Origin of the sequence: Rubrivivax benzoatilyticus JA2 = ATCC BAA-35 (assembly GCF_000190375.1) — a bacterium.
GTDB lineage: Bacteria > Pseudomonadota > Gammaproteobacteria > Burkholderiales > Burkholderiaceae_C > Rubrivivax > Rubrivivax benzoatilyticus.
Genome location: NZ_AEWG01000063.1, coordinates 1 through 55334, shown reverse-complemented (window position 1 = coordinate 55334; position 55334 = coordinate 1). Strand labels below are relative to the sequence as shown.

At 71.1% G+C, this 55334-nt stretch carries 56 protein-coding genes and 1 tRNA gene (1 of these 57 running past the window's edge); 23 read left to right on the top strand and 34 right to left on the bottom strand.

What is annotated here, in order from left to right:
• Positions 1-226 carry the beginning of a ubiquinone biosynthesis regulatory protein kinase UbiB gene (ubiB, locus tag RBXJA2T_RS06990; protein ID WP_009856639.1) on the bottom strand. Its footprint begins 1331 nt before the window's first position, so 226 of the gene's 1557 nt are visible here — the first part of the coding sequence; the start codon lies at positions 224-226; its stop codon lies beyond the left edge, outside the window.
• A 31-nt stretch (positions 227-257) separates the two neighbouring features.
• Positions 258-776 carry a hypothetical protein gene (locus RBXJA2T_RS06985; RefSeq protein WP_009856638.1) on the bottom strand — a complete coding sequence of 173 codons (519 nt, stop codon included), beginning with the start codon at positions 774-776 and terminating at the stop codon, positions 258-260.
• Between the two features lie 142 nt (positions 777-918).
• Between RBXJA2T_RS06985 and galE the strand changes: the two genes are divergently transcribed.
• Both galE and RBXJA2T_RS06975 read left to right on the top strand, forming a co-directional pair.
• Positions 919-1935 carry a UDP-glucose 4-epimerase GalE gene (galE, locus tag RBXJA2T_RS06980; protein WP_009856637.1) on the top strand — a complete coding sequence of 339 codons (1017 nt, stop codon included), beginning with the start codon at positions 919-921 and terminating at the stop codon, positions 1933-1935.
• Positions 1932-3374: a mannose-1-phosphate guanylyltransferase/mannose-6-phosphate isomerase gene (locus RBXJA2T_RS06975; protein WP_009856636.1), complete on the top strand. Its 1443-nt coding sequence runs from the start codon at positions 1932-1934 to the stop codon at positions 3372-3374. Before galE ends, RBXJA2T_RS06975 begins: the two co-directional genes overlap by 4 nt.
• A gap of 42 nt (positions 3375-3416) precedes the next feature.
• Here RBXJA2T_RS06975 and RBXJA2T_RS06970 read toward each other — a convergent pair whose 3' ends face one another.
• The 5 genes from RBXJA2T_RS06970 to RBXJA2T_RS06950 all read right to left on the bottom strand — a co-directional run bounded on the left by RBXJA2T_RS06970 (position 3417) and on the right by RBXJA2T_RS06950 (position 10524).
• Positions 3417-4745, bottom strand: coding sequence for a UDP-glucose dehydrogenase family protein (locus RBXJA2T_RS06970; RefSeq protein ID WP_009856635.1), 1329 nt, complete (start codon positions 4743-4745; stop codon positions 3417-3419).
• 89 nt (positions 4746-4834) lie between these two features.
• Positions 4835-5281, bottom strand: coding sequence for a TIM44-like domain-containing protein (locus RBXJA2T_RS06965; protein ID WP_009856634.1), 447 nt, complete (start codon positions 5279-5281; stop codon positions 4835-4837).
• The gene (ubiE, locus tag RBXJA2T_RS06960) at positions 5275-6006 is read right to left on the bottom strand and encodes a bifunctional demethylmenaquinone methyltransferase/2-methoxy-6-polyprenyl-1,4-benzoquinol methylase UbiE (RefSeq protein WP_009856633.1); all 732 of its coding nucleotides are present in this window, start codon (positions 6004-6006) and stop codon (positions 5275-5277) included. The genes RBXJA2T_RS06965 and ubiE overlap by 7 nt, the downstream gene beginning before the upstream one ends.
• Positions 6007-6012: 6 nt before the next feature.
• Positions 6013-6426, bottom strand: coding sequence for a gamma-butyrobetaine hydroxylase family protein (locus RBXJA2T_RS06955; protein ID WP_029718655.1), 414 nt, complete (start codon positions 6424-6426; stop codon positions 6013-6015).
• 159 nt (positions 6427-6585) lie between these two features.
• Positions 6586-10524: a DUF3683 domain-containing protein gene (locus RBXJA2T_RS06950; RefSeq protein WP_009856631.1), complete on the bottom strand. Its 3939-nt coding sequence runs from the start codon at positions 10522-10524 to the stop codon at positions 6586-6588.
• A gap of 169 nt (positions 10525-10693) precedes the next feature.
• Between RBXJA2T_RS06950 and ugpB the strand changes: the two genes are divergently transcribed.
• The 5 genes from ugpB (at position 10694) to ugpQ (ending at position 15856) form a co-directional block, all read left to right on the top strand.
• Positions 10694-12007, top strand: coding sequence for a sn-glycerol-3-phosphate ABC transporter substrate-binding protein UgpB (ugpB, locus tag RBXJA2T_RS06945; RefSeq protein ID WP_009856630.1), 1314 nt, complete (start codon positions 10694-10696; stop codon positions 12005-12007).
• A gap of 218 nt (positions 12008-12225) precedes the next feature.
• Positions 12226-13047: a sn-glycerol-3-phosphate ABC transporter permease UgpA gene (gene ugpA / locus RBXJA2T_RS06940; protein WP_050801745.1), complete on the top strand. Its 822-nt coding sequence runs from the start codon at positions 12226-12228 to the stop codon at positions 13045-13047.
• Complete coding sequence (gene ugpE / locus RBXJA2T_RS06935) at positions 13047-13904, top strand: sn-glycerol-3-phosphate ABC transporter permease UgpE (protein ID WP_009856628.1); 858 nt, start codon at positions 13047-13049, stop codon at positions 13902-13904. The genes ugpA and ugpE overlap by 1 nt, the downstream gene beginning before the upstream one ends.
• A gap of 138 nt (positions 13905-14042) precedes the next feature.
• On the top strand, positions 14043-15104 hold the full coding sequence (locus tag RBXJA2T_RS06930; RefSeq protein ID WP_009856627.1) for a sn-glycerol-3-phosphate import ATP-binding protein UgpC: 1062 nt from the start codon (positions 14043-14045) through the stop codon (positions 15102-15104).
• Positions 15104-15856, top strand: a complete 753-nt coding sequence (ugpQ, locus tag RBXJA2T_RS06925) for a glycerophosphodiester phosphodiesterase (RefSeq protein WP_009856626.1) — start codon at positions 15104-15106, stop codon at positions 15854-15856. Before RBXJA2T_RS06930 ends, ugpQ begins: the two co-directional genes overlap by 1 nt.
• A 9-nt stretch (positions 15857-15865) precedes the next feature.
• Here ugpQ and RBXJA2T_RS06920 read toward each other — a convergent pair whose 3' ends face one another.
• Positions 15866-17167: an MFS transporter gene (locus RBXJA2T_RS06920; protein ID WP_009856625.1), complete on the bottom strand. Its 1302-nt coding sequence runs from the start codon at positions 17165-17167 to the stop codon at positions 15866-15868.
• 204 nt (positions 17168-17371) lie between these two features.
• Positions 17372-18601 carry a bifunctional glutamate N-acetyltransferase/amino-acid acetyltransferase ArgJ gene (gene argJ, locus RBXJA2T_RS06915; RefSeq protein ID WP_029718657.1) on the bottom strand — a complete coding sequence of 410 codons (1230 nt, stop codon included), beginning with the start codon at positions 18599-18601 and terminating at the stop codon, positions 17372-17374.
• Between the two features lie 351 nt (positions 18602-18952).
• Here argJ and RBXJA2T_RS20930 point away from each other — a divergent pair, with 351 nt between their 5' ends.
• Positions 18953-21559 carry a S8 family serine peptidase gene (locus RBXJA2T_RS20930; protein ID WP_029718658.1) on the top strand — a complete coding sequence of 869 codons (2607 nt, stop codon included), beginning with the start codon at positions 18953-18955 and terminating at the stop codon, positions 21557-21559.
• A 150-nt stretch (positions 21560-21709) separates the two neighbouring features.
• Here the strand turns inward: RBXJA2T_RS20930 and secA are convergent, their stop codons facing one another.
• Positions 21710-24454 (bottom strand): preprotein translocase subunit SecA, encoded by a 2745-nt coding sequence (gene secA / locus RBXJA2T_RS06905; protein WP_009856622.1) that lies wholly within the window; start codon positions 24452-24454, stop codon positions 21710-21712.
• 224 nt (positions 24455-24678) lie between these two features.
• Between secA and RBXJA2T_RS06900 the strand changes: the two genes are divergently transcribed.
• Positions 24679-25008 carry a hypothetical protein gene (locus RBXJA2T_RS06900; protein WP_009856621.1) on the top strand — a complete coding sequence of 110 codons (330 nt, stop codon included), beginning with the start codon at positions 24679-24681 and terminating at the stop codon, positions 25006-25008.
• Positions 25009-25027: 19 nt separating this feature from the next.
• On the opposite strand, the gene RBXJA2T_RS06895 is transcribed toward RBXJA2T_RS06900, so the two are convergent.
• From RBXJA2T_RS06895 to petA, 6 genes are all read right to left on the bottom strand, one after another.
• Positions 25028-25103 (bottom strand) — tRNA-Thr (locus tag RBXJA2T_RS06895).
• Positions 25104-25127: 24 nt separating this feature from the next.
• Complete coding sequence (locus tag RBXJA2T_RS06890; RefSeq protein ID WP_009856620.1) at positions 25128-25646, bottom strand: ClpXP protease specificity-enhancing factor; 519 nt, start codon at positions 25644-25646, stop codon at positions 25128-25130.
• 19 nt (positions 25647-25665) lie between these two features.
• Positions 25666-26277, bottom strand: a complete 612-nt coding sequence (locus RBXJA2T_RS06885; protein WP_009856619.1) for a glutathione S-transferase N-terminal domain-containing protein — start codon at positions 26275-26277, stop codon at positions 25666-25668.
• A 128-nt stretch (positions 26278-26405) separates the two neighbouring features.
• Positions 26406-27176 carry a cytochrome c1 gene (locus tag RBXJA2T_RS06880; RefSeq protein ID WP_009856618.1) on the bottom strand — a complete coding sequence of 257 codons (771 nt, stop codon included), beginning with the start codon at positions 27174-27176 and terminating at the stop codon, positions 26406-26408.
• A gap of 27 nt (positions 27177-27203) precedes the next feature.
• A complete protein-coding gene (locus tag RBXJA2T_RS06875; RefSeq protein WP_029718659.1) occupies positions 27204-28604 on the bottom strand; it encodes a cytochrome b in 1401 nt (466 codons plus the stop codon).
• 32 nt (positions 28605-28636) lie between these two features.
• On the bottom strand, positions 28637-29233 hold the full coding sequence (gene petA, locus RBXJA2T_RS06870; RefSeq protein WP_009856616.1) for a ubiquinol-cytochrome c reductase iron-sulfur subunit: 597 nt from the start codon (positions 29231-29233) through the stop codon (positions 28637-28639).
• A 191-nt stretch (positions 29234-29424) separates the two neighbouring features.
• Here petA and mscL point away from each other — a divergent pair, with 191 nt between their 5' ends.
• Entirely contained in the window at positions 29425-29850 is a 426-nt protein-coding gene (gene mscL, locus RBXJA2T_RS06865; protein ID WP_009856615.1) for a large conductance mechanosensitive channel protein MscL, read from the top strand.
• Between the two features lie 53 nt (positions 29851-29903).
• Positions 29904-32231, top strand: a complete 2328-nt coding sequence (locus RBXJA2T_RS06860; RefSeq protein WP_009856614.1) for a DUF1631 family protein — start codon at positions 29904-29906, stop codon at positions 32229-32231.
• 1 nt (position 32232) lies between these two features.
• On the opposite strand, the gene pdxA is transcribed toward RBXJA2T_RS06860, so the two are convergent.
• A complete protein-coding gene (pdxA, locus tag RBXJA2T_RS06855) occupies positions 32233-33225 on the bottom strand; it encodes a 4-hydroxythreonine-4-phosphate dehydrogenase PdxA (protein WP_009856613.1) in 993 nt (330 codons plus the stop codon).
• Positions 33222-33995, bottom strand: coding sequence for a Nif3-like dinuclear metal center hexameric protein (locus RBXJA2T_RS06850; protein ID WP_009856612.1), 774 nt, complete (start codon positions 33993-33995; stop codon positions 33222-33224). Before RBXJA2T_RS06850 ends, pdxA begins: the two co-directional genes overlap by 4 nt.
• Before the next feature lies 1 nt (position 33996).
• On the opposite strand from RBXJA2T_RS06850, the gene RBXJA2T_RS06845 reads away from it, so the two are divergent.
• Positions 33997-35163 carry a S1C family serine protease gene (locus RBXJA2T_RS06845; RefSeq protein WP_039956542.1) on the top strand — a complete coding sequence of 389 codons (1167 nt, stop codon included), beginning with the start codon at positions 33997-33999 and terminating at the stop codon, positions 35161-35163.
• A 13-nt stretch (positions 35164-35176) separates the two neighbouring features.
• Here RBXJA2T_RS06845 and tatC read toward each other — a convergent pair whose 3' ends face one another.
• The 13 genes from tatC to argB all read right to left on the bottom strand — a co-directional run bounded on the left by tatC (position 35177) and on the right by argB (position 42619).
• The gene (gene tatC, locus RBXJA2T_RS06840) at positions 35177-35974 is read right to left on the bottom strand and encodes a twin-arginine translocase subunit TatC (protein WP_009856610.1); all 798 of its coding nucleotides are present in this window, start codon (positions 35972-35974) and stop codon (positions 35177-35179) included.
• Complete coding sequence (gene tatB, locus RBXJA2T_RS06835; RefSeq protein WP_009856609.1) at positions 35971-36468, bottom strand: Sec-independent protein translocase protein TatB; 498 nt, start codon at positions 36466-36468, stop codon at positions 35971-35973. The genes tatC and tatB overlap by 4 nt, the downstream gene beginning before the upstream one ends.
• 4 nt (positions 36469-36472) lie before the next feature.
• Positions 36473-36712, bottom strand: a complete 240-nt coding sequence (gene tatA, locus RBXJA2T_RS06830) for a Sec-independent protein translocase subunit TatA (protein ID WP_009856608.1) — start codon at positions 36710-36712, stop codon at positions 36473-36475.
• Positions 36713-36782: 70 nt separating this feature from the next.
• The gene (locus RBXJA2T_RS06825) at positions 36783-37130 is read right to left on the bottom strand and encodes a histidine triad nucleotide-binding protein (protein ID WP_009856607.1); all 348 of its coding nucleotides are present in this window, start codon (positions 37128-37130) and stop codon (positions 36783-36785) included.
• Positions 37127-37507: a DUF4870 family protein gene (locus RBXJA2T_RS06820; RefSeq protein ID WP_009856606.1), complete on the bottom strand. Its 381-nt coding sequence runs from the start codon at positions 37505-37507 to the stop codon at positions 37127-37129. The genes RBXJA2T_RS06825 and RBXJA2T_RS06820 overlap by 4 nt, the downstream gene beginning before the upstream one ends.
• 2 nt (positions 37508-37509) lie before the next feature.
• Positions 37510-37887 carry a phosphoribosyl-ATP diphosphatase gene (locus RBXJA2T_RS06815; protein WP_009856605.1) on the bottom strand — a complete coding sequence of 126 codons (378 nt, stop codon included), beginning with the start codon at positions 37885-37887 and terminating at the stop codon, positions 37510-37512.
• Complete coding sequence (gene hisI / locus RBXJA2T_RS06810) at positions 37884-38273, bottom strand: phosphoribosyl-AMP cyclohydrolase (RefSeq protein ID WP_009856604.1); 390 nt, start codon at positions 38271-38273, stop codon at positions 37884-37886. Before hisI ends, RBXJA2T_RS06815 begins: the two co-directional genes overlap by 4 nt.
• A 9-nt stretch (positions 38274-38282) precedes the next feature.
• Entirely contained in the window at positions 38283-38753 is a 471-nt protein-coding gene (locus RBXJA2T_RS06805) for an NUDIX domain-containing protein (protein ID WP_029718661.1), read from the bottom strand.
• Complete coding sequence (locus RBXJA2T_RS06800; protein WP_029718662.1) at positions 38746-39624, bottom strand: ATP-binding protein; 879 nt, start codon at positions 39622-39624, stop codon at positions 38746-38748. The genes RBXJA2T_RS06805 and RBXJA2T_RS06800 overlap by 8 nt, the downstream gene beginning before the upstream one ends.
• Positions 39621-40277, bottom strand: coding sequence for a ligase-associated DNA damage response endonuclease PdeM (gene pdeM, locus RBXJA2T_RS06795; protein ID WP_009856601.1), 657 nt, complete (start codon positions 40275-40277; stop codon positions 39621-39623). The genes RBXJA2T_RS06800 and pdeM overlap by 4 nt, the downstream gene beginning before the upstream one ends.
• Positions 40278-40284: 7 nt before the next feature.
• Positions 40285-40956, bottom strand: coding sequence for a nucleoid occlusion factor SlmA (gene slmA, locus RBXJA2T_RS06790; protein WP_009856600.1), 672 nt, complete (start codon positions 40954-40956; stop codon positions 40285-40287).
• A 71-nt stretch (positions 40957-41027) separates the two neighbouring features.
• Entirely contained in the window at positions 41028-41720 is a 693-nt protein-coding gene (locus tag RBXJA2T_RS06785) for a pyrimidine 5'-nucleotidase (protein ID WP_009856599.1), read from the bottom strand.
• Entirely contained in the window at positions 41717-42619 is a 903-nt protein-coding gene (gene argB / locus RBXJA2T_RS06780; RefSeq protein ID WP_009856598.1) for an acetylglutamate kinase, read from the bottom strand. Before argB ends, RBXJA2T_RS06785 begins: the two co-directional genes overlap by 4 nt.
• A 114-nt stretch (positions 42620-42733) precedes the next feature.
• On the opposite strand from argB, the gene dmeF reads away from it, so the two are divergent.
• The 3 genes from dmeF (at position 42734) to RBXJA2T_RS06765 (ending at position 45754) form a co-directional block, all read left to right on the top strand.
• The gene (gene dmeF / locus RBXJA2T_RS06775; RefSeq protein ID WP_009856597.1) at positions 42734-43759 is read left to right on the top strand and encodes a CDF family Co(II)/Ni(II) efflux transporter DmeF; all 1026 of its coding nucleotides are present in this window, start codon (positions 42734-42736) and stop codon (positions 43757-43759) included.
• Positions 43760-43848: 89 nt separating this feature from the next.
• Positions 43849-44463, top strand: a complete 615-nt coding sequence (locus RBXJA2T_RS06770; RefSeq protein ID WP_009856596.1) for a phasin family protein — start codon at positions 43849-43851, stop codon at positions 44461-44463.
• Between the two features lie 61 nt (positions 44464-44524).
• Positions 44525-45754, top strand: coding sequence for a patatin-like phospholipase family protein (locus RBXJA2T_RS06765; RefSeq protein WP_009856595.1), 1230 nt, complete (start codon positions 44525-44527; stop codon positions 45752-45754).
• A 1-nt stretch (position 45755) separates the two neighbouring features.
• On the opposite strand, the gene RBXJA2T_RS06760 is transcribed toward RBXJA2T_RS06765, so the two are convergent.
• Positions 45756-47246: a carboxypeptidase M32 gene (locus RBXJA2T_RS06760; RefSeq protein ID WP_009856594.1), complete on the bottom strand. Its 1491-nt coding sequence runs from the start codon at positions 47244-47246 to the stop codon at positions 45756-45758.
• A gap of 47 nt (positions 47247-47293) precedes the next feature.
• Positions 47294-47779: a YqaA family protein gene (locus RBXJA2T_RS06755; protein WP_009856593.1), complete on the bottom strand. Its 486-nt coding sequence runs from the start codon at positions 47777-47779 to the stop codon at positions 47294-47296.
• 93 nt (positions 47780-47872) lie between these two features.
• On the opposite strand from RBXJA2T_RS06755, the gene dusB reads away from it, so the two are divergent.
• The 8 genes from dusB to RBXJA2T_RS06715 all read left to right on the top strand — a co-directional run bounded on the left by dusB (position 47873) and on the right by RBXJA2T_RS06715 (position 54702).
• Positions 47873-48910, top strand: coding sequence for a tRNA dihydrouridine synthase DusB (dusB, locus tag RBXJA2T_RS06750; protein WP_029718663.1), 1038 nt, complete (start codon positions 47873-47875; stop codon positions 48908-48910).
• Positions 48907-49140 (top strand): Fis family transcriptional regulator, encoded by a 234-nt coding sequence (locus RBXJA2T_RS06745; protein WP_009856591.1) that lies wholly within the window; start codon positions 48907-48909, stop codon positions 49138-49140. The genes dusB and RBXJA2T_RS06745 overlap by 4 nt, the downstream gene beginning before the upstream one ends.
• An 8-nt stretch (positions 49141-49148) precedes the next feature.
• Entirely contained in the window at positions 49149-50720 is a 1572-nt protein-coding gene (purH, locus tag RBXJA2T_RS06740; protein WP_009856590.1) for a bifunctional phosphoribosylaminoimidazolecarboxamide formyltransferase/IMP cyclohydrolase, read from the top strand.
• 312 nt (positions 50721-51032) lie between these two features.
• Positions 51033-51656: a lysophospholipid acyltransferase family protein gene (locus tag RBXJA2T_RS06735; RefSeq protein WP_009856589.1), complete on the top strand. Its 624-nt coding sequence runs from the start codon at positions 51033-51035 to the stop codon at positions 51654-51656.
• Between the two features lies 1 nt (position 51657).
• Positions 51658-52632, top strand: a complete 975-nt coding sequence (locus RBXJA2T_RS06730) for a phosphatidate cytidylyltransferase (RefSeq protein WP_029718664.1) — start codon at positions 51658-51660, stop codon at positions 52630-52632.
• Positions 52633-52722: 90 nt separating this feature from the next.
• Positions 52723-53355, top strand: a complete 633-nt coding sequence (locus RBXJA2T_RS06725) for a response regulator (RefSeq protein ID WP_029718665.1) — start codon at positions 52723-52725, stop codon at positions 53353-53355.
• Between the two features lie 55 nt (positions 53356-53410).
• On the top strand, positions 53411-53986 hold the full coding sequence (gene ruvC, locus RBXJA2T_RS06720) for a crossover junction endodeoxyribonuclease RuvC (protein WP_009856586.1): 576 nt from the start codon (positions 53411-53413) through the stop codon (positions 53984-53986).
• Positions 53983-54702 (top strand): dienelactone hydrolase family protein, encoded by a 720-nt coding sequence (locus tag RBXJA2T_RS06715; RefSeq protein ID WP_009856585.1) that lies wholly within the window; start codon positions 53983-53985, stop codon positions 54700-54702. The genes ruvC and RBXJA2T_RS06715 overlap by 4 nt, the downstream gene beginning before the upstream one ends.
• Here the strand turns inward: RBXJA2T_RS06715 and RBXJA2T_RS06710 are convergent.
• On the bottom strand, positions 54703-55334 hold a 632-nt coding region (locus RBXJA2T_RS06710), incomplete at its 5' end, for a peptidoglycan-binding domain-containing protein (protein ID WP_009856584.1).

Genomic DNA, 55334 nt, shown 5'->3' with positions numbered 1-55334 from the left:
CGCGCCGCGTGGACAGCACCTGGCCGAACTTCACGAAGATCGGCCCCAGACGCTCGAAGGCGCGGCGCAGGCGCACGCCACGCGGCTCGTCCAGGCGGCGGCCGAACGTGACCAGGCGCACCAGCATGCGCACCCAGGGCTGGCGGAAGGCCGACAGCGCGACCTCGTCCAGGCCGAAGCGCAGGACGGTGAAGACGATGAAGATCAGGCGGGCGACACGCCGCATCTCGGGTTCCGGACGGTGAGGACGGGCAGCGTCAGCGCGAGCGCGGCCGCACGCGGCCCAGGCCCTGCACCGCGCTGCGCAGCGCGTGCGCGACGGCCGAACCCATGCGGTGCAGCTGCTGCGCGACGACCGGGCCGAAGAAACGCTCGAGATCGGCGGCGACGTCCCAGCGCAGGTTCTGCATCAGCCAGTTGACGTCGCCGGCGAGTTGGGCGTCGCCGTCGATGGCCACCGGGGGCAGCTCGCCGCCGAGCGCGCGCGCCAGCAGCAGCGCCGGGTTGGCGGCGTCGACACGCAGCGCGAGATCACAGGAGGCCGGGCGGTCCAGGCCGCACCATTCGAGCAGACCGGCGGGCGTGACGCGGAAGGCGAGCACCGGCGGCGGCGGCAGCAGCGAGGGCCAGGCGCTCGCGGCGAGCTCGAGCGTGCGCCCGGCGTGCGGCTTGAGCCGCTCGGTGGCGACCGATTCGCTGGACAGCACGTGGTTGATGACCAGCGTCAGCCGTTCCAGCACGGCCGGCGCGAGCAGGCTGTTGAGGGTTTGCAGCATCGTCGCATTGTAGGCAGGCGGCGCCCGGCATCGATCTTGCGCCATTGCAGCTTGCTGCGCGATTCGGCGGCCGGCGCGCGCAAGGCCGCCGGGGCGGCGGCTTCGCGCGCGGCGCCCGGCCCCGCTCGTGATGCAATAGGGCATGGCCACCATCCTCCTCACCGGCGCGACCGGCTACATCGCCTCGCACACCTGGCTGGCGCTGCAGGCCGCCGGCTTCGAGGTCGTCGGCGTCGACGACTTCTCCAACAGCTCGCCCGTCGTCCTGGAGCGGCTGCACGAGCTCGGCGGCCGGCCGCCGGTCTTCGAGCGCGCCGACGTCTGCGACGCCGCGGCGATGGAGGGCGTGTTCCAGCGCCACCGCATCGACGCGACGGTGCACTTCGCCGCGTTCAAGGCCGTCGGCGAATCGACCGCCAAGCCGCTGGAGTACTACGCGAACAACCTCGGCGGCCTGCTCAACGTCTGCCGCACGATGCGCCGCCACGGCTGCACGCGATTCGTCTTCAGCTCCAGCGCCACGGTCTACGGCGACCCCGAGTCGCTGCCGATCCGCGAGGACGCGCGGCTCACCGCGACCAACCCCTACGGCCAGACCAAGCTCGTCGGCGAGCAGATCCTGCGCGACCTGGGCGCCGCCGATCCGGCCTGGCAGACCGCCTGCCTGCGCTACTTCAACCCCGTCGGCGCGCACGAGAGCGGGCGCATCGGCGAGGACCCGCGCGGCACGCCGAACAACCTGATGCCCTACGTGACGCAGGTCGCGGTCGGCCGGCGCGAGTTCCTGCAGGTCTTCGGCGACGACTACCCGACACCCGACGGCACCGGCGTGCGCGACTACATCCACGTCTGCGACCTCGCCGACGGCCACGTCGCGGCGCTGCGCCGGCTGCTCGACGCGCCGGGTTCGTTCACCGTCAACCTGGGCACCGGGCGCGGCCACTCGGTGCTGGAGGTCGTCACCGCGTTCGCGCGGGCCAGCGGGCGGCCGGTTCCGTACAGAATCGTGCCGCGCCGGCCCGGCGACGTCGCCGCCTGCTGGGCCGACCCGTCGCAGGCGCAGTCGCTGCTCGGCTGGCAGGCGCGGCACGGCCTGGAGCGCATGTGCACCGACAGCTGGCGCTGGCAACAGAACAATCCCCGGGGGTTCGAAGCATGAACATCGCCGTCCAGCCGGTCGTCATGGCCGGGGGCTCGGGCACGCGGCTGTGGCCGCTGTCGCGCGCCGGCTATCCGAAGCAGTTTCTCGTGCTCGCCGGCAACACCAGCCTGTTCCAGCAGGCCGCGGCGCGGCTGCAGGCGCTGGGCCGGGGCACGGTGAAGGCGGCGCCGCCGCTGGTCGTCGGCAACGAGGAGCACCGTTTCCTGATCCTGGACCAGTTGCGTGAACTCGGCGCCGAGCCGGCCGCGGTGCTGCTCGAGCCCGCGGGCCGCAACACCGCGCCGGCGCTGACGCTGGCCGCGCTGCAGGCGCTCGAAGGCGGCGCCGACCCGGTGCTCGTCGTCACGCCGGCCGACCAGACGCTGGCCGACGAGGCCGCGTTCGGCACCGCGATGGCCGCGGCGATCGAGGTCGCGGCGCAGGGCTCGATCGTCATCCTCGGCATCACGCCCGACCGGCCGGAGACCGGCTACGGCTACATCCGCACCGAACGCAGCAGCGGTGCGCGAGTCGTCGCCCAGTTCGTCGAGAAGCCCGACGCCGAGACCGCGGCACGCTACCTGGCCGAAGGCGGCTACTTCTGGAACGCCGGCATGTTCGTGCTGAAGGCCAGCGTCTGGATGGCGGCGCTGGAGCGCTGGCGGCCGGACATCGCCGCGGCCAGCCGCGCGGCCTGGGCCGCGCGCAGCACCGACCAGCGTTTCGTGCGTCCGGGCAAGGCCGAGTTCGCGGCGGTGCCGGCCGAGTCGGTCGACTACGCGGTGATGGAGCGCTGCCCCGGTAGCGGCCAGGACATCCGCATGATCGAGCTCGACGCCGGCTGGAACGACCTCGGCGCCTGGGAGGCGGTGTGGCAGGTCGCCGCCAAGGACACCGACGGCAACGCCGCGGTCGGCGACGCCATCGTGCACGACAGCCGCGGCACGCTGGTGCACGCGACGAGCCGGCTGGTCGGCGTGGTCGGGCTCGACGACGTCGTCGTCGTCGAGACGCCGGACGCGGTGCTGGTGGCCGACCGCGCGCGCAGCCAGGAGGTCAAGCAGATCGTCAACCGGCTGGGCAGCGCCCGCCGCGGCGAGCACACGCTGCACCGCAAGGTGCACCGGCCCTGGGGCTGGTACGACAGCGTCGACGCCGGGCCGCGCCACCAGGTCAAGCGCATCATGGTCAAGCCGGGCGCATCCCTGAGCCTGCAGATGCACCACCACCGCGCCGAGCACTGGATCGTCGTCAGCGGCACCGCCGAGGTGACGGTCGGCGACAAGGTGATCCTGCTCACCGAGAACCAGAGCACCTACATCCCGCTGGGCGAGACGCACCGGCTGCGCAACCCGGGCAAGCTGCCGCTGGAGCTGATCGAGGTGCAGTCGGGCAGCTACCTCGGCGAGGACGACATCGTGCGCTTCGAGGACACCTACGGGCGCACCGCCGGCTGAACCGGCACGGGCCCGGCGCCATGCCGGGCCCCGGGGTCGGGATCAGGCCCCGGCGCGGCCGATCGCGCGGTACTCGAAGCCCAGCGACTTCATGTAGGCCGGGTCGTAGAGGTTGCGGCCGTCGAAGATCACCGGCTGCTTGAGCGCCGCCTTGATGCCGTCGAAGTCGGGGTTGCGGAATTCCTTCCACTCGGTGACGACGACCAGCGCGTCGGCGCCGGCCAGCGCCTCGGCCTGCGAGGCGACGAAGTCGACGCCCTGCAGGCCTTCCATCACGCGGCGCGCCTCGTCCATCGCCACCGGGTCATAGGCGCGAACCCGCGCGCCACGCGCCAGCAGCGCCTCGACGACGACGCGGCTGGGCGCCTCGCGCATGTCGTCGGTGTTGGGCTTGAAGGCCAGGCCCCAGAGCGCGAAGGTGCGGCCGGCGAGGTCCTCGCCGTAGCGCGCGACGATCTTGTCGACCAGCACCAGCTTCTGCCGGTCGTTGACCGACTCGACGGCCTCCAGCACCTCCAGCCGCACGCCGTTCTCGCGCCCGGTGTGGATCAGCGCCTTGACGTCCTTCGGGAAGCAGCTGCCGCCATAGCCGGTGCCGGCGTACAGGAAGTGGGTGCCGATGCGCGGATCGCTGCCGATGCCCTTGCGCACGCTCTCGATGTCGGCGCCGACCTTCTCGGCCAGGCGCGACAGCTCGTTCATGAAGCTGATGCGCGTGGCCAGCATCGCGTTGGCGGCGTACTTGGTGAACTCGGCGCTGGGCAGGTCCATGACCAGCAGGCGGTCGTGGTTGCGCATGAACGGCGTGTACAGCGCGCGCATCAGCAGCACCGCACGCTCGTCGTCGGCGCCGACGACGATGCGGTCCGGACGCATGCAGTCCTCGACCGCGGCGCCCTCCTTCAGGAACTCGGGGTTGGAGACGACCGAGAAGTCCATCTCCAGCCCGCGCTCGGCCAGCGCCTGGCGCACCGCGTCGCGCACCTTGGCCGCGGTGCCCACCGGCACCGTGCTCTTGTCGACGATGACCTTGTAGTCGGTCATGTGGCGGCCGATGTTGCGCGCCGCGGCCAGCACGTACTGCAGGTCGGCCGAGCCGTCCTCGTCGGGCGGCGTGCCGACGCCGATGAACTGCACCGTGCCGTGCGCGACGGCGGTCTCGACGTCGGTCGTGAACTGCAGCCGGCCGGCGGCGGCGTTGCGGCGCACGATCTCCTCGAGCCCGGGTTCGTGGATCGGGATGCCGCCCTCGTTGAGGATGCGGATCTTGCGCTCGTCGACGTCGAGGCAGACGACGTGGTTGCCCATCTCGGACAGACAGGCGCCTGTGACGAGGCCGACATAACCGGTACCGACGACGGTGACTTTCAACGTGAACGCTCCTGGCAAACGACTGGCCGGGAGTGTAGGCGCTGGGCGGCCTGCCGACGCGCATCCGGCGCCGGCACGGCACGGGGCGCTCAGCTCAGCGCCTGGACGCGCGCGATCTGCCAGCCGCGGTCGGCGGACTTCAGGTTGGCGAGCAGCCAGAGCTCGCGGAACGGCGCGGCGCGCTCCTCGAGGCGCTCGCGGATCCAGCCCGAGAACTCGACGCTGGCGACGAGGCCGTCGCCGACCTCGTCGAGCCCGAGCAGCCGGGCCTCGAGCGCCAGCACCTCGGTGCGGTTGGGACCGGGGCCGCGCACCTCGAGCTGCTCGCGCAGCTCGGCCAGCAGCTCCTCGGTGGTGATGGCGGCCAGCGCGCGCAGATCGGCGGCGTCCCAGGCGGCCTGCAGCTCGACGAAGCTGGCCCGCGCGACACGCAGGAAAGCCTCGACGTCGTCGCCGGCGGCCGCCACGGGGGCGGGACGCGCGACGGGCCGCAGCGGGACGACGCGCCGCTTCAGGCGCGCCAGCCGACTCAGCACTTGATCCCCACGTGCAGCGCGACGACACCCGCGCTCATGTTGTGCACGTCGACGTGGCCGAAGCCGGCTTCCTTCATCATCGTCTTGAGCGTCTGCTGGTCGGGGTGCATGCGGATCGACTCGGCGAGGTAGCGGTAGCTGTCCTCGTCGCCGGCCACGAAACGCCCGATCTTCGGCATGACGTTGAAGGAATACCAGTCGTAGGGTTTCGCCAGCGGCGCGGCGACCTTGGAGAACTCCAGCACCATCAGCCGGCCGCCGTCGCGCAGCACACGGCCCATCTCGCGCAGCGCGGCGTCCTTGTGCGTCATGTTGCGCAGGCCGAAGGCGACGGTGACGAGGTCGAAGCTGCCGCTGGCGAACGGCAGGTGCTCGGCGTCGCAGGTCGTCGTCGGCAGCACCAGGCCCTCGTCGAGCAGGCGGTCGCGGCCGGTGCGCAGCATGGCCTCGTTGATGTCGGTGTGCACGACGGTGCCGCTCTCGCCGACCTTGCGCGCGAAGGCGCGCGCCAGGTCGCCGGTGCCGCCGGCGATGTCGAGCACGCGGTCGCCCGGCTTCACGTTGGCCACCGCCACCGTGTAGGCCTTCCACGCCCGGTGCATGCCCATCGACAGCAGGTCGTTCATCAGGTCGTAGCGGGAGGCGACCGAGTCGAAGACGCCGCGCACACGGCGCGCCTTCTCGCTCTCGTCGACGGTCTGGTAGCCGAAATGGGTCTGGGCCATGGGAGTTCAGGAATGGTGGGAGCCGCAGGAGCGGGCGGGCTTGGGCGGCATCGGCGCGTCGCGGTCGACACCGGCGGCGGCCAGTTGCTCCTCGTAACGCGTCCACAGGGCGGCCTCGTCGGCACCCAGGCGGTAGAGGTAGTCCCAGGTGTAGATGCCGCTGTCGTGGCCGTCGGAGAAGGTCGGGCGCACGCCGTAGTGGCCGACGGGCTCGAGCGCCTCGACGAGCACGCCGCGCTTGCCGGTCTGCAGCGTCTCCTGGCCGGGGCCGTGGCCCTGGACCTCGGCCGACGGCGAGTACACGCGCATCAGCTCGAACGGAATGCGGAACCGGGCGCCGTCCTCGAAGCCGACCTCCAGCACGCGGGACGCCTGGTGGACGGTGATCGACGTGGGTTGCGGCGCGCGGGGCGGACTCATGCTGGCGGGGGGCGTGAACGGGACGCGCGAGTGTATCGCCGCCCCCCACGAAATCAGGGCCCGGCCCGGCACCGCCCTTGACCCAAGTGGGGCCGTGACACGTCGCCGGCCACCGCATGCGCCGCGGCGGCGCCTGCGCAGCGGCCGGGCGCGCCGGCCTTACACCAGGACGCGTTCGATGCCGCCCGCATTGGCGCGGGCGACGTAGTCCTCGAGCCAGGTCTCGCCGAGCAGCCGGCGCGCCATCTCGACGACGATGTAGTCGGCCTCGAGCAGGCCGGACGCCAGATCGTCCTGGTAGCGCTTCAGGCCCTGCAGGCAGCTCGGGCAGCTGGTGAGGATCTTCACACCGGCACCCGGGGCCACCGCGCCCGAGGCGCGCAGCGCGGCCTCGGCCTTGCGGATCTCCTCTTCCTTGCGGAAGCGCACCTGGGTGCTGATGTCCGGGCGCGAGACGCCGAGCGTGCCGCTCTCGCCGCAGCAGCGCTCGCTCTTCACGACGTCGGGGCCGACGAGCGCCTTGACGGTCTTCATCGCGTCCTGCTGCTTCATCGGCGTGTGGCAGGGGTCGTGATAGAGGAACGCGCCGCTGCCGGAGGGCAGCGTGACGCCCTTCTCCAGCAGGTACTCGTGGATGTCGACGATGCGGCAGCCGGGGAAGATGTCCTCGAACTTGTAGCCCTGCAGCTGGTCGAAGCAGGTGCCGCAGGACACGACCACGGTCTTGATGTCCAGGTAGTTCAACGTGTTGGCCACGCGGTGGAACAGCACCCGGTTGTCGGTGATGAGCTTCTCGGCCTTGTCGAACTGGCCGCTGCCGCGCTGCGGGTAGCCGCAGCACAGGTAGCCCGGCGGCAGCACGGTCTGCACGCCGGCGTGCCACAGCATGGCCTGCGTCGCCAGGCCGACCTGGCTGAACAATCGTTCGCTGCCGCAGCCGGGGAAGTAGAAGACGGCCTCGGTCTCGGCGCTCGTCGCCTGCGGGTCGCGGATGATCGGGACGTACTCGCGGTCCTCGATGTCCAGCAGCGCACGCGCGGTCTTCGTCGGCAGCCCGCCGGGCAGCTTCTTGTTGATGAAGTGCAGCACCTGCTCCTTCACCGGCGCCGGCCCCAGCGTCGCCGGCGGCGCGCCGGTCTGGCGGCGCAGGACGGGCTTGAGCAGGTCGTTGGCCAGGCGCTGGGCCTTGAAGCCGACGCCGACCATCGCGCCGCGCATCAGCTTGATGGTCTGCGGGCTGGTCGCGTTCAGGAAGGTCATCGCCACCGCGCTGCCAGGACGGAAGCTCTTCTGCCCCATCTTGCGCAGCAGGTTGCGCATGTTCATCGAGACGTCGCCGAAGTCGATCTTCACCGGGCACGGCGTCAGGCACTTGTGGCAGACGGTGCAGTGCTCGGAGACGTCCTCGAACTCCTCCCAGTGGCGCAGGCTGACGCCGCGGCGCGTCTGCTCCTCGTAGAGGAAGGCCTCGACGAGCAGCGAGGTGGCGAGGATCTTGTTGCGCGGGCTGTACAGCAGGTTGGCACGCGGCACGTGCGTCGAGCACACCGGCTTGCACTTGCCGCAGCGCAGGCAGTCCTTGATGCTCTCGCTGATCGCGCCGATGTCGCTCTGCTGCATGATCAGCGACTCGTGGCCCATCAGCCCGAAGCTCGGCGTGTAGGCGTCGCTCAGGTCGGCGGCCATCGCGCCGGCGACGCCGCCGCGCATCAGCTTGCCCTTGTTGAAGCGACCCTCAGGATCGACCTTGGCCTTGTAGGCGGCGAACGACGCCAGCTCCTCGTCGGTCAGGAACTCCAGCTTGGTGATGCCGATGCCGTGCTCGCCGCTGATGACGCCGCCCAGCCGGCGCGCCAGCGCCATGATGCGGGCGACGGCTTCATGCGCCGTCTGCAGCATCTCGTAGTTGTCGCTGTTGACCGGGATGTTGGTGTGCACGTTGCCGTCGCCGGCATGCATGTGCAGCGCCACCCAGACGCGCCCGCGCAGTACCTCCTTGTGGATCGCCCGGCAGGCGTCGAGGATGGGCGCGAAGGCGCCGCCGGCGAACACCGCCTGCAGCGGCTTGTACAGTTGCCGCTTCCACGACGCGCGCAGCGTGTCGTCCTGCAGCAGCGCGAACACCGTGCGGCCGCTGTCGGCCTGCACCACGTCCAGGTTCTCGAGCCAGAAGCGCCACAGCGCGCCGACCTCGGACAGCAGCGTCAGCGCCTCGGCGGCGCGGTCCTCGAGGATCTCGGCGCCGGGGATCTCGCCGGCTTCGCCACCGGGGCCGATCGGCAGCGGGCCGTCGGCGAAGAAGGCCTTCAGGCGGTCGACCAGCGCCAGCTTGTTGCGCAGCGAGAGCTCGACGTTGATGCGCTCGATGCCCTCGGTGTACTCGCCCATGCGCGGCAACGGGATGACGACGTCCTCGTTGACCTTGAAGGCGTTGGTGTGGCGCGCGATCGCCGCGGTGCGCTTGCGGTCGAGCCAGAACTTCTTGCGCGCGTCGGCGCTGACGGCGACGAAACCCTCGCCGCTGCGGCTGTTGGCGATGCGCACGACCTCGCTGGTGGCACGCGCGACGGCGTCCTCGTCGTCGCCGACGATGTCGCCGATCAGCACCATCTTCGGCAGGCCCTTGCCCTTGAGCGCACGTTTGCTCTTGGTCGCGTAGCCGACGGCCTTCAGATAGCGGTCGTCCAGGTGTTCCAGGCCGGCCAGGATGGCGCCGCCGGGCTTCTTCGCCTCGGCGAACAGGTAGTCCTTGATCTCGACGATCGACGGCACCGCCTCCTTCGGGTTGCCGAAGAACTCCAGGCAGACGGTGCGCGTGTGCGCCGGCATGCGGTGCACGACCCAGCGTGCGCTGGTGATCAGGCCGTCGCAGCCTTCCTTCTGGATGCCGGGCAGGCCGGCGAGGAACTTGTCGGTGACGTCCTTGCCCAGGCCTTCCTTGCGGAACACGCGGCCGGGGATCTCCAGGCGCTCGGTGTGCTCCAGCGTGCGGCCGCTGGTGTCGTAGGTGCGCAGCTCGAAGACGGCGGTCTCGACGTCGTGGATCTTGCCGAGGTTGTGGCCGATGCGCACCACCTCCAGCCACTTGGCCTCGGGCGTGACCATGCGCCAGGACGCCAGGTTGTCCAGCGCCGTGCCCCACAGCACCGCCTTCTTGCCGCCGGCGTTCATCGCGATGTTGCCGCCGATGCACGAGGCCTCGGCCGAGGTCGGGTCGACGGCGAAGACGTGGCCGGCACGCTCGGCGGCGTCGGCCACGCGCTGCGTGACGACGCCGGCCTCGGTCCAGATCGTGGCCACCGGCTCGTCCAGGCCGGGCAGCGTCACGCGCTCGAGCTCGGTCATCGACTCGAGCTTCTCGGTGTTGATGACGGCGCTGTTCCAGGCCAGCGGCACGGCGCCGCCGGTGTAGCCGGTGCCGCCGCCGCGCGGGATGATCGTCAGGCCCAGCTCGATGCAGCCCTTGACCAGCAAGGCCGTCTCGGCCTCGGTGTCGGGCGTCAGCACGACGAAGGGGTACTCGACGCGCCAGTCGGTGGCGTCGGTGACGTGCGCCACGCGCGACAGGCCGTCGAACTTGATGTTGTCCTTGGCCGTCACGCGGCCGAGCACGCGGCGGGCGCGCTGGCGCAGCGCGCGCACTTCCTCGAAGCGGCCGGCAAAACGCGCGACGGCGGCACGCGCGGCGGCCAGCAGTTCGCCGACGTGGCCGTCGCGCTCGGTGTCGTCGGGCTGGCGGCGGCGCTCGATCTCGCGCAGCCGGTGCTCCAGCGCGTCGGTCAGCAGGCGCAGGCGCTTCGGATTGTCGAGAAGGTCGTCCTCGAGGTACGGGTTGCGCTGGACGACCCAGATGTCGCCCAGCACCTCGTAGAGCATGCGCGCCGAGCGCCCGGTGCGGCGCTCCTGGCGCAGCCGGTCCAGCAGTTCCCAGGCACGCTCGCCGAGCAGGCGGCGCACGATCTCGCGGTCCGAGAACGAGGTGTAGTTGTACGGGATCTCGCGCAGCCGCGCGGGTGCGTCGTCACCACGGTCCGGGGCGCCACGCAGGGCGGCGTCGGCCGGGACTTGAGGTGTGGCAAAGGCTTGCGGCGCGTTCATGGAGAACCTCGCATGCTACCGCAGTGCAACATCGAGACCGGATCCGGGTCTTGAGTGCCAGCGGGTAAACCCGGGTGTCCGCGCCGGGCGGCGCGTGACAGAACCGGCAACTGTCACAAATGGCACGCATGCTTCGCGTGCTGACAACTCGCTGCAGGAGCCCTTTTTCATGATCAAGAAGCCGATGTTCGCCGCCGCCGCCACGGTGGCGGCGCTGTTCGCCGTGCCCGCGCAGGCCCAGGTCGAGATCCAGTGGTGGCACTCGATGGGCGGCGCGCTGGGCGAATGGGTCAACGACCTCGCCAAGGACTTCAACGCCCAGCAGAAGGACTACAAGATCGTGCCGGTGTTCAAGGGCACCTACGACGAGTCGATGACCGCCGCGATCGCCGCGTTCCGCGCCGGCAACGCGCCGCACATCCTGCAGGTGTTCGAAGTCGGCACCGCGACGATGATGGCCAGCAAGGGCGCGGTGAAGCCGGTGGCCCAGCTGATGACCGAAGCCGGCGTGAAGTTCGACCCGACGCGCTACATCAGCGCCGTCGCCGGCTACTACACGGCGCCGAACGGCCAGATGATGAGTCTGCCGTTCAACAGCTCGACCACCGTCTTCCACTACAACAAGGACGCCTTCAAGGCCGCCGGTCTGGACCCGAACAAGCCGCCGACCACCTGGCCGGAAGTGGCGCTGGCCGCCGCCAAGCTCAAGGCCAGCGGCCACAAGTGCCCGTTCACGACCAGCTGGGTCAGCTGGACGCAGCTGGAGAGCTTCTCGGCCTGGCACAACGTCGAGTACGCGACCAAGCGCAACGGCTTCGGCGGCCTGGACACGCGCCTGGCCTTCACGACGCCGCTGCACGTGCGTCACATCGAGAACCTGGCCAACATGGCCAAGCAGGGCCTGTTCGTCTACAAGGGCCGCGGCAACGCCGCCGACGCCACCTTCGTCTCCGGCGAGTGCGCGATGATGACCGGCTCCTCGGGCCTGTACGGCAACGTCAAGCGCAACGCCAAGTTCACCGGCGGCATCGGCGCCCTGCCCTACTACCCCGACGTGCAAGGCGCGCCGCAGAACACCGTCATCGGCGGCGCCAGCCTGTGGGTGATGAGCGGCAAGAAGCCGGCCGAGTACAAGGGCGTCGCGCAGTTCTTCCAGTACATCTCGGACCCGAAGGTGCAGGCCGCCAGCCACCAGCGCACCGGCTACCTGCCGATCACGACCGCGGCCTACGAGCTGACCGAGAAGTCCGGCTTCTACAAGGAGAACCCGGGCACCGACGTCGCCGTGACGCAGATGATCCGCAAGGTCACCGACAAGTCGCGCGGCGTGCGCCTGGGCAACTTCGTGCAGATCCGCACCATCGTCGACGAGGAGATGGAGCAGGTCTGGGGCGGCAAGAAGACCGCCAAGGAAGCGCTGGAAGCGGCCAAGAAGCGCGGCGACGAGCAGCTGCAGCGCTTCGAGAAGGCCAACCGGTCGTGAGTGCCGCCGCGCCCCCCGTGCATCCGTTGCCGGGTGGGCGCGGCGCGCGGGCCTGTTAGGCTCGCGGTCTTTGTTTCGCGCCCTGCGGGGCGCTCCGGGCGGCGGGCGTTCCCCTGGCGGGCGCCCGCCGTCGTCGTGACGGGAAGCCAGCGTTGGCTGCAGAAAAAAGAGTCCGCTTCAAGAACGCGTGGCTGCCCTGGGTGCTGATCGCACCGCAGATGGCGGTCATCCTCGTCTTCTTCTTCTGGCCGGCGGCGCAGGCGCTGCACTACAGCCTGCTGCAGCAGGACGCGTTCGGCACCAGCGTCGAGTACGTCGGGCTGGAGAACTTCCGCCGCCTGATCGACGACGAGAGCTATCTGCAGTCGTTCCAGATCACGGCCGTGTTCTCGACGCTGGTGGCCGTCGTCGGCATCTCGGTGTCGCTGGTGCTGGCGGTGATGGCCGACCGCGTGGTGCGCGGCGCGCGCTTCTACCGCACGCTGCTGATCTGGCCCTACGCGGTGGCGCCGGCGCTGGCCGGCGTGCTGTGGCTGTTCATGTTCGCGCCGTCGATCGGCATCGTCAGCTACTGGCTGCGCGAGGCCGGCATCGACTGGAACCACCTGCTCGACAGCGGCGACGCGATGGCGCTGATCGTCATGGCCGCGGTCTGGAAGCAGGTCTCCTACAACTTCCTGTTCTTCCTGGCCGGGCTGCAGTCGATCCCGAAGTCGCTGATCGAGGCCGCCGCGATCGACGGCGCCGGCCCCTGGCGGCGTTTCTGGACGGTGCAGTTCCCGCTGCTGACGCCGACCAGCTTCTTCCTGCTGGTCATCAACATCGTCTACGCCTTCTTCGACACCTTCGCGATCGTCGACGCGGCCACCCACGGCGGCCCGGGCAAGGACACGGCGATCCTCGTCTACCGCGTCTACTACGACGGTTTCAAGGCGCTGGACCTGGGCGGCTCGGCCGCGCAGAGCGTGGTGCTGATGGTCATCGTCGTCGCGCTGACGGTGATCCAGTTCCGCTACGTCGAGAAACGGGTCAACTACTGATGGTCGAGAACCGCCCCGTCGCGACGCTGCTGTCGCACCTCGTGCTGGCGCTCGGCGTGCTGATCGTCGCCTTCCCGGTCTACGTCACCTTCATCGCCAGCACGCAGACCGCCGAGCAGATCGTGCAGAACGTGCCGATGTCGCTGCTGCCCGGCGACAACATGCTCGAAAGCTACAAGCTGGCGCTGTTCGGCGGCCAGAGCGGCTACGGCAGCAAGATCGCGCCGGTGCTGCCGATGCTAGAGGTCAGCCTGGTGATGGCCCTGGTCATCGCCATCGGCAAGATCGTCATCTCGCTGCTGTCGGCCTTCGCCGTCGTCTACTTCCGCTTCCCCGGCCGCGGCCTCGTCTTCTGGATGATCTTCGTGACGCTGATGCTGCCCGTGGAGGTGCGCATCGGCCCGACCTACGAGGTCGTCTCCAACCTCGGCATGCTCAACACCTACGCCGGGCTGACGGTGCCGCTGATCGCCTCGGCGACCGCGACCTTCCTGTTCCGGCAGTTCTTCCTCACCGTGCCCGACGAGCTGGTCGAGGCCGCACGCATCGACGGCGCCGGGCCGATGCGCTTCTTCAAGGACGTGCTGCTGCCGCTGTCGAGCACCTCGATCGCGGCGCTGTTCGTCATCCAGTTCATCTACGGCTGGAACCAGTACCTGTGGCCGCTGCTGATCACGACCAGCGAGGACATGTACCCGGTGGTCATGGGCATCAAGAGCATGATCTCCGGCGGCGACGCGCAGACCGAGTGGAACGCGGTGATGGCCACCGCGATCCTGGCGATGCTGCCGCCGGCGGCGGTGGTCATCCTGATGCAGAAGTGGTTCGTCAAGGGCCTCACCGACAGCGAGAAATGAATCCCCCCCGAAGCGCCTTCGGCGCTCCCCCCCAGGGGGGCGCCGCCAGCGGCCCGGAGAAGCCGGTTCCGCGGCGGCCGCTTGATCGGGCCGAGCGCGGGTGATCCACGCGCTCATCGACAAGACACGCGAGAAGACATGGGTTCGATTTCCCTCAGACAGGTCGAGAAGACCTACGGCGCCGGCGCGCGCAGCTTCAAGGCGATCCACGGCGTCGACGCCGAGATCGCGGACGGCGAGTTCATCGTCATCGTCGGCCCCTCGGGCTGCGGCAAGAGCACGCTGCTGCGCATGGTGGCGGGGCTCGAGGACATCTCCGGCGGCGAGATCGACATCGGCGGACGTGTCGTCAACCAGCTCGAGCCGGCGCAGCGCGACATCGCGATGGTCTTCCAGAACTACGCGCTGTACCCGCACATGACGGTCTACGACAACATGGCCTACGGCCTGAAGATCGCCAAGGTGCCCAAGGACGAGATCGAGCGCCGCGTGCAGAAGGCGGCGAAGATCCTCGAGCTCGGCACGCTGCTGCAGCGCCGCCCGCGCGAGCTGTCCGGCGGCCAGCGCCAGCGGGTCGCGATGGGGCGCGCGATCGTGCGCCAGCCGGCGGTCTTCCTGTTCGACGAGCCGCTGTCCAACCTCGACGCCAAGCTGCGCGCCCAGACCCGGCTGGAGATCCAGAAGCTGCACCGCGAGCTCGGCGTGACCTCGCTGTTCGTCACCCACGACCAGGTCGAGGCAATGACGCTGGGCCAGCGGCTGATCGTGATGAACGCCGGCCGCATCGAGCAGATCGGCACGCCCGAGGATGTCTACGGCCGCCCGGCCTCGACCTTCGTCGCCGGCTTCATCGGCTCGCCGCCGATGAACCTGATGGCCGGCCAGGCCGCAGGCGGCCGCTTCGAACTCGGCGGCGCGACGATCGCCCTGCCGGCCGCGGCGCCGCGCGACGGCGCGCTGACGCTGGGCGTGCGCCCCGAACACGCGGCGCTGGGCGCCGGCGGCTGGCCGCTGAAGGTCGAGATGCTGGAGATGCTGGGCGCCGAGCGCCTGGTCTACGGCCACGTCGGCACCGCCGCGTTCACGCTGCGCATCGACGGCACGCTGGCACCCCCAGCCGCAGGCGACACCGTCGGCCTGGTCGTGCGGCCCGAGCATCTGCACTGGTTCGATGCCGCCAGCGGCCAGCGGGTCGGCTGATGCAAGCCTGGCCTTATCCGCTGTGGCTGGCGCACCGCGGCGCCGGCAAGCTGGCGCCGGAGAACACGCTGGCCGCCTTCCGCCTCGGCGCGTCGCACGGCTACCGGGCCTACGAGTGCGACGTGAAGCTCAGTGCCGACGGCGTGCCCTTCCTGCTGCACGACGCGACGCTGGAGCGCACGACGAACGGCAGCGGCGTCGCCGGCGACCGCCCGTGGAGCGAGCTGTCCCGGCTGGACGCCGGCAGCTGGCACTCGCGGACCTACGCGGGCGAGCCGCCGCCCAGCCTGGAGGCGATCGCCGCCTGGCTGCTGCGCAACGGCTTCCATCTCGACCTGGAGATCAAGCCGACACCGGGCACCGAGCGCCGCACCGGCGAGGTCGTCGCCGCCGCCTGCCGCCGGCTGTGGGCCGGCCAGGACGTGCCGCCGCTGCTCAGCTCGTTCCAGCCCGAGGCGCTGGCCGGGGCGCGCGCCACGGCGCCCGAGCTGCCGCGGGCGCTGCTGATCGACACCTTGCGCGACGGCTGGTACGAGGAGGCGCTGGCGCTCGGCTGCGTCGCCGTGATCCCGAACTACCGCCTCGTCGACGCGGCGCTGGTCGAACGCGCGCGCGCCGACGGCCTGCGCGTGCTCTGCTACACCGTCAACGACCCGGCCGAGGCGCGCCGGCTGCTCGCCGCCGGCGTCGCCGGGCTGATCACCGACGCCGTCGACCGCTTCTCGCCCGACGCCGCACGCGTCGTCGACTGAAGCCGCGGCTCAGGCGCCGCCGGCCGTCACCGGCTTGGCCGCGCTGGGCAGCGAGCGCACGCCGCGGATCACCGGGTGCCACCAGGCGGCGATCACCAGCAGCATCGACACGCCGCCGGCAAAGGCCAGCGCCGAGCGCAGGCCGTGGTGCTCGCCGAGCCAGCCGCCGATCAGCGCACCGGGGCCGGCCGGCAGCAGGATCAGCCAGCGCATCGTGCTCGTCATGCGGCCGAGCATCGGCTCCGGCGTCACCGCCTGGCGCAGCGCCAGGAAGTTGATGAAGGCCAGCACGGCGCCGGCGCCGTAGAGCGCCAGCGTCGCGGCAAACGCGGCCACGCCCCAGGGGCCGACCGGCGCCGCCGCCAGCAGCAGCCAGCCGCTGCCGCAGACCCCGAAGCCCAGCACCATGCTCGGCCCCGGCCCGATGCGCCGGCTGATGCGGTTGCCCCAGACGCTGGCCGTCACGGTGCCGGCGCCCAGCGCGATGTAGCACAGGCCCACGGCGTGTTCGGACAGACCGAGCGTGCGCGTCGCGAACAGGATCTGCACCACCTGGGCCGCGTTCTGGCACAGCTGCCAGGTGCCGACGGCGATGGCCAGCGCGACCAGCAGCTTGTGCTCGGCGACGAAACGCAGGCCTTCGGCCAGCTCGCGGCCGAAGCGTGCGTCGGGGCGCGGCGTGCGCCGTTCGTCGACATGGATGCCACGCAGGATGGCCGCCGAGACGATGACCAGCACCGCATCGACCAGCAGCGCCAGCGGCGCGCCGAAGAGCTTGATCAGCAGGCCCGCGAACCCGGGGCCGGCGACGTCGGAGCCCGAGGTCGCGAGCGCGTTCTTGGCGTGCGCCTCGACCAGGCGATCGCGTTCGACGACCTGGGTCAGCACGATCTGCGAGGCCGTGCCGGCCACCGTGAAGATGCAGCCGATGAAGAAGCCGACGGCATACAGCCAGGGCATCGCCAGCCATCCCATCGCCCAGGCCAGCGGCACGCTGGCCACCGCGACGCCGATCAGCACCTCGCCGGCGATGTAGACCGGCAGCTTGCGCACGCGGTCCAGCCACACGCCGGCCGGCAGCGAGAACAGCACGAAGGGCGCGATCTCCATCGCCGTCAGCAGCCCCATCTGCGTCGGCGTGGCATGCAGCAGCACCGCCGCGGTCAGCGGCAGCGCGAGCATCGTCACCTGGCCGCCGAGCGAGCTGATGAGGATCGAGGTCCACAACCGGCGGTAGGTGGCGTTTCGAAGCAGGTCGCCCGGCGGCAGCGTCAGGGCGGCGCGCAGGCGGGCGAGCAGCGCGCGGGTCATCGTGCGGATCTCCGGTCGTCGGATGCGGGCCTGCCGCGGAACACGGGCGACACCGAGACGACACGATCGGCGGCCCGCGGCCGGCGCGCGGCGCGCCGGCCTGTCGACGGCGGCTGGGGCGGTGGACGCCGGCCGGCCGTCGAGGGGGGAAGGGGCCGCGATCCTAGCAGCCCTGGACCGGCGGCACGACCGCCGGAGAAGGGATCAGGAGCGGTAGTCGGCGTTGATGCTGACGTAGTCGTGCGACAGGTCGCAGGTCCAGACCGTCGCCGCCGCCGCGCCGCGGTGCAGGTCGACACGCACCGTGATCTCGGCCTGCTTCATCACGCGCTGGCCGTCCTCCTCGCGGTACGCCGGATGGCGGCCGCCTTCGCGCACGACGTGCACGTCGTCGAGGAAGAGATCGATCAGGCCCTGGTCGAGGTCGGCGATGCCGGCGTAGCCGACGGCCGCCAGGATGCGGCCGAGGTTGGGGTCGCTGGCGAAGAATGCCGTCTTGACGAGCGGCGAATGCGCCACCGCGTAGGCCGCGGCGCGGCATTCGGCCTCGTCGCGGCCGCCCTGCACGGTGACGGTGATGAACTTGGTCGCGCCTTCGCCGTCGCGCACGATGGCCTGCGCGAGCTGCTGCGACACCGCGATCACGGCGTCGCGCAGCGTGCGGCCTTCGGCCGAGTCGAGCGTGGTGATGGGGGCGTGGCCGGCCTGGCCGGTGGCGATCAGCACGAACGAGTCGTTGGTCGAGGTGTCGCCGTCGATCGTGATGCGGTTGAAGCTCAGGTCGGCGGCCTCGCGCACCAGCGGCTGCAGCAGCGCCGCATCGACGGCGGCGTCGGTGGCGACGAAGCCGAGCATCGTCGCCATGTTCGGGCGGATCATGCCGGCGCCCTTGGCGATGCCGGTGACGGTGACCGTGCGCCCGCCGATCTGCACCTGCCGCGACGCCGCCTTCGGCAGCGTGTCGGTGGTCATGATGCCTTCGGCGGCCTCGGCCCAGCCGTCGGCACGCAGCGCGGCCCAGGCGGCCGGCAGGCCGGCTTCGAGGCGCTCGACCGGCAGCGTCTCCATGATGACGCCGGTCGAGAACGGCAGCACCTGGCGCGGCGCGACGCCGGCCACCGCGGCCAGCGCGTCGCAGCTGCGGCGCGCGCGCGCCAGGCCGTCGGCGCCGGTGCCGGCGTTGGCATTGCCGGTGTTGACGACGATCGCGCGGATGCCGTCACCGCCGGCCAGATGCTCGCGGCAGACCTGCACCGGCGCGGCACAGAAGCGGTTCTGCGTGAACACGCCGGCCACCGCCGAACCTTCGGCGAGCTCGAAGACGACGAGGTCGCGCCGGCCGGCCTTGCGGATGCCGGCCATCGTGACACCCAGGCGCACGCCGGCGACCGGCAACAGGGACGCGGGAACAGGGGCGGACAGGTTCACGGGCATGGCGGCGGCGCAACGGCGAGGCGGATGGAGAGCGGATTCTAGGAGCGCCTCCGGTGCAACCCTGCCCCCGTGCGGTGCAGCGCTGCGCCGCCGCGGGGAACCCCGGTCCAACCCGCCCCCGCAGTCGCGGGATGGGGGGTCCCGGGGGCCTGCCGCGGCGCTGCACGCCCAGGGGGCCACTACCCATAATCGTTCGCACTTCGGGGGCGGACCGGCAGCCTGCCACCCGAAACGCATTCGACGGCTGCCCCGCGGGCCACGCCCCGAACCGGCAGCTCTCGCTCGCATCTCCACCCCATGGCCGCCACAGAGGCGCCGCGAGACGGCGCCCGCACAGGAGTGAATGACCTCATGAGAAAGCATCACCTCGTGCCGATGCTGACCGCCGTCGCGGCGGCAGTCGCGCTGTTCGGCGCGTCGGCGCAGGCCGCGTCGGGTTCGGTTCCGGCTTCTGCGGCCGAATCGGGCAGCCTCTGGTTCGTCGAACTCGCGGGCAAGCCGGTGGCCGACGGCAACACGCGCGCCTCGGTGCGCGCCGAACAGGCGGCGATGCGCACGGCCATCAAGGGCGCCAAGCTGCGCCTGAAGGAGCGCCGCGCCTACGACACGCTGTTCAACGGCTTCGTCGTCAAGGTCGACGCCGCCGACCGCGCCAAGCTGGCGATGCTGCCCGGCGTGCAGGCGATCTACCCCGTGACCCAGATCGCGGCCCCCGAGCCCGTGAAGGGCGCCGGCACCGCGCCCGACCTGGCCGCGGCGATCCACATGACCGGCGCCGCGGTCGCCCAGCAGCAGCTGGGCCTCAGCGGCCAGGGCGTCAAGGTCGGCATCATCGACACCGGCATCGACATCGACCACCCGGCCTTCGGCGGCAGCGGCAGCAACGGCACGACCGCGTTCCCCAGCGCCCGGGTCGTCAAGGGCTACGACTTCGTCGGTGACGCCTACAACAGCGGCGGCAGCGGCGACGCGCTCGTGCCGGTGCCCGACGAGAACCCGGACGACTGCGGCGGCCACGGCACGCACGTCGCCGGCATCGTCGGCGCCAACGGCGGCGGCCTGGTCGGCGTGGCGCCCAAGGTCACGTTCGGCGCCTACCGGGTGTTCGGCTGCACCGGCACGACCTCGTCGGACATCATGCTCGCGGCGATGGAGCGCGCCTACGAGGACGGCATGCAGGTCATCAACATGAGCCTGGGCGCGGCGCGGCAGTGGCCGCAGTACCCGACCGCCAAGGCCGCCGACAAGCTGGTGTCCAAGGGCGTGGTCGTCGTCGCGTCGATCGGCAACAACGGCCCGGGCGGCTCGTCGCCGGACGCGCTGTACGCCGCCGGTGCGCCCGGCGTCGGCGACAAGGTCATCGGCGTGGCCTCCTACGACAACGCGCAGCTGTCGTTCAAGGTCGGCACCACGCCGTTCGGCTACACCGCCGCCACCGGCTCGCCGATGGCGCCGACCAGCGGCTCGCTGCCGCTGGCCAAGACCGGCACCACGACCACCGCCGACGACGCCTGCGTCGCCCCGGCGGCCGACAGCCTGACCGGCAAGGCGGTGCTGATCCGCCGCGGCACCTGCAGCTTCTACCAGAAGGCCTACAACGCGCAGCTCGGCGGCGCCGCGGCGGTCATCCTCTACAACAACGCCGCCGGCGCACTGAGCCCGACGGTGGCCGGCACCCCGGCGGTGACGATCCCGGTCGTCGCCGTCACCGCCGAGCAGGGCGCGGCGCTCGACGCCGCCATCACCGCCGGCAACGCCAGCCTGGCCTGGACCGGCAGCTACGTCTCCTGGCCCTACGGCACCGGCGGCCTGATCTCCGGCTTCAGCTCCTACGGCCTGGCCGCGGATCTCTCGTTCAAGCCCAACGTCGGGGCCCCGGGCGGCGGCATCTACTCGAGCTACCCGCTGGAGCTCGGCGGCGCGGCCAGCCTGTCGGGCACGTCGATGTCCTCGCCGCACGTGGCCGGCGGCGTCGCGCTGATCCTGGAGTCCAACCCGCGGCTGCGTCCGGCGCAGGTGGCCGAGCGGATCTACAACACCGCCGATCCGGTCAACTGGTCGGGCAACCCGGCGCTCGGCTACCTCGACTTCGCCCACCGCCAGGGCTCGGGCATGCTGGACATCGTCGGCGTGATCCAGAACACCGCGACGGTGTCGCCGAGCCAGCTCGCGCTGGGTGAGAGCGCGGCCGGGCCGTCGCAGCGCACGCTGACGGTGAGCAACCGTTCGGGCGCCCCGGTGACCTACACGATCTCGCACGTCGAGGCGCTGGCGAGCGGGCCGAACACGACGACCGGCGCCAGCTACAACCTCAGTGGTGTCTTCGCGGCACCGGCCACGGTGAGCTTCAGCCAGTCGACGCTGACGGTGCCGGCCCGCGGCACGGCCAAGTTCAGCGCCACGATCACGGCCAACGCCTCCCTGGTCGAGCGCGGCCTGTACGGCGGCTACATCGTGCTGACGCCGACCAACGGCACGGCCCCGCTGCGCGTGCCGTATGCCGGCTTCAAGGGCGACTACCAGTCGACGGTGGTGCTGACGCCGACGGCCAACGGCTTCCCCTGGCTGAGCAAGCTGGCGGCCGGCACCTACACCAACCAGCCCGAAGGCGCGAGCTACACGATGGCCGACGGGGACATCCCGTACTTCCTCGTGCACTTCGACCACCTGTCGCGCAAGGTGGTGCTGGAGGCCTACGACGCCGACACCGGCAAGTCCTGGCACCGCGTCAGCCTGGACGAGTACGTGACCCGCAACTCGACGCCGGGCGGCTTCTTCGCCTACACCTGGGACGGCACGACCTTCCGCGGCAAGGGCCAGAACCCGCGCGCCTGGACGACCGTGCCGAACGGGCGCTACGTCGTCAAGGTCTCGGTGCTGAAGGCGCTGGGCAACGAGGGCACGGCCACCGACTGGGAGACCTGGACCTCGCCGGTCATCACCATCGCGCGGCCCTGAACGCAGGCTGCGCCGTCCAAGGGGCCCTTCAGGGCCCCTTTTTCATCGCCGCGGCGGCCAACGAAACGGGGCCCCGAAGGGCCCCGTCGAATGCGGCGCTGGCGGCGCCGGGTCAGGCGTGCACGGGCCGGCGGCCCCGCACGGCGGGCCTCAGGCCAGCTTGCCGTGGCAGTTCTTGTACTTCTTGCCGCTGCCGCAGGGGCAGGGGTCGTTGCGGCCGACACGCGGCACCTCGGCCACGGCGGTCGCCGGGTCGGCCTCCTGCGAGACGCTGCCGTCCTCGTTGGGATGCGTGTAGGTCACGTTGCTGACCTGGCTGGCCTGCTCCTCGATCGCCTCGGCGGCTTCGCTGGCCTGGTCGCGCGACTGGATGCGCACCGTCATCAGCACGCGCGTGACTTCCATCTTCACGACGTCGAGCAGCTGGCTGAAGAGCTCGAAGGCCTCGCGCTTGTACTCCTGCTTCGGGTTCTTCTGGGCGTAGCCGCGCAGGTGGATGCCCTGGCGCAGGTAGTCCAGCGCGGCGAGGTGCTCGCGCCAGTGCGAGTCCATCGCCTGCAGCAGCACCATGCGCATGAACGGCGTGAACTGGTCGGCGCCGACGAGGTCGACCTTGGCCTGGAAGTGCGCGTCGGCGGCCGCGGCGACCTTCTCGACGATCTCCTCGTCGGTGATGCTCTCGCTGCCTTCGACGATGCTCTTGAGCGGCAGCTCGAGCTGCCACTCGTCGCGCAGCACGCGCTCCAGGGCCTCGAGGTCCCACTGCTCCTCCAGGCTCTCGGCGGGCACGTAGGTGCGCACGACGTCTTCCATCGTCGCGCGGCGCAGGTTGGCGATCTGCTGGTCCAGCGACGCCGACTCGAGGATCTCGTTGCGCTGCTGGTAGATGACCTTGCGCTGGTCGTTGGAGACGTCGTCGTACTCGAGCAGCTGCTTGCGGATGTCGAAGTTGCGCGCCTCGACCTTGCGCTGCGCGCTCTCGATCGAGCGGTTGACGATGCCGGCCTCGATGGCCTCGCCTTCGGGCATCTTCAGCCGGTCCATCACCGCGCGCACGCGGTCGCCGGCGAAGATGCGCATCAGCGGATCGTCCAGGCTCAGGTAGAAGCGGCTGGAACCCGGGTCGCCCTGGCGGCCCGAGCGGCCGCGCAGCTGGTTGTCGATGCGCCGGCTCTCGTGGCGCTCGGTGGCGACGATGCGCAGCCCGCCCAGCGCCTTGACCTGCTCGTGCAGGCCCTGCCACTCGTCGGTCAGCTGGCGGGCGCGCGCCTGCTTCTCCTCGTCGGACAGCGCCGGGTCGGCCTCGAGGAACTGGATCTGCTTCTCGACGTTGCCGCCGAGCACGATGTCGGTGCCGCGGCCGGCCATGTTGGTGGCGATGGTCACCATCTTCGGCCGGCCGGCCTGGGCGACGATCTCGGCTTCCTTGGCGTGCTGCTTGGCGTTGAGCACCTGGTGCGGCAGCCCGGCCTTGTTCAGCAGATCGGAGATCAGCTCCGAGTTCTCGATCGAGGTCGTGCCGACGAGCACCGGCTGGCCGCGTTCGTAGCAGTCGCGGATGTCGGCGATGACGGCGTCGTAGCGCTCCTTGGCCGTCTTGTAGATGAGGTCGTTCTCGTCCTTGCGGATCGTCGGCTTGTTCGGCGGGATGACCACCGTCTCGAGGCCGTAGATCTCCTGGAACTCGTAGGCCTCGGTGTCGGCCGTGCCCGTCATGCCGGCGAGCTTGCCGTACATGCGGAAGTAGTTCTGGAACGTGACCGAGGCCATCGTCTGGTTCTCGCTCTGGATCCGGACGCCTTCCTTGGCTTCCACGGCCTGGTGCAGGCCGTCGCTCCAGCGCCGGCCCGTCATCAGGCGGCCGGTGAACTCGTCGACGATGACGACCTCGCCGTTCTGCACGACGTAGTGCTGGTCGCGGTTGTAGAGCTGGTGGGCCCGCAGCGCCGCGTACACGTGGTGCATCAGCGCGATGTTGGCCGGGTCGTACAGGCTCGCGCCCGGCGCCAGCAGGCCGGCTTCGGAGAGGATCTGCTCGGCCTTCTCGTGGCCGGCCTCGGTCAGGAAGACCTGGTGCGCCTTCTCGTCGACGGTGAAGTCGCCGGGCTCGATGACGCCTTCGCCGGTGCGCGGATCGGCCTCGCCGATCTGCTTCTTGAGCTTCGGGATCACCGCGTTGACGCTGACGTACAGCTCGGTGTGGTCCTCGGCCTGGCCGCTGATGATCAGCGGCGTGCGCGCCTCGTCGATCAGGATCGAGTCGACCTCGTCGACGATGGCGTAGTTCAGGCCGCGCGCGACACGCTCGCGCACGTCGTAGACCATGTTGTCGCGCAGGTAGTCGAAGCCGAACTCGTTGTTCGTGCCGTAGGTGACGTCGGCGGCGAACGCGGCCTGCTTCTCCTCGCGCGACAGGCCCGGCACGTTGACGCCGACCGTGAGGCCGAGGAAACCGTAGAGCCGGCCCATCCACTCGGCATCGCGGCGCGCGAGGTAGTCGTTGACGGTGACGACGTGCACGCCCTTGCCGGGCAGCGCGTTCAGGTACACCGGCAGCGTCGCGACCAGCGTCTTGCCTTCGCCGGTGCGCATCTCGGCGATCTTGCCGTCGTGCAGCGCCATGCCGCCGATCAGCTGGACGTCGAAGTGGCGCATCTTCAGCACGCGCTTGCCGGCCTCGCGCACGACGGCGAAGGCCTCGGGCAGCAGGTCGTCGAGCGCGGTGCCCTGCGCCAGGCGCTGGCGGAACTCGTCGGTCTTGGCGCGCAGGGCGGCGTCGTCGAGCTTCTGCAGCTGAGACTCCAGCGCATTGATCTTCTCGACCGTGCGACGGTAGCCCTTCAGCAGGCGTTCGTTGCGGCTGCCGAAAATCTGGGTCAGGATCTTGGGAAACATGAAGTCCGCGCTCGAGGTGTGTGCGGTGCCCGCGCTGCGGGCCGGGCGGGCTCAGGCGAGCCGCGCATGGCGACCCCGGGCCGTGCGGCGGGGTCGGGCGGTTCGCTCGGTGGCGCTCGGGCGTCGCGCTGGCGCACGGGCACGAAGCCGACGAGTTTAGCACCCGGACATTGCCGGCCAACGGCAGCCCCGCCGTCCCGCGGCCATCCGGCTAGACTGCCGTGATGGCCCCCCGCTCCCCTCTCGCCGGCACCCTCAGCTTCAGCGACGCACTCGGCGGCCATGCGCCGCTGGCGGGCCTGTTGCAGCGGGTGCGCGAGTCGCGCGAACGCTACGACGCGATCGCGCCGCTGCTGGCCGGCGGCCTGCGCGGCGCGGTGCGACCCGGGCCGCTGGACGAGGAAGGCTGGACGCTGCTGGCCAACCACGGGGCGGCCGCAGCCAAGCTGCGCCAGCTGCTGCCGCGGCTGGACGCACGGCTGCGCGGCGCCGGCTGGGCGCCGGTGGCGATCAAGGTGCGGGTGCTGCCGCCCGAGCCGGGCATTCGCCGCTGAGGCGGGGCTGACGGGAGTCTGGTGCCGGCTGTCAGAGTCGAACTGACGACCTTCCGCTTACAAGGCGGGTGCTCTACCAACTGAGCTAAGCCGGCGCGAGCTGGGGATTGTAGGAGCGCCTACTTGATCCGCTTCAGCGAGGGCCGGCCGCCCGAGCCGCCGGGCTCGGGAGAATCGTCCGGCGGAGGCGCGTGGTCGGCGGGCGCCGGCGGCTCGCCGGACTCGGACGCCAGACGCAGCCCGGAGCGCAGCGGCGTCGGCGCGCGCGCCGGCTCGGCCGCCGCCGCCGCTGCCGGCGAGGCCGCCTCGGCCGGCGCCGGGAAGGCCATGCCCTGCCCGTTCTCGCGCGCGTAGATCGCGACGACGTGATCGACCGGCACGACGATGTCGCGCGGCACGCCGCCAAAGCGGGCCTTGAACTCGATGAACTCGTTGCCGAGCTTGAGCCCGGACGTGGCCTCGAAGCCGACGTTGAGCACGATCTCGTGGTTCTTCACGTACTCCATCGGCACCTGCACGCTCGCGTCGACATAGACCGCGAGGTACGGCGTGAAGCCGTTGTCGGTGCACCAGTCGTGCAGCGCCCGCAGCAGGTACGGGCGCGTGGAGGAACCCTGGTTGTCGCTGGTCGCGCTCATCGCTCGAGGCCCTGTCGGCTTACTTGCGCATCACCTTTTCCGAGGGCGTCAGCGCCTCGATGTAGGCCGGGCGCGAGAAGATGCGCTCGGCGTACTTCAGCAGCGGCACGGCGTTCTTCGACAGGTCGATGCCGTAGTAGTCCAGGCGCCACAGCAGCGGCGCGATCGCGACGTCGAGCATCGAGAAGTCGTCGCCGAGCATGTACTTGTTCTTCAGGAAGATCGGCGCGAGCTGCGTCAGGCGGTCGCGGATCTGCGCACGCGCCTTCTCGAGCTGCTTGTCGGTCGCCTTGATGCCGCGGCCCTCGAGCAGGTTGACGTGGGCGAACAGTTCCTTCTCGAAGTTGAAGAGGAACAGGCGCACGCGCGCACGGGCCACCGGGTCGCCCGGCATCAGCTGCGGATGCGGGAAACGCTCGTCGATGTACTCGTTGATGATGTGCGACTCGTAGAGGATGAGATCGCGCTCGACGAGGATCGGCACCTCGTTGTACGGATTCATCATCGCGATGTCTTCGGGCTTGGCGAAGAGGTCGACGTCGCGGATCTCGAAATCCATGCCCTTCTCGAACAGCACGAAGCGGCAGCGGTGCGAGTAGGGGCAGGTCGTTCCGGAGTAAAGCACCATCATGGCGTGGGGCCCTCAATCGTCAGTGGGGGCCGTGGACGGGCCCCGCGTCAAAAGAAGCGAACGCAGTGGTCGCCCGAAGGCTGCCACTGCGCTCCATGGCCCGGCCCACCGCCGGGCGTGGTGGACGTCTACTTGACGTCCTTCCAGTACACCGCGTTCAGGCGCCAGGCGATCACGGTGAAGATGGCCAGGAAGATCAGCACGCCGATGCCCAGCTGGGTGCGGGTGGAACGCATCGGCTCGGCCATCCAGGTCATGAACGCGACGAGGTCGGCGACGGTGGCGTCGTACTCGGCCTTGGACATCGTGCCGGGGGTCTCGATCTCGAAACCCTTGAACACGTGCGTGACCTTGGTCGGGTCCTGCGGATCCTTGTGCTCCTCGAACACCGCGTGCTGCGTGCCCTGCATCTCCCACAGCGCGTGCGGCATGCCGACGGCGGGGAAGACGATGTTGTTCCAGCCGGTGGGACGGCTGTCGTCGCGGTAGAAGCCGCGCAGGTAGGTGTAGAGGTAGTCGGCGCCGCTGCCCTTGGAGCCGTCGGCACGCGAGCGCGCCACCAGCGTCAGGTCCGGCGGCGTGGCGCCGAACCATTCCTTGGCGTCGCGCGGATCGATCGACGCGGTCATCAGGTCACCGACCTTCACGCCGGTGAAGATCAGGTTCTCGCGGATCTGCTGCTCGGTCAGGCCGATCTCGAGCATGCGGTTGTAGCGCATGTACGAGGCGGAATGGCAGTTCAGGCAGTAGTTGGCGAAGGTCTGCGCGCCGCGTTGCAGCGCCGCCTGGTCGTTCAGGCGCTCGGTCGGGAACTTGTCCCAGGCCGGGCCGGCCGACGAGGCGTGGGCCGCGCCGACGAAGGCCAGGCTGGCGAGCAGGGAGAGGATCAGTTTCTTCATGGTGTCTAGGACTCCGCTCTCGTCGGCTCAGTGGGCGCGGAAGGTCACGCGCTCAGGCACCGGCTTGAACTCGCCGATGCGGCTCCACCAGGGCATCAGCAGGAAGAAGCCCATGTAGAACAGCGTGCCGACCATCGAGATGATCGTGCCGGCGGTCGACGGCGGCTGGATGCCGTAGTAGCCGAGCACCACGAAGTTGACGACGAACACGCCGTAGACCACCTTGTGCCAGTTCGGGCGGTAGCGGATCGACTTCACCGGGCTGCGGTCCAGCCAGGGCAGGAAGAAGAGGATCAGCACCGCGACGCCCATCACCACGACGCCCCAGAACTTGGCGTCGAAGACCTTCAGCAGCACCACCAGCGCAACGGCGCCGACCAGCGGAGCGAACTTCCACGGGCCCTTGAAGCCACCCTTCAGGAAGCCGAGCACACCGGCCGCGGCCACCAGGACCACCAGCACCGTGACCATGTCGTCGGTCACCGCGCGCAGCATCGAGTAGAACGGCGTGAAGTACCACACCGGCGCGATGTGCAGCGGCGTCTTCAGCGGGTCGGCCGGGATGAAGTTGTTGAACTCCAGGAAGTAGCCGCCGCCTTCGGGCGCGAAGAACAGCACGGCGCTGTAGATGATCAGGAAGATCGCCACGCCGAAGATGTCGTGCACCGTGTAGTACGGGTGGAACGGGATGCCGTCCAGCGGCACGCCCTTGGCGTCGGTCTTGGCCTTGATCTCGATGCCGTCGGGGTTGTTCGAGCCCACTTCGTGCAGCGCGATGATGTGCGCGACGACCAGGCCCAGCAGCACCAGCGGCACGGCGATGACGTGGAAGCTGAAGAAGCGGTTGAGCGTCGCGTCGCCGACGACGAAGTCACCGCGGATCAGCAGCGACAGGTCGTTGCCGACGAAGGGGATCGCGGCGAACAGGTTGATGATGACCTGGGCGCCCCAGTAGCTCATCTGGCCCCACGGCAGCAGGTAGCCCATGAAGGCTTCGGCCATCAGCGCGAGGAAGATCGCGCAGCCGAAGACCCACACCAGCTCCCGCGGCTTGCGGTAGCTGCCGTAGATCATCCCGCGGAACATGTGCAGGTACACGACGATGAAGAACGCCGAGGCGCCGGTGGAGTGCATGTAGCGCACCAGCCAGCCCCAGGGCACGTCGCGCATGATGTACTCGACCGACGCGAACGCGAGCGCGGCGTCGGGCTTGTAGTGCATCACGAGGAAGATGCCGGTGACGATCTGGATCACCAGGACCAGCATCGCCAGCGAGCCGAAGAAGTACCAGACGTTGAAGTTCTTCGGAGCGTAGTACTCCGACATGTGCTCCTTGAAGAGCTTGGTGGCCGGGAACCGGTTGTCCACCCATGTCATGAACTGCTCGGCCATCGGCGCACCCGGCCGCGCTTGCTTAAATTCAGCCATCGAATTGACCTCGGACTTCGTGGTTTGCGGCGTCAGGCCTTCTTGTCCTCACCGATCAGCAGAACGGTGTCGGACAGGTACATGTGCGGCGGAACCTCGAGGTTGTCCGGCGCGGGCTTGTTCTTGTAGACGCGGCCGGCCAGGTCGAAGGTCGAGCCGTGGCAGGGGCAGAGGAAGCCGCCCGGCCAGTCGGCGGGCACGCTGGCGTTGCCGCTGCCCTTGGCCACGCCGCCGGGCGAGCAGCCCAGGTGCGTGCAGATGCCGATGACGACCAGGAACTCGGGCTTGATCGAGCGCCCGGTGTTCTTCGCGTATTCGGGGATCGGGTAGGCGGTGCGCTCGGAGTTCGGGTCGGCGAGCTGGCCGTCGAGCGACTTCAGCTGCTCGATCTGTTCCGGCGTGCGACGCAGGATCCAGACCGGCTTGCCGCGCCATTCGACGGTCATGCGGTCACCGGGGGCCAGCTTGCTGATGTCGACTTCGACGGGAGCGCCAGCGGCGCGGGCCCGTTCGGAAGGCGCAAAAGTGCTGACGAACGGAACGGCGACCGCCGCGCCACCGACGGCACCAGCGCCGCAGGTGATGGCGATCCAGGTGCGTCGTCCTTGGTCGACGGCAGCGTCACTCATGGATGTCCTCGGGTGTTGCTCGGGAGGGGGGATTCGGGTCAACCCGTGATTCTAACCGACGCCGAAGGGACATCCGCCGCTCACCGGCGTGCTTGACGAGGCCAAGGCCCCGACCTACCGTGCCCGGGGCCCCGAAAGACCTTCGCGACCGAGGGCCGGACCACTTCAACGACAAGCAGGAGGGGGCTCGCATGAGCTTCGCATCGGAATTCAAGGAGTTCGCCACCAAGGGCAACGTCGTCGACCTCGCCGTTGGCGTGATCATCGGCGGCGCGTTCGGCAAGATCGTCGAGTCGCTGGTGGGCGACGTCATCATGCCGCTCGTGGGCAAGGTCTTCGGCGGGCTGGACTTCAGCAACTACTTCATCCCGCTGGCCGGACAGGCCGCCACGACGCTGGCCGAGGCCAAGAAGGGCGGCGCCGTGTTCGCCTACGGCAGCTTCATCACGGTGTCCGTCAACTTCGTGATCCTCGCCTTCATCATCTTCGTGATGGTCAAGCAGATCAACCGCATCAAGCGCAACGCACCGCCGCCGCCGCCCCCGGCCCCCGCGCCGACGCCCGAGGACGTGCTGCTGCTGCGCGAGATCCGCGACGCGCTCGCCCGCAAGGCGTAATCCGGGAGAGGGATGCGGCAGTTGCCGCATACTTGGGGACTCTCGTCGCGCGCATGAATCCCCACCCCGTCCACCGCCTGCCCGCCCCGCTCGAAGCCGCCGTCCAGCGCGTCAAGCTGGCGGCGCGGCAGGCCACCGAGCGCACCATCGAGAGCCTGGGGCTCGCCGCGCTCGCGTCGAACAACGCCTTCCAGCGCGACGGCCTGCTGGGCGCGCAGTTCGAGCTCAACCGCAAGTCCGCCGTCTTCGCGCTGGCGTTCAACGAGGAGTTCGACCGGCGCGTGCTGCGCGAGGTCGCGCCGCGCGCGAGCGAGGACTCGACGCAGAGCGCGAGCTGGGAGTCGCTGCGCCTCGTCGAGGACCGCGAGCTCGAGATCGAGGTCGCCGCGGAACGTTTCGGCCTGGAGACCGCGCACGCCTGCGAGTGGGAACTGCGTGAACTCGGCGCCTACGTCGGCGCGCTGCTCGAGGGCGCCCGCGGCGACCGCGAGCCGCGCAACCCGCTGCGCCCCGAGATCGTCGGCCACGCGATGTACCAGGCCATCGAGACCGTCTCCGAACGCCCCGAGGTGCGCGCCGCGCTGGCCAAGGAGATGGCGCGCTCGCTGGCGACGCTGCTGCGCACGGCCTATGCCGAGATCGTCTCCGACCTGCGCCGTGCCGGCATCCAGCCCGCGGGGCTGACGGTGCGCAACGCCGACTCGCGCAGCGGCGCGCCGAGCACCGGCTTCGGCGCCTCGGAGCGCGGCACCGAGTCCGAGCGCGCGGCCTTCTCCCCGGACGCCGACAGCCGCTGGAGCAGCCGCCGCGCCGGCGCCAGCCACTTCGCGCCGAGCACACGTTCCGGCGGCGCCGCGGCCGGCCGCGGCACGCCGCTGGGCGAGGTCGACCCGGCGATGATGGCGCTGATGCGCCGCATCGCCTACGCCGAGGCCGCGGCCATCGGCGAGCCCGCCGACGCCGGCGCCAGCGGCGCCGCACTGCCCAACCTGATCCACGTCCACCGCGAAGAGCTGCGCCAGGCCGCCGCCGGGTCGCTGGACCTGATGGTCATCGACGTCATCGGCAGCCTGTTCGACCAGATCCTGTCGGACCCGAAGGTGCCGCCGCAGGTCGCGCGCCAGATCGCGCGGCTGCAGCTGCCGGTGCTGCGTGCCGCTCTCGGCGACCCGAGCTTCTTCTCGTCGCGGCGCCATCCGGTGCGCCGCTTCGTCAACCGCATCGCCTCGCTGGGCGCGGGTTTCGACGACATCGGCGACGACGGCGCGCAGCGTGTGCTGGCGCGCATCCGCGGCCTCGTCGACGAGGTCGTCGAAGGCGACTTCGACCAGCTCGAGGTCTACCAGAGCAAGCTCGCCGCGCTGGAGGCCTTCGTCGCCGAACAGGGCCGCGCCGAGGCCGGCGAGCAGGGTGCCGCCGATCTGCTCGCCGCCAAGGAAGACGAGCTGCGCCTGCGCCAGCTCTACGCCCAGCAGCTGCACGGCGAGCTGAAGGACCTGTCGGCGCCGCCGTTCCTGCGCGACTTCATCAGCCAGGTCTGGAGCCAGGTCGTCGTCGCCGCCAGCGCACGCGACGGCGCCGAGGCCGAGTCGGTGCGCCAGCTGCGCCAGGTCGGCCGCGAGCTCTTCATGAGCGTGCAGGCCAAGACCTCGTCGGCGCAGCGCAAGACCTTCCTCGCCGAGCTGCCCAAGCTGATGAAGGAGCTGGGCGAAGGGCTGGACCTGATCGGCTGGCCCGAAGCCTCGCGGCGCGAGTTCTTCGGCCGCCTGCTGCCGGCGCATGCCGAGTCGCTGAAGGCCACGCCGCTGCGGCCGCTGGACTTCAACCTGCTCGCGCGCGAGGTCGAAGGCGCGCTGCAGCGCCCGCTGCCGACACCCGAGGAGCTGCGCGGCGCGCCGGCCAACCTGCCGGTGCTCGACGACGTCATCGCCGAGCCGCGCTTCAGCCCCGAGGAAGCCGCCCGCGTGGGCCTGGTCGACGAGAGCCAGGTCGACTGGGACGGGCAGATCGACATCGTCGTCGGCGAGGACGCGCCGGTCAGCGCCGCCGACACCGCGATCGGCGGCCTGCCGCTGCCGTCGGAGCCGGTCGAGCCGACCGAGGGCCGCGCGCTGGCCGAGCACGTGCAGGTCGGCTTCGCCTACCGCATGCACATCGCCGATGCCTGGCAGAAGGTGCGGCTGGTGCACGTCAGCGCCGGGCGCACGTTCTTCGTCTTCCACCACGGCTCGCGCCACAAGGAGACGATCTCGCTGACCCACCGCATGCTGGTGCGGCTGTGCGAGACCGGGCGGCTGCGCGCCTTCGAGAACGCCTACCTGCTCGAACGCGCCACGGCGCGCGCGCGGCGCCAGCTCGCCGGCGTCGGCGGCGGCGCCTGAGTCAGCCGCCGCGCGCGGCCAGCGCCGCACGCGCCCAGCGGATCGCCGCCACGAGGCTGGCCGGGTCGGCCCGGCCCTGCCCCGCGATGTCGAACGCGGTGCCGTGGTCGGGGCTGGTGCGCACGAAGGGCAGGCCCAGCGTCACGTTGACGCCGTGCTCGACACCCAGGTACTTCACCGGGATCAGGCCGTGGTCGTGGGTCATCGCGACGACCAGGTCGAAGGCGCCGCGGCGCGCGCGCATGAACACCGTGTCGGGCGGGAACGGGCCCTGCGCGTCGATGCCTTCGGCGCGTGCGGCCTCGATGGCCGGGGCGATGATCTCGATCTCCTCGCGCCCGAACAGCCCGCCCTCGCCGGCATGCGGGTTCAGCCCGGCCACCGCGATGCGCGGCGCGCGCTGCCCCCAGGCGGCGGCGGCCGCATGCGCGATGCGCAGCGTGCGCAGCACGGCGTCGTGGGTGACGAGCTCGATCGCCTGGCGCAGCGCGACGTGGATCGTCACCAGCACCACACGCAGCTCCTCGTTGGCCAGCATCATGCGCACCGGCGGCAGCTCGCCGCCGTCGGCGGCCAGGGCCTGCAGCATCTCGGTGTGGCCCGGGAACGGCACGCCGGCGGCCGCCAGCGCCTCCTTGTGGATCGGCGCGGTGACCAGGGCCGAAGCCTCGCCGGCACGCACCCGGCGCACCGCCTCCTCGATGCAGGCCGCCGCCGCCGCCCCGGCACGGGCGTCGACACGGCCCCAGGGCAGCGCCGCCAGGCCTTCGGGCAGCGCGGGCGGCACCAGCACCGGCAGGCATCCCGGCGGCACCTCCGCGAGATCGGCCGGCGAGTCGATCACCGCGACCATGCCGGCGCCGGCACGGCGCAGCACCGCCGGGTCGCCGACGACGACGCAGCCGTCGGCCTCGCCCCGGCGGAAGGCCGCGGCGACGATCTCCGGCCCGACGCCGGCGGCGTCGCCCATCGTGATCAGCAGCGGCGTGTTCATACCGGGTTGTCGATCTCGATGAAGCGGTGTTCCAGGCCGAAGTGCGCCGCCACCGCGGCGGCGGCGGCCGGCGCGCCGTAGCGTTCGGTGGCGTGGTGGCCGCAGGCCAGGAAGGCGACGCCGGTCTCGTGCGCCAGGTGGGCCTGCTGCTCCGAGACCTCGCCGCTCAGGAAGGCGTCGGCGCCGGCGGCGATCGCGGCCTCGAAGTGGCCCTGGGCGCCACCGCTGCACCAGGCGATGCGCCGCAGCGGCCGGCCGTCGCCGGGCAGCAGCAGCGGCTCTCGCGAGAGCGCCTGCTCGACACGCGCCGCCAGCGCCGAGGCATCGGCGATGCCGGCGGCCGGGCCGATGAAGCCGATGTCCTGCTCGCCGAAACGGGCGTCGGCCGCGAGGCCCAGGCGCAGGCCGAGCTGGGCGTTGTTGCCGAGCTCGGCGTGGGCGTCCAGCGGCAGGTGGTAGGCGACGAGGCTCAGGTCGTGTTTCATCAGCCGGCGCACGCGCTCGCCCAGCCAGCCGGTCAGCCGCCCGTCCTGGCCGCGCCAGAACAGCCCGTGGTGCACGAACAGCAGGTCGGCGCCGGCGGCGATGCCGGCGTCGATGAACTCGCGGCTGGCGGTGACGCCCGAGACGATGCGCCGCACCTCGGCACGGCCCTCGACCTGCAGGCCGTTCGGCCCATAATCCCGGAACGCCTCGGGTTTCAGCAGCCCTTTGAGGAAGGCGTCGATCTCTTTCAGCTCGGCCACCGGCGCCGTCTCCTTCTCGTCCATGTTGCGCAGAACCTGGCTCGTATTCTCGCAGGCGGTCACCGTCGCGCTGGGCGGACTCTTCGTCGTCGAGACGCTCAAGCCCGACTGGCTGCCGCGCGGCGGCCCGGTCCAGCCGGGCGCGACGATCCTGCAGGCCCCGGCGCCGCTGAGCGCGGCCTCGGCCGCCGCCGGGCTGCACGCCGGCGGCTACAGCGCCGCGGCGCGGCGCGCCACGCCGGCCGTCGTCAGCATCGTCGCGACCAAGATGGCGCGGCGCAGCCCGCACGCCGACGACCCGCGCTTTCGCTTCTTCTTCGGCGACGAGGCGGCGCGCCCGCAGGCGCAGACCGGCCTGGGCTCGGGCGTCATCGCCTCGCCCGAGGGCTACCTGCTGACGAACAACCACGTCATCGAAGGCGCCGACGAGATCGAGGTCCAGCTCGTCGACGGCCGCCAGGTGCGTGCGCGTGTCATCGGCGCCGACCCCGAGACCGACCTCGCGGTGCTGAAGATCGAGCTCGACAAGCTGCCGATCATCGCCTTCGGCGACGCGCCCTCGCTGCAGGTCGGCGACGTCGTGCTGGCCATCGGCAACCCGTTCAACGTCGGCCAGACCGTCACCGCCGGCATCGTCAGCGCGCTGGGGCGCAACCAGCTCGGCCTGTCGACCTTCGAGAACTTCATCCAGACCGACGCCGCGATCAACCCCGGCAATTCCGGCGGCGCGCTGGTCGACGCGGCCGGCAACCTCGTCGGCATCAACACCGCGATCTTCTCGCGCAGCGGCGGCAGCATGGGCATCGGCTTCGCGATCCCCGTGGACATCGCGCGCCAGGTGATGGAGGCCATCGTCAGCGAGGGCCGCGTCACGCGCGGCTGGATCGGCGTCGAGCCGCGCGACCTGACGCCCGAGATCGCCAGGAGCCTGGGCCTGCCGGTGAACAACGGCGTGCTGATCACCGGCGTGCTGCAGGACGGGCCGGCCAGCCGCGGCGGCCTGCGCCCGGGCGACGTCGTCACCCGCATCGGCGACACCGCGGTGGGCAACACGACCGAGCTGATGTCGGCGGTGGCGGCGCTGCGGCCGCGCTCGGAGGCGCTGATCGCGGTGCAGCGCGGGGAGCGCGGGCTCGAGGTGCGGCTGGTGATCGGCGAACGCCCGGCGGCGATGCGCCGGGTGCCGCGCTGAAGCCCGGCCGGGCTCAGCCCGGCTTCTGGCTGCCGTCGGCCGCTTCCTCGGGCGCCTTGGTGTGCCGGATGAAGAGCTGCGCGGCGATGATGCCGGCCTCGTAGAGCAGGATCATCGGGATCGCCAGCGCCAGCTGCGAGATCACGTCCGGCGGCGTCACGACCGCGGCGACGATGAACGCGCCGACGATGAAGTAGCCGCGCGCCTTGCGCAACTGGGCGATCGTGACGATGCCGATGCGCGCCAGCACGACCACCGCCACCGGCACCTCGAAGGCGACGCCGAAGACCAGGAACAGCGTCAGCACGAAGCCGAAGTACTCCTCGATGTCCGGTGCCGCGGTGATCGCGCTCGGGGCGAAGGCCTGGATGAACTTCGACATCCCCGGGATGACGATGAAGTAGCAGAAGGCCACGCCGACGATGAACAGGATGGTGCTGCTGATCACCAGCGGCAGCACCAGCTTCTTCTCGTGCGAATACAGCCCCGGCGCCACGAAGGCCCAGACCTGGTAGAGCACGATCGGCAGCGCCAGCATCAGCGCCGCCATCAGCGTGATCTTCAGCGGCACCAGGATCGGCGAGATGACGTTGGTGGCGATCAGCGTCGCGCCCTTGGGCAGGTGCGCGACCAGCGGCGCGGCCAGCAGGTCGTACAGCGCCGAGGGCCCGGGCCACAGGGCGAGCACGGCGAAGGCGATGCCGATCGCGATCAGCGCCCGGATCAGCCGGTCGCGCAGTTCGATCAGGTGGGAGACGAACGGGGCTTCGGTGCCGGCGAGTTCGTCGTCCTTGGGGTCCGGCGCGCTCATCGACGCGGCCCGAGACCGGGCGGACGGAAGCGCGCGACACGCGCCGCGCCGGACTGCGCGCGGGTGCGCACGCCGTGGCGCTGCTTGTACCAGAGCGGCGTGGCACCGCGCTTCAGGCGCCAGTTCTTCTTCGGCGGCCGGTACTCGGGCACCGGGGTGGACAGCGCCTCGGTCGCCGTGGCCGGCGAGCCGCCGGACCAGGCGTCGGCGGCCTCGCGCCACTCGGACTCGACGGCGCTGCCGGCGGCCTGCACCTCGCGCTGCACCGTCTGGCTGACGTCGCGCGCGGCGTCCTGGAACTGGTCTTTCATCTTGCGCAGCTCGTCGAGCTCGATCGAGCGGTTGACCTCGGCCTTGACGTCGGCGACGTAGCGCTGCGCCTTGCCGAACAGGTGTCCGAGCGTGCGCGCCACCTTGGGCAGCTTTTCGGGCCCGATGACGATCAGCGCGACCGCGCCGATCAGCGCGATCTTGTCGAAACCGAAGTCGAGCACGGGATCAGTGCTTGGTCTTGGCGTCGACGTCGACGGTGTTGGCGTCGTTGCGCTGGGCCGTGGTCACCTGCTGCGGCGGCGCCGGCGGCGTGTCTTCGGCTTCGTTGGCGCCCTTGACGCCGTCCTTGAAGCCCTTGACCGCGCCGCCGAGGTCGGCGCCGATGTTCTTCAGCTTCTTCGTGCCGAAGATCAACACCACGACCAGCAGCACGATGAGCCAGTGCCAGATGCTGAAGGAACCCATGTCTTAACTCCTTTGGAGGAACCGCAAATTCTATGGCGAGTGCGCCGCGCCCCCCCGGGGGGCGGCGAGATCAGCCCTTGGCCCAGGGCCGCGGGCCGCCCATCACGTGCATGTGCAGGTGGTAGACCTCCTGCCCGCCGTCGGGCCCGTTGTTGACGACGACCCGGAAGCCGTTGCTCACGCCCAGCTCGCGCATCAGCTTCGGCGCCAGCGCCAGCATGCGGCCGAGCAGCGCCTCGTGCTCGGGGCCGGTGTCGGCCAGCGTCGCGACGTGTTCCTTGGGAATCACCAGCACGTGCACCGGCGCCCAGGGGTTGATGTCGTGGAAGACGAGCAGTTCGTCGTCCTCGTAAACCTTCTTCGCCGGGATCTGGCCGGCGGCGATCTTGCAGAAGATGCAGTTCGGGTCGTGCTTCATGCCGGGAGGGCCTGGTTGGAATTGAGGGCGCTCCAGCCGCGGACGATGCGGTAGAGGAACCAGATCGAGATCAGCATCCAGGCGATCCAGCCCGGAAAGACGAACAGCAGCCACAGCGGGATCGTCAGCAGGTAGGCCAGGCCGGCGAAGATCACGCTGCGGATGCGCCAGCGGAAGTGCGACTCCTGCCAGGAGCCCAGCGCGTCGCCGCGCTTGACGAGGTCGATGACGAAGGCGATCAGCAGCAGCACGATGCTCGCCTGGATGCCGGGCACGACCGCGCTGACCGCGACGATCGCGTGCAGCAGGTAGCTCACGTGCCCCAGCGTCTTCAGCGAGGCCTCGCGCTCGGCGGCGGCCACGACATCGTTCGTCATCGTCATCCTCCTTCGGAACTCTCGCGCTGGCGCACCTTGCGCAGCGCGAACTCCTCCAGTCCGGAGAGTCCTTCGCGGCGCCGCAGTTCCGCCAGCACCTGCTCGGGCCGCAGCCCGAAGTGCGACAGCGCGACCAGGCTGTGGAACCACAGGTCGGCCACCTCGCCGACCAGGCGCTCGGGCACGCCGTCCTTGGCCGCCATGACGACCTCGGTGGCCTCCTCGCCGACCTTCTTCAGGATCGCGTCGGTGCCCTTGTGGAACAGGCGCGCGACATAGCTCTTGTCGGGGTCGCCGCCGTGGCGCGAGTCGATGACGTCGGCCAGCCGCGCCAGCGTGTCGTCGCCGGCAGCCGGCGACGCGGAAACGGGTTCGTTCATTTGTAGATGCTCTCGGGGTCCTTCAGCACCGGCTCCACCGTCTGCCAGGCCCCGTTCTCGTAACGCCGGAAGAAGCAGCTATGCCGACCGGTGTGGCAGGCGATGCCCGGTTCGTGCCCGGTTTGCGTGACTTTCATCAGGATCACGTCGGCATCGCAGTCCAGGCGCAGCTCGTGCACCTGCTGCACATGGCCCGATTCCTCGCCCTTGTGCCACAGGCGCTTTCGCGAGCGGCTCCAGTAGACCGCCTCGCCGCGGCGCGCGGTCTCGGCCAGGGCCTCGCGGTTCATCCACGCGACCATCAGCACGTCGCCGGTGGTCGCTTCCTGGGCGATCGCCGGCACCAGGCCGTCGTCGCCCCACTTCACGCTGTCGAGCCAGTCCATGGGGGCAGTTTACGCAGCCGTGTGCGTCGGGCCGGTGAATCCCCGTTCCTCGGCGAACCAGGCCAGCACCGGCACCGTGCCCGGCAGCACCGGCCTCACCTCGACCGGCAGCGTCTGCCAGGCCATCTGCTGGCGCTCGCGCATCTCGAACTCGCCTTGCCAGCGGTAGACCTTGCAGAAATGCAGCCGCACGCGGGCGTGCGGGTAGTCCATCAGCTCGATCTTCCAGGGCTCGGCCGGGCCGATCGTGATGCCGAGTTCTTCCTGCAGCTCGCGCCGCAGCGCCTGCTCGACCGTCTCGCCGGCCTCCAGCTTGCCGCCGGGGAACTCCCAGTGGCCGGCGTAGACCTTGCCCTCGGGGCGGCTGGTCAGCAGGAAGCGGCCGTCGGGGGCCACGAGAACCCCGACCGCGACGTCCACCGGACGGCGCGGTTCAGATGACCCGACGTCGACCGGCGTGCGCTCGCTCGCCTCAGCCATCGCCCAGCCTCCCGGCGTAGTCGCGTGCGAACTGCTGCGCGACACGGCCCGAGCGCGAACCGCGCTCCAGCGCCCAGACCAGCGACTCCTGGCGCGCCGCGGCGATGGCCTGCTCGCCGACGCCGAAGGCCCGCAGCCACTGCGCGACGATCGCCAGATACTCGTTCTGCGAGAACGGGTAGAAGCTGATCCACAGCCCGAAACGCTCGGACAGCGAGATCTTCTCCTCGACGACCTCGCCCGGGTGCACCTCGCCGTCGTCGGTGTGCGTGTAGCTGAGGTTCTCGCGCATGTACTCGGGCAGCAGGTGGCGCCGGTTGCTGGTGGCGTAGATCAGCACGTTGTCGGCGGTCTGCGCCACCGAGCCGTCGAGCATGCTCTTCAGCGCCTTGTAGCCGGGCTCGCCTTCGTCGAAGCTGAGGTCGTCGCAGAAGACGACGAAACGTTCGGGGCGGTCGGCAACCAGGTCGACGATGTCGGGCAGGTCGACGAGGTCGGCCTTGTCGACCTCGATCAGGCGCAGGCCACGCGGCGCGTACTCGTTGAGGCAGGCCTTGATCAGCGAACTTTTCCCCGTGCCGCGCGCGCCGGTCAGCAGCACGTTGTTGGCGCCGCGGCCGGCGACGAACTGCTCGGTGTTGCGCACCAGGCGTTCCTTCTGGCCGTCGATCTCCTTCAGGTCGGCCAGGCGGATCGTCGCGACGTGGCGCACGGGTTCGAGCACGCCGGCGTTGCCGCGGCGGCGGTAGCGGAAGGCGGGCGACGCGGCCCAGTCGGGCGCGGCCGGCGGGTGCGGCAGCACCGACTCCAGCCGCGCGAGCAGCGATTCGGCGCGCGCGAGCAGCGCCTCCACGGAAGACGTCGGGATCATGGAACCGAGTGTAGGGGGCGCAGCGTGTCGTCGACGACGACCCAGGTCCGGTCGCCCGGGCGGTGCTCGACGGTGGCGCAGCCGGTGAAGGCGCCGAAGGCCGGCAGCACGCCGACCTCGGGCCCGAAGTGGAAACACGGCAGCCGCAGGCGGTCGTGCGCCGGGCCGCCGAGCGCCACCGCCGGGTGCAGATGGCCGCCGATGACGTAGGCGCCGGCGATCGGCTCGGGTTCGTGGGCCAGCGCCAGCGCGCCGACACGCAGCGGGCCGTCGACGCAGTCGATGCCCCAGTCCGGCGGCGGGTCGCCGGCGTGGCGGTCGTGGTTGCCGCGCACCAGCGTCAGCGCCAGGCCCGGATGGCGCGCGCGCCAGCGTGCCACGGCCTGCGCCGTGCCCGGCGTGCGCGAGCGCGACGAGTGGATCAGGTCGCCGAGGAAGACGATGCGTTCGGCGCCGGTGGCGGCGATGGCGGCGTCCAGCATCTCCAGCGTCCGGCTCGTGGTGCCCGCCGGCACCGGCACGCCCAGGCTGCGGAAACTCTGGGCCTTGCCCAGGTGGGCGTCGGCGACGAGCAGCATGCGCTCGGCTGGCAGGAAGGCACAGCGTTCGGGCAGCAGGACGAGCGCCTGCCCGGCAAGCTCGACGTGGACCACCGCGCGCTCAGGCGGCGAGGCGTTGCAGCGCCGGCTCGAGCAGCTCGGTCGGCGAGCGGCGGAAGCCCGAGCGTGCGTAGCGGTGCAGGCGGCCGACCGCGAACGCGACCAGCGCCGAGGCGATCGCGTTGGCGTCCACCGTGGGGGTCGCCGAGCCGCTTTCGTCGGCCGCGGCGCGCAGGCTCTGGCGCAGCTGCGACTCCAGGCGGTCGAAGAACTGGTTCATGCGCGCGGCCAGGCGCTCGTGCTCGAAGACCAGCGCGTCGCCGACCATCACCCGCGTCATGCCCGGGTTCTTCTCGCCGAACTGCAGCAGCACCGCGACGATGCGCCGCGCCTGCGCCGCGCCCGAAGGCTCGCGCTCGGCGATCTGGTTGACCAGCGTGAAGACGCTGGACTCGATGAACTCGATCAGCCCCTCGAACATCTGCGCCTTGCTGGCGAAGTGGCGGTACAGCGCCGCTTCGCTGACGTCCAGGCGCGCCGCCAGCGCGGCCGTCGTGATGCGTTCGGCGCCCGGCTGCTCGAGCATCTGCGCCAGCGTCTGCAGGATCTGCACGCGGCGCTCGCCGGGGCGCGGGCGCTTGCGCGCCGGCGCGGCGGTGGCGACCGCCGGCGTCACCGGCTCGGAGACCGTCGCCGGGGCCAGCGGGTCGGCGTGGGCGCTCTGGTCTTCCATTCGGGCGGCGAGAAGAGGATGTCGTGGGGGCGGGAGGGGACTTTGGGATTCTGGCATAGGGCCGCGCCGCGCTAGCCGCGCAGCAGCGTGGACAGGCGCACGATGCGCCGGTCGACGTACGGCGGCACCAGCGTCAGCCGCGAGGCGACCGGCATCGCCACGCGCGTGCGGCGCGCGAAACGCTGCATCCAGACCGTGCCCATGCCGATCGAGCGCGCCGCCTTCAGGTGGCCCAGCGTGTCCTCGACGAGGATGCAGCGCCCGGGCGGCACCTTCAGCCGCGCGGCCACGCGGCGCAGCATGCGCGTGTCGGGCTTGGGCCGCAGCTGGCCGAAGACACGCATGTCCTCGATCGGGATCAGCCGCTCGAACAGGTGCGCGATGCCCAGCACGCCGAGCACACGCTGCGTGTACAGCGCCGGCGCATTGGTCAGCAGCACCTTGCGCCCGGGCAGCCGGGCCAGCGCGGCGAAGTCGTGAGCCTGGCCGCGCACCCGCTCCTCCAGCCCGGGCAGCCGGTGGGTCTGCTCGAGGAAGTGGGCGGCGTCGACGCCGTGGTGGCGCATCAGCCCGAGCAGCGTCGCGCCGTAGCGCAGCCAGTAGCGCCGGCGCAGCGCGTCGGCCTCGGCGCGGCTCAGGCCCAGCTCACGCTCGATGTAGTCGGTCATGCCGACGTTGAGCTGGCCGAACGCCGCGTGCGACGCGTCGTGCAGCGTGTTGTCCAGGTCGAACAGCCAGACCCGGTCGTGCGTGGCGCCGCTCAATGACTGCGGATCATCGTGCCGAAGGCCTGGTCGGTCAGGATCTCCAGCAGCGTCGCGTGCGGCACGCGGCCGTCGATGATGTGCACCGCGTTGACGCCGCTCTTGGCGGCGTCCAGCGCGCCTGCGATCTTCGGCAGCATGCCGCCGCTGATCGTGCCGTCGGCGAACAGGCCGTCGATCTCGCGCGCCGTCAGGTCGGTGAGCAGCGTGCCGTTCTTGTCCAGCACGCCCGGCGTGTTCGTCAGCAGCATCAGCTTCTCGGCCTTCAGCACCGTGGCCAGCTTGCTGGCGACGAGGTCGGCGTTGATGTTGTAGCTCTCGTTCTTCTCGCCGAAGCCGATCGGGCTGATGACGGGGATGAACTGGTCGTCCTGCAGCGCCTGCACCACCGAGGGGTCGATGGCGGTGATCTCGCCGACCTGGCCGACGTCGTGTTCGATCGACGGGTCGTTCTTGTCGAGCATCTTCAGCTTGCGTGCGCGGATCATGCCGCCGTCGCGGCCGGTCAGGCCCACGGCCTTGCCGCCGGCGGCGTTGATCAGGCCGACGATGTCCTGCTGCACCTCGCCGCCGAGCACCCATTCGACGACTTCCATCGTCTCCTCGTCGGTGACGCGCATGCCCTGGATGAAGGTGCCCTTCTTGCCCAGGCGCGACAGCGCCTCGTCGATCTGCGGGCCGCCGCCGTGCACGACGATCGGGTTCATGCCGACGAGCTTCAGCAGCACGATGTCCTCGGCGAAGTCCTGCTGCAGCGCCGGGTCGGTCATCGCGTTGCCGCCGTACTTGATGACCAGCGTCTTGCCGTGGTACTTGCGGATGTAGGGCAGCGCCTGCGCCAGGATCTCGGCCTTCTCGCGCGGGGTGATGTGGGCGGTGGGGGTCTCGGCGGTGGACATCGGCGGCTTTCCGTCGGCAGAAACAGGAGTGGCGGGCATTGTAGGGACGCGGTCCGCGCCCTGCCGGTTGCCCCGGAGGGCGCCCCACCCGGGCGCGTCGTACAGTCGGGCGCCATGAGTTCGCACCACAAGGATCTCTCGCCGTTCCTGCACCCGCATGCCTTCGCCGACGAAGGTGTCGCCCGGCGCGAGAAGGCGCTGCTGCAGGTCACCGCGCTGACGCTGGTGACGATGGCCGTCGAGGTCGGCGCCGGCTGGTGGACCGGCTCTCTGGCGCTGCTGGCCGACGGCTGGCACATGGGCACGCACGCGCTGGCGCTGGGCGGCGCGGTGCTCGCCTACCGGCTGGCCCGGCGCGCCGCGGCGCACGGCAGCTACGCCTTCGGCGGCTGGAAGATCGAGGTGCTGGCGGCCTATACCAGCGGCCTGCTGCTGCTGGCCGCCGCCGCCGGCATCGCCTGGGACGCGATCGGCACGCTGCGCGAGCCGCGCCCGATCGCCTTCGGCGAGGCGATGGGCGTGGCGGTGCTGGGGCTGGCCGTCAACCTCGTCAGCGCCTGGCTGCTGGCGCGCGGCGGGCACGACCACCACGGGCATCACCACCGCCACGACGATCACGACGACGACCACGATCACGACGAGCATCCCCACAGCCATCCCCACGGCCACCACCACCACCACCACCACCACCACGACGCCAACTTCGGCGCCGCCTACCTGCACGTGCTGGCCGACCTGATGACCTCGGTGCTGGCGATCGCCGCGCTGGCCGGCGGGCTGTGGTTTGGCTGGCGCTGGCTGGACCCGGCGGTGGCGCTGCTGGGCGCGCTGGTCATCGGACAGTGGGCGCTGGGCGTCATGCGCCAGAGTTCGCGCGCGCTGGTCGACGCCACCGCCGACCCCGAGATCAGCCGTCGCATCCGCACGCTGATCGAGGCCGACGGCGACGCCCGGCTGTCGGACCTGCACGTCTGGCAGGTCGGCGCCCAGGCCTGGTCGGCCGCGATCGCGATCGTCGCCGACCGGCCGCTGCCGGCGGCCGTCTACCGCGCGCGGCTGGCCGAGATCGCGCCGCTGCGCCACGTGACGGTCGAGGTGCACCGCTGCGAAGGCTGCGGCGACGGCTGCCCGCGTGGATAGAGCCGTCTCACTAGAGTTATCGGATGCAGGCCGCCCGCCCTGCGTCCAAGATTGACGAGGGCACCCACGAACGACGACGAGGAGCGACGATGGCAACCAGGAAGGCCCCCACGGCAGCGAAGAAGGCCGCGGCCAAGACGGCGAAGCCCGCCCGCAAGACCGCAGCCGCCCAGCGCAGCGACAAGGCGATGGCCGGCGCGGTGCGCGACTCGGCGCAGCAGATCTGGCTGGCCGGCATGGGCGCGTTCGCCAAGGCACAGGAAGAAGGCGGCCGCGTCTTCGAGGCCCTGGTCAAGGAAGGCGTGCACCTGCAGCGCAAGACGCAGGCCGTGGCCGAGGAGAAGCTCGGCGAGGTCACCGACCGCATGACGGCGATGGCCGGCAGCGTCACCGCGCGCGCCGGGCAGAACTGGGACAAGCTCGAGGCGATCTTCGAGCAGCGCACCGCCAAGGCCTTGTCGCGCCTGGGCGTGCCGACGGCCAAGGACGTGCAGGCGCTGGTCGACCGGGTCGACGCGCTGGCCGCCGCGGTCGAGCGCCTGAACGCCGCCCCGGCCAAGGCCGCCGCGCCGCGCAAGACGGCGCGCAAGGCCGCCGCCAAGCCCGCGCCGGTGGCCGAAGCCCCGGCCGCAGCCGCCCCCGAAGCGCCCACCGAGGCGCCGGCCCCGGCGAAGAAGCGCGTGCGCCGCACCAAGACCGCCTGATCACCACCTCTGAACGGAGCGGGGCGCTGGCCCGCCACGGGCCGCATCGCCCCGGCAAGCGATGACGACACCCGACTCCAAGCGCATCGGCCTGGCCCTGGCCGGTGGCGGCCCGCTGGGCGCGATCTACGAGATCGGCGCGCTGTGCGCGCTCGACGAGTCCTTCGTCGGCGTCGACTTCACGCGGCTGGACGGCTACGTCGGTGTCTCGGCCGGCGGCTTCATCGCCGCCGGGCTGGCCAACGGCATCACGCCGCGCCAGCTCTGCACCTCGTTCATCCTCAACCAGGGGCCCGACGACGACGTCATCCGCCCGGGGCTGTTCGTGCAGCCGGCCTGGCGCGAGTACGGCCGCCGGCTGGCGATGCTGCCGGCGCTGGTGGCGCACGCCGCCTGGGACTACGCCTTCGAGCGGCGCTCGCTGCTGACCGCGCTCGAACGCCTGGGCCGCGCGCTGCCGGCCGGCCTCTTCGGCCACGAGGCGCTGGAGCGTCAGGTGGCGCGCATGCTGTCGGCGCCGGGGCGCAGCAACGACTTCCGCCAGGTCGCGCGGCCGCTGGTCATCGTCGCCACCGACCTCGACAGCGGCCAGTCGGCGCCCTTCGGCCGGCCGGGCTGGGAGCACGTGCCGATCTCGCGCGCGGTGGCCGCCAGCGCGGCGCTGCCGGGGCTGTTCCCGCCGGTGCCGATCGACGGCCGCTGCTACGTCGACGGTGCGCTGAAGAAGACGCTGCACGCGCGTGTGCTGCTCGACATGGACATGGACCTGGTGCTGTGCCTGAACCCGCTGGTGCCTTTCGAGTCGGGCCATGTCGGGCGCCACGCGACGCCGACGGCCCGCGCCGGCCAGCGCATCCCGCGCCTGGCCGACGGCGGCCTGCCGGTGGTGCTGAGCCAGACCTTCCGCACGCTGATCCACTCGCGGCTGGAGCTCGGCATGCGCGGCTACGAGCAGACGCATCCGGGCACCGAGATCGTGCTCTTCGAGCCCGACCAGCGCGACCCGGAGATGTTCCTGGCCAACACCTTCGGCTACTCGCAGCGCCGGGCGATGGCCGAACACGCCTACCAGCAGACGCGCGCCGACCTGCGCGCGCGCCGCGACGAGCTGGCGCCGCGGCTGGCCGCGCACGGCATCCGCCTGGACGACGCCGCGCTCGACGACGAGACGCGCCGGCTGGTCCCGCTGAAACGCCGCCGGCGCCCGGCGCGCGGCGCCACCGCGAAGGCGATGCGGCGGCTCGACGAGGTGCTCGACGATCTCGAGCGCCGGCTGGCCGCCGCGCGCTGACTCAGCCCAGGTAACGCGCCTCGAGGTGGGCGCGGAAGTGCGCCGGGTTCAGCGTCTCGCCGCTGGCGCGGCGCGTCAGCTCGTCGGTGCTCCAGCGGCTGGCCGGCAGCCAGATGTTCTCGCGCAGCCAGCCGAAGACCGGCGCCAGCTCGCCGGCGGCGATGCGCTCGTCCAGGTGCGGCATCGCGCGGCGCATCGCCGCGAACCACTGCGCGGCGTACATCGCGCCCAGCGAGTAGCAGGGGAAGTAGCCGATCAGCCCCAGCGGCCAGTGCACGTCCTGCATCGGGCCGTCCTTGAAGTTGCCGCGTGTGTCCACGCCCAGCAGCTCGGCCATCTTGGCGTCCCACAGCGCCGGGATGTCCTCGACCTCGATCTCGCCTTCGACCAGCGGGCGCTCGATCTCGTAGCGCAGGATCACGTGCGCCGGGTAGGTGACCTCGTCGGCGTCGACGCGGATGAAACCCGGCTTCACGCGCGTCAGCAGCTTCTGCAGGTTGGCCGGCGCGAAGGCCGGCTGCTCGCCGAAGGCCGCGGCGATGCGCGGCGCCAGGCCGGCGACGAACCCGGGGTGGCAGCCGAGCTGCATCTCGAAGGACAGCGACTGGCTCTCGTGGATGGCCATCGAACGCGCCTGCGCCAGCGGCTGGCCCAGCCACTCGCGCGGCAGGTTCTGCTCGTAGCGCGCGTGGCCGGTCTCGTGGATCGTGCCCATCAGGCTGCCGAGGAACTCGTCGTCGCGGAAACGCGTCGTCAGGCGCACGTCCTCGGGCACGCCGCCGCAGAACGGGTGCGTGCTGACGTCCAGCCGGCCGGCGTCGAAGTCGAAGCCCAGCAGGCGCATCGTCTCCTCGCACAGCCGGCGCTGCGCGTCGCGCGCGAACGGGCCTTCGGGCACCAGCACCGTCTCGCGCGACTGGCGCTCGACGACCTGGCGGATCAGCCCCGGCAGCCACTGGCGCAGCTCGCCGAAGACACGGTCGACCTGGGCCGTCGTCAGCCCGGGCTCGTAGCGGTCCATCAGCGCCTCGTAGCGCGACACGCCGAGATCGTCGGCCAGGCGCGAGGCCTCCTCGCGCGCCAGCGCGACGACCTCCTTCAGGTTGGGCACCAGGCCGGCCCAGTCGTTGGCCGGACGCTGCGTGCGCCAGGCGTGTTCGCAGCGTGCGGTGGCCATCTGCTGGCGCTCGACGAGCTCGGTCGGCAGCACGTTGGCGGCGCGCCACTGGCGGCGCATCTCGCCAAGGTTGGCGCGGCGCGCCTCGTCCAGCGGCTCGGTCTCGGCGGCTTGCAGGCGCGCGGCCAGCGCCGGGTCGGTGACCAGGCCGTGCAGCAGCGCCGCCATCTCGGCCATCGCCTCGGCACGCGCCTCGTTGCCCTTGGGCGGCATGTTGGCCGACTGGTCCCAGCTGGCGATCGATTGCAGGTGACCCAGGCGGTGCAAACGGGTCCAGGTGGCGGCGAGCGCGTCGTAGGCGGGCGTGGCGGTCATGCGGAGGTTCGGGAAACGGAGCGAGGCGTGATTTTCGCCGCCCGCGGTCAGTACGAGAGCTGGCCCGGGAAGGCCCAGACCAGCCCGGCGGTCATCACGAGGTAGCGCAGGAACTTGCCGATCGCCATGTAGGCCACGCAGGGCCAGAACGGCAGCTTCAGCCAGCCGGCCACCGCGCACAGCGGATCGCCGACGACCGGCAGCCACGACAGCAGGCAGGCCTTGGCGCCGAAGCGGCGCAGCCATTGCAGCGGCCGCGCCTCGCGCGGGCGGCGGTGCGTCGCGTGTTCGTAGGCGATCTCGCCGCCGTAGCCCATCCACCAGGTGATCGCGCCGCCGACGGTGTTGCCGGCGGTGGCCACGAGGATCGCGGGCCAGAACAGCGAGGGGTCGAGCTTGACGAGGCCGAAGACCGCGGGCTCGCTGCCCATCGGCAGCAGCGTGGCCGACACCAGGGCGACGACGAAGACCGTCGACAGGCCGTACTGCGGCAGCGCCAGCGCCGCCAGCAGCGCGGAGAACCATGCTTCCATCTCGGTGCGGATTATCCGCCGCCCTCGGCGCCGGCCCGGTGCCCCCGATGCCGACCGGTATACTCCTGCCTCCTTTTTCAGCACCCCCCGATGATGAGACTCGGCGCTTTCGAGCTGCCGAATCGCCTGTTCGTCGCCCCGATGGCCGGGGTGACCGACCGGGCGTTCCGCAAGCTGTGCAAGCGCCTGGGCGCTGGCTACGCCGTGAGCGAGATGATCACGTCGCGGCCGGACCTGCGCGACTCGCGCAAGACCTCGCGCCGCGCCGACCACACCGGCGAGGGCGCGCCGATCGCGGTGCAGATCGCCGGCACCGAGCCGGCGATGATGGCCGACGCCGCGCGCCACGAGATCGACCGCGGCGCGCAGATCGTCGACATCAACATGGGCTGCCCGGCCAAGAAGGTCTGCAACAAGTGGGCGGGCTCGGCGCTGATGCAGGACGAGGCGCTGGCGCTGTCGATCGTCGAGGCCGTCGTCGGCGCCTGCGCGCCGCGCGGCGTGCCGGTGACGCTGAAGATGCGCACCGGCTGGTGCGCGGCGGAGCGCAACGCGCTGCGCCTGGCGCGGGCCGCCGAGGCCGCCGGCGTCGCGATGGTCACCGTGCACGGGCGCACCCGTGAACAGGGCTATCAGGGCCAGGCCGAGTACGACACGATCGCCGCGGTGAAGGCCGCGCTCGCCATTCCCGTCGTCGCCAACGGCGACATCGACTCGCCGGCCAAGGCCGCCGCGGTGCTCGCACGCACCGGCGCCGACGCCTTGATGATCGGCCGCGCCGCGCAGGGCCGGCCGTGGATCTTCCGCGAGATCGCGCACTACCTGGCCACCGGCACGCTGCTGGCGCCGCCGGCCACGCACGAGGTGCGCGGCTGGCTGCTCGAGCACCTCGAGGAGCACTACGCGCTGTACGGCGAGCACGCCGGCGTGCGCAGCGCGCGCAAGCACATCGGCTGGGCCGTGCGCGGCCTGCCCGGCGGCGAGGACTTCCGCGCCGCGATGAACACCATTGCCGAAGCCGGCGCGCAGTGGCGCGCCGTCGACGGCTTCTTCTCCGAACTGGCCGAACACCACCCGCAGCTGCCCTGCGCGACAGCCGCCAACGACGACCTCGCCGTCAGAAGCGCATGAGCAAGAAACACATCGACGAGTGCGTCCGCACGACGCTCGAGCAGTACTTCAAGGACCTCAAGGGGACCGAACCGCACGACATCCACGCGATGGTGCTGGCCGCCGTCGAGAAGCCGATGCTCGACGTCGTGATGCAGCACGCCGACGGCAACCAGAGCAAGGCTGCCGAGTGGCTGGGCATCAACCGCAACACGCTGCGCCGCAAACTCCTCGAACACAAGCTGATCTGAGACCACCGATGACCACCGCCCTCCTCTCCGTATCCGACAAGACCGGCATCGTCGACTTCGCGCGTGCGCTGCACGGCCTGGGCGTCAAGCTGCTGTCCACCGGCGGCACCGCCAAGCTGCTGGCCGAAGCCGGCCTGCCGGTCACCGAGGTGGCCGAGGTCACCGGCTTCCCCGAGATGCTCGACGGCCGCGTGAAGACGCTGCACCCGCGCATCCACGGCGGCCTGCTGGCGCGCCGCGACGTGCCGGCGCACATGGCGGCGCTGGCCGAACACGGCATCGGCACGATCGACCTGCTGGTCGTCAACCTCTACCCGTTCGCGCAGGCGACCGCCAAGGCCGACTGCACGCTGGCCGACGCGATCGAGAACATCGACATCGGCGGCCCGGCGATGCTGCGCGCCGCGGCCAAGAACTGGACCGACGTCGCCGTCGTCATCGACCCGGCCGACTACGAGCGTGTGCTGGCCGAGCTGGCCACCGGCGCGACGACGCGCGCCACGCGCTTCATGCTCGCCAAGAAGGTCTACGCGCACACCGCGGCCTACGACGGCATGATCACCAACTACCTGACGGCGCTGGAACCCGGCGTCGAAGAGGCGCTGGAGGCCGTGCCGGCGAAGACCGAGTACCCGGCGGTCTTCAACCTGCAGCTCGCCAAGACCCAGGACCTGCGCTACGGCGAGAACCCGCACCAGAGCGCCGCCTTCTACCGCGACGCCCGGCCGGCCGAAGGCACGCTGTCGGGCTGGACGCAGCTGCAGGGCAAGGAGCTCAGCTACAACAACATCGCCGACTCCGACGCCGCCTGGGAGTGCGTGAAGACCTTCGACGTGCCGGCCTGCGTCATCGTCAAGCACGCCAACCCCTGCGGCGTGGCCGTCGGCGCCGACTGCGCCGAGGCCTATGCCAAGGCCTTCAAGACCGACCCGACCTCGGCCTTCGGCGGCATCATCGCCTTCAACCGCGAACTCGACGAGGCCGCCGCGCAGCTGGTCGTCAAGCAGTTCGTCGAGGTGCTGATCGCGCCGAAGATCACGCCGCAAGCGCGTGCGGTCTTCGCCGGCAAGCAGAACGTGCGCCTGCTCGAAGTGCCGCTGGCACGCGCGATGAACACGCTGGACTTCAAGCGTGTCGGCGGCGGCGTGCTGCTGCAGAGCCAGGACGCGAAGAACGTCGAGCCGGGCGAGCTGCGGGTCGTCACGACGCTGGCGCCGACGCCGGCGCAGATGGAAGACCTGCTGTTCGCCTGGAAGGTCGCCAAGTTCGTCAAGAGCAACGCCATCGTCTTCTGCGGCGGCGGCATGACGCTGGGTGTCGGCGCCGGCCAGATGAGCCGCATCGACAGCGCGCGCATCGCCGGCATCAAGGCCGGCAACGCCGGCCTGACGCTGCACGGCTCGGCGGTCGCCAGCGATGCCTTCTTCCCGTTCCGCGACGGCCTGGACGTCGTCGTCGACGCCGGCGCGACCTGCGTCATCCAGCCGGGCGGCTCGATGCGCGACCAGGAGGTCATCGATGCCGCGAACGAACGCGGCATCGCGATGGTGCTCACGGGTACGCGCCACTTCCGGCATTGAGTGGAGCCCCCGGCCGCCTGGCGGCCGCCCCCCGAGGGGGCCGAGCGGGGACGCTGCCCGTCCAGTGGACGGACAGCGCCACGCGAGGAGCCGGGCCACTGGCCCGGCGCGGCTTGCAAAGCTCCGAACCCGACCGGGAGACCCGGATCGGGTTCGGCCCGCTCCGGAGGCGCCGCTCCCCCTGACCGCCTGCGGCGGTCTGTCCCCGGGGGGACCGTGCGGGCAGCTTATCGCCTGACCATCATGACCTGTACACGCGATGCCGTGATGCGCCCGTTCGCGGCGCCTGGCCTGCACCGCTAGCATCCCGCCATGGCCTCGAAAGCCGACCTGATGGGCTTGCTGCTGACGCTGCTCGTGCGGCTGATCACTGGCGCCCAGGGGCACTGGAAAGGCTGCCCGCCGAAGGCGGAGCAGCGCATCTACTTCGCCAACCACCAGAGCCACCTGGACTGGATGCTGATCTGGGCGGCGCTGCCCAGCGACCTGCGCGCCACGACGCGCCCGATCGCCGCACGCGACTACTGGACCTCGTCGAAGTTCAAGGCCTGGCTGACGCGCGAGGTGTTCCACGCCGTCTACGTCAGCCGCCAGCGCAGCGAGGACCAGGACCCGCTGGAGCCGCTGGTCGCGGCGCTGGACCACGGCGACTCGCTGGTCATCTTCCCGGAGGGCACACGCAGCAACAAGGGGCTGCCGCAGCCGTTCAAGACCGGGCTCTACCACCTTGCCGAACAGTTCCCGAACGTGCAGCTGATCCCCGCCTGGATCGACAACGTGCAGCGCGTGATGCCCAAGGGCGAAGTGGTGCCGGTGCCGATCCTGTGCACCGTGACCTTCGGCGCGCCGATCCAGCTCGAGCCGGGCGAGGACAAACGCGCCTTCCTCGACCGCGCCCGCGAGGCCGTCGTCGCGCTGCGCCCGCACGCCAGCTGACATGGGACATCTTCGAGCGCTCACCGTGGATCAGCAGGTCGGCCTGCTGTTCGTCATCCTGTTCGGCGCGCTGGTCGTCGTCAGCGCGGTCTCGGGGCTGGTCATGCTGCGCCGCTCCGACCAGGAGGGCAGCCACTGGCACCAGCGTGTCAAGGCCGAGCTGCGCGCGATCTGGGCCGGCGCGATCGTCTTCTGGCTGGCCTGGGTCTCCGGCGCGATCGGCGCGACGCTGCTGTTCGCCGTCTTCTCGTTCTTCGCGCTGCGCGAGTTCATCACGCTGGCGCACACCCGGCGCAGCGACCACCGCAGCCTGATCCTCGCCTTCTTCGTGGTGCTGCCGGCGCAGTACCTGCTGGTCGGCTTCCGGACCTTCGACCTGTTCACGGTCTTCATCCCGGTCTACGTGTTCATCGCGATCCCGGTGATCAGCGCGCTGGCCGGCGACCCGGAGCGTTTCCTCGAACGCAACGCCAAGATCCAGTGGGGCGTGATGGTCTGCATCTACGGCCTCAGCCACGCCCCGGCGCTGCTGCTGCTGGAGTTCAAGAACTACGAGGGGCGCGGCGCCTTCCTCGTGTTCTTCCTGGTCGTCGTCGTCGCCACCGCGCAGCGCACGCAGGAAGGCGCGGCGCGCTGGCTGCGCCGCCGGCCGGTGGCACGCCACATCGACCGGTCGTTCTCGTACCGCGCCTGGGCCATCGGCGCGACCACCGCCGCCATCGTCGGCGCGGCGCTGTACTGGACGACGCCGTTCAAGGCCGGCCAGGCGCTGGCGATGGCCTTCATCGCCGCCGGCGCCGGCAGCTTCGGCGACTTCGTCATGAAGGCGCTGAAGAAGGACGCCGGCGTGCCGTCCTGGGGCAACCGCAGCGCGATCACCGGCGCCGTCGGCCTGCTCGACCGTGTCGCGCCGCTGTGCTTCGCCGCGCCGGTGTTCTTCCATTCGGTGCGCTGGTACTTCCAGTTCCGCGGTTAGGCCGTGCCCGACCCCGTCTGCAGGCGGGGATTGGGCTGGCTACACTGCCGCGGGGCCGCCTTGGCGGCGGCGACCGAGGAGAAGCCGTTGATCATCCGCGTAGGCATCGTCGACGACCACGCCATCGTGCGCACCGGGCTGCGCCAGTTCCTGTCCGAGCAGGTCGACCTGCGTGTCACCGGCGAGGCCGCCAACGGCGCCGAGGCGCTGGAGCTGGTGCGCCGCGGCGACGTGGACGTGCTGCTGATGGACCTGTCGATGCCCGGCCAGAGCGGCGTCGACGCGCTGGCGGCGATCCGCGCCCGCGCTGCCGAGCTGCCGATCCTGATCCTGAGCGGCTTCCCCGAGACGCACTACGCGACGACGCTGCTGCGCCAGGGCGCCAGCGGCTACCTCAACAAGGAGTGCGACCCGGACGAGATCGTCAAGGCGATCCGCACCGTCGCGCGCGGCCGGCGCTACATCACCAGCCAGGTCGCCGAGCTGCTCGCCGACACGATGGCCGGCGGCCTGGACAAGCTGCCGCACGAGGCGCTGTCCGAACGCGAGCTGCAGGTCTTCCTGCGCCTGGCCAAGGGCGAGACGGTGGGCCACATCGCCGAGAGCATGTTCCTCAGCGTCAAGACGGTCAGCACCTACCGCACCCGGGTGCTGGAGAAGCTCAAGCTCGCCAGCAACAGCGACCTCACCTACTACGCGCTGAAGAACGGGCTGATCCAGTAGCCCGGCCGCGGCCAGGGCGTCTGAGATACTGCGCCGCCGCCCGGCGGCCCGCCCCATGCGCATCCTCGGAATCGACCCCGGTCTCCAACGCACCGGCTTCGGCGTCATCGACGCCGACGGCCCGCGGCTGGCCTACGTCGCCAGCGGCGTCATCGACACCGCCGAGGCGCCGCGCGGCGACCTGCCGCAGCGCCTGAAGATCATCTTCGAGGGCGTCGCCGAGGTCGTCTCGCGCTACGAGCCGCAGGCCGCGTCGGCCGAGATCGTCTTCGTCAACACCAACCCGCAGAGCACGCTGCTGCTCGGCCAGGCGCGTGGTGCGGCGCTGGCGGCGCTGGTCTCGGCCGGGCTGCCGGTGGCCGAGTACACCGCGGTGCAGATGAAGAAGGCCGTCACCGGCCACGGTCTGGCGTCCAAGGAGCAGATCCAGGAGATGGTGCGCCGGCTGCTCGCCCTGCCCGGCGTGCCCGGCAAGGACGCCGCCGACGCGCTGGGCATCGCCATCGCGCACGCCCACGCCGGCGGCACGCTGGCCGCGCTGGCCGAGGCCACGCCGCTGGCGCGCCGCGCCCACGCCCAGTACCGCCGCGGCCGCGCCTACCGCGCCGCGCCCCACCGGAGGAGCCGATGATCCCGAACACCGCCGCAGACCCCGTCAGCACACGCTGGATCGACATCGCGCCCGGCTTCGCCGCCTACCTGGCGCTGCCGCCGGCGGGCCGCGGGCCGGCCCTGGTGCTGCTGCAGGAGATCTTCGGCGTCAACACGCACATCCGCGCCGTCGCGCGGCAGTGGGCGCTGGACGGTTTCGTCGTGCTCGCGCCCGACCTGTTCCACCGCCGCGCGCCGCGCGTCGAGCTGGCCTACTCCGGCGACGACCACGCGCAGGGCCTGGCGCTGCACCAGGGCTACACCCATGCGGAGCAGCTCGCCGACGTCGCCGCCGCGATGGCCGCGGCGCGCGCCCTGCCCGAGGTCGCCGGCCAGCGCTGCGGCGCGCTCGGCTTCTGCATGGGCGGGCGGCTGGCCTACTTCGCCGCCGCGACCGCCGGCGCCGACGCCGCGGTCGCCTACTACGGCGGCCGCATCCAGGACCACCTGGCGCTGGCGCCGCAGGTCGGCGTGCCGATCCAGTTCCACTACGCCGGCGACGACGAGTACATCCCGCCGCCGGCCGTCGACGCGGTGCGTGCCGCCTTCGCCGGCCACGCCGGCGCCGAGGTCCACGTCTACCCCGGCACGCCGCACGGCTTCAACTGCTGGGCGCGCACCAGCTACGAACCGCGTGCCGCGGCGCTGGCGCACGGGCGTGCGCTGCAGTTCCTGGCCGCGACGCTGAACGGCTGATCAGCGGCCGAGGCGCGGCTCGGCGTCGTGTTCGTCGCGCGCCAGCAGCATCAGCGTCTGCGGGCCGGCGACACCGTCGACCGCCAGGCCGCGGGCGCGCTGGAAACCGGCGATGCGCCGCGCCAGCGAGGCCGCGTCGGTGGCGGTCTCGCCGTCGAGCGCCTGCAGCCGCGCCGTCCACGCGGTGTCGGACGGCGGCCGCCACAGCGTCGTGAAGCCGCCGTGCCACCAGCGCGCCAGCTTCAGCAGCGGCACATGCTCGCGGCGCTCGGCGACCTGCAGCGTCGCCGTGTCCTCGTCCAGCGCCACCAGCAGCGCGTAACCCGGCCGGCCGCGTTCGTCGGCCAGATGCAGCAGGCCGGGACGGTCGAGCTGACGCAGCGTCGACAGCGGCACCCGGCCGCTCCAGCAGGCCAGGCCGGCCGCCGCCGCAGCCGCCGCGCAGGGATCGCCGACGACACGCCCCAGGCCCCACAGCCGTGCCAGCCGGCGCCGCGCACCGACCTCGTCGGCACCGTCGCCGCTGAACCAGGCGTAGTCGTGCACCGCCGGCAGCAAGGCCTGCGGCGGCAGCTCGGCGCGTGCCGCCAGCGGGCTCGGGGCCGCTGCCGGCAACGCCGGTGCGGCCGGCG

Coding starts and splice junctions, on each gene's coding strand:
- RBXJA2T_RS06985 (WP_009856638.1), bottom strand. CDS start 776: ATGCTGCAAACCCTCAACAGCCTGCTCGCGCCGGCCGTGCTGGAACGG.
- galE (WP_009856637.1), top strand. CDS start 919: ATGGCCACCATCCTCCTCACCGGCGCGACCGGCTACATCGCCTCGCAC.
- RBXJA2T_RS06975 (WP_009856636.1), top strand. CDS start 1,932: ATGAACATCGCCGTCCAGCCGGTCGTCATGGCCGGGGGCTCGGGCACG.
- ubiE (WP_009856633.1), bottom strand. CDS start 6,006: ATGGCCCAGACCCATTTCGGCTACCAGACCGTCGACGAGAGCGAGAAG.
- RBXJA2T_RS06955 (WP_029718655.1), bottom strand. CDS start 6,426: ATGAGTCCGCCCCGCGCGCCGCAACCCACGTCGATCACCGTCCACCAG.
- RBXJA2T_RS06950 (WP_009856631.1), bottom strand. CDS start 10,524: ATGAACGCGCCGCAAGCCTTTGCCACACCTCAAGTCCCGGCCGACGCC.
- ugpB (WP_009856630.1), top strand. CDS start 10,694: ATGATCAAGAAGCCGATGTTCGCCGCCGCCGCCACGGTGGCGGCGCTG.
- ugpA (WP_050801745.1), top strand. CDS start 12,226: ATGGCGGTCATCCTCGTCTTCTTCTTCTGGCCGGCGGCGCAGGCGCTG.
- ugpE (WP_009856628.1), top strand. CDS start 13,047: ATGGTCGAGAACCGCCCCGTCGCGACGCTGCTGTCGCACCTCGTGCTG.
- RBXJA2T_RS06930 (WP_009856627.1), top strand. CDS start 14,043: ATGGGTTCGATTTCCCTCAGACAGGTCGAGAAGACCTACGGCGCCGGC.
- ugpQ (WP_009856626.1), top strand. CDS start 15,104: ATGCAAGCCTGGCCTTATCCGCTGTGGCTGGCGCACCGCGGCGCCGGC.
- RBXJA2T_RS06920 (WP_009856625.1), bottom strand. CDS start 17,167: ATGACCCGCGCGCTGCTCGCCCGCCTGCGCGCCGCCCTGACGCTGCCG.
- argJ (WP_029718657.1), bottom strand. CDS start 18,601: ATGCCCGTGAACCTGTCCGCCCCTGTTCCCGCGTCCCTGTTGCCGGTC.
- RBXJA2T_RS20930 (WP_029718658.1), top strand. CDS start 18,953: ATGAGAAAGCATCACCTCGTGCCGATGCTGACCGCCGTCGCGGCGGCA.
- secA (WP_009856622.1), bottom strand. CDS start 24,454: ATGTTTCCCAAGATCCTGACCCAGATTTTCGGCAGCCGCAACGAACGC.
- RBXJA2T_RS06900 (WP_009856621.1), top strand. CDS start 24,679: ATGGCCCCCCGCTCCCCTCTCGCCGGCACCCTCAGCTTCAGCGACGCA.
- RBXJA2T_RS06890 (WP_009856620.1), bottom strand. CDS start 25,646: ATGAGCGCGACCAGCGACAACCAGGGTTCCTCCACGCGCCCGTACCTG.
- RBXJA2T_RS06885 (WP_009856619.1), bottom strand. CDS start 26,277: ATGATGGTGCTTTACTCCGGAACGACCTGCCCCTACTCGCACCGCTGC.
- RBXJA2T_RS06880 (WP_009856618.1), bottom strand. CDS start 27,176: ATGAAGAAACTGATCCTCTCCCTGCTCGCCAGCCTGGCCTTCGTCGGC.
- RBXJA2T_RS06875 (WP_029718659.1), bottom strand. CDS start 28,604: ATGGCTGAATTTAAGCAAGCGCGGCCGGGTGCGCCGATGGCCGAGCAG.
- petA (WP_009856616.1), bottom strand. CDS start 29,233: ATGAGTGACGCTGCCGTCGACCAAGGACGACGCACCTGGATCGCCATC.
- mscL (WP_009856615.1), top strand. CDS start 29,425: ATGAGCTTCGCATCGGAATTCAAGGAGTTCGCCACCAAGGGCAACGTC.
- RBXJA2T_RS06860 (WP_009856614.1), top strand. CDS start 29,904: ATGAATCCCCACCCCGTCCACCGCCTGCCCGCCCCGCTCGAAGCCGCC.
- pdxA (WP_009856613.1), bottom strand. CDS start 33,225: ATGAACACGCCGCTGCTGATCACGATGGGCGACGCCGCCGGCGTCGGG.
- RBXJA2T_RS06850 (WP_009856612.1), bottom strand. CDS start 33,995: ATGGACGAGAAGGAGACGGCGCCGGTGGCCGAGCTGAAAGAGATCGAC.
- tatC (WP_009856610.1), bottom strand. CDS start 35,974: ATGAGCGCGCCGGACCCCAAGGACGACGAACTCGCCGGCACCGAAGCC.
- tatA (WP_009856608.1), bottom strand. CDS start 36,712: ATGGGTTCCTTCAGCATCTGGCACTGGCTCATCGTGCTGCTGGTCGTG.
- RBXJA2T_RS06825 (WP_009856607.1), bottom strand. CDS start 37,130: ATGAAGCACGACCCGAACTGCATCTTCTGCAAGATCGCCGCCGGCCAG.
- RBXJA2T_RS06820 (WP_009856606.1), bottom strand. CDS start 37,507: ATGACGAACGATGTCGTGGCCGCCGCCGAGCGCGAGGCCTCGCTGAAG.
- RBXJA2T_RS06815 (WP_009856605.1), bottom strand. CDS start 37,887: ATGAACGAACCCGTTTCCGCGTCGCCGGCTGCCGGCGACGACACGCTG.
- hisI (WP_009856604.1), bottom strand. CDS start 38,273: ATGGACTGGCTCGACAGCGTGAAGTGGGGCGACGACGGCCTGGTGCCG.
- RBXJA2T_RS06805 (WP_029718661.1), bottom strand. CDS start 38,753: ATGGCTGAGGCGAGCGAGCGCACGCCGGTCGACGTCGGGTCATCTGAA.
- RBXJA2T_RS06800 (WP_029718662.1), bottom strand. CDS start 39,624: ATGATCCCGACGTCTTCCGTGGAGGCGCTGCTCGCGCGCGCCGAATCG.
- slmA (WP_009856600.1), bottom strand. CDS start 40,956: ATGGAAGACCAGAGCGCCCACGCCGACCCGCTGGCCCCGGCGACGGTC.
- argB (WP_009856598.1), bottom strand. CDS start 42,619: ATGTCCACCGCCGAGACCCCCACCGCCCACATCACCCCGCGCGAGAAG.
- dmeF (WP_009856597.1), top strand. CDS start 42,734: ATGAGTTCGCACCACAAGGATCTCTCGCCGTTCCTGCACCCGCATGCC.
- RBXJA2T_RS06770 (WP_009856596.1), top strand. CDS start 43,849: ATGGCAACCAGGAAGGCCCCCACGGCAGCGAAGAAGGCCGCGGCCAAG.
- RBXJA2T_RS06765 (WP_009856595.1), top strand. CDS start 44,525: ATGACGACACCCGACTCCAAGCGCATCGGCCTGGCCCTGGCCGGTGGC.
- RBXJA2T_RS06760 (WP_009856594.1), bottom strand. CDS start 47,246: ATGACCGCCACGCCCGCCTACGACGCGCTCGCCGCCACCTGGACCCGT.
- RBXJA2T_RS06755 (WP_009856593.1), bottom strand. CDS start 47,779: ATGGAAGCATGGTTCTCCGCGCTGCTGGCGGCGCTGGCGCTGCCGCAG.
- dusB (WP_029718663.1), top strand. CDS start 47,873: ATGAGACTCGGCGCTTTCGAGCTGCCGAATCGCCTGTTCGTCGCCCCG.
- RBXJA2T_RS06745 (WP_009856591.1), top strand. CDS start 48,907: ATGAGCAAGAAACACATCGACGAGTGCGTCCGCACGACGCTCGAGCAG.
- purH (WP_009856590.1), top strand. CDS start 49,149: ATGACCACCGCCCTCCTCTCCGTATCCGACAAGACCGGCATCGTCGAC.
- RBXJA2T_RS06735 (WP_009856589.1), top strand. CDS start 51,033: ATGGCCTCGAAAGCCGACCTGATGGGCTTGCTGCTGACGCTGCTCGTG.
- RBXJA2T_RS06730 (WP_029718664.1), top strand. CDS start 51,658: ATGGGACATCTTCGAGCGCTCACCGTGGATCAGCAGGTCGGCCTGCTG.
- ruvC (WP_009856586.1), top strand. CDS start 53,411: ATGCGCATCCTCGGAATCGACCCCGGTCTCCAACGCACCGGCTTCGGC.
- RBXJA2T_RS06715 (WP_009856585.1), top strand. CDS start 53,983: ATGATCCCGAACACCGCCGCAGACCCCGTCAGCACACGCTGGATCGAC.